Annotated in this window: 51 protein-coding genes; 32 read left to right on the top strand and 19 right to left on the bottom strand. The window is 67.0% G+C overall.

What is annotated here, in order from left to right; all coding sequences use genetic code 11:
• Positions 1-223 precede the first annotated feature (223 nt).
• From paoA to LZD57_RS16495, 4 genes are all read left to right on the top strand, one after another.
• Entirely contained in the window at positions 224-892 is a 669-nt protein-coding gene (gene paoA / locus LZD57_RS16510) for an aldehyde dehydrogenase iron-sulfur subunit PaoA (RefSeq protein ID WP_233720582.1), read from the top strand.
• Positions 889-1839 carry an FAD binding domain-containing protein gene (locus LZD57_RS16505; RefSeq protein ID WP_233720581.1) on the top strand — a complete coding sequence of 317 codons (951 nt, stop codon included), beginning with the start codon at positions 889-891 and terminating at the stop codon, positions 1837-1839. The genes paoA and LZD57_RS16505 overlap by 4 nt, the downstream gene beginning before the upstream one ends.
• Before the next feature lie 5 nt (positions 1840-1844).
• Complete coding sequence (paoC, locus tag LZD57_RS16500) at positions 1845-4046, top strand: aldehyde oxidoreductase molybdenum-binding subunit PaoC (protein WP_233720580.1); 2202 nt, start codon at positions 1845-1847, stop codon at positions 4044-4046.
• Positions 4047-4221: 175 nt separating this feature from the next.
• On the top strand, positions 4222-4692 hold the full coding sequence (locus LZD57_RS16495; protein WP_233720579.1) for a cyclophilin-like fold protein: 471 nt from the start codon (positions 4222-4224) through the stop codon (positions 4690-4692).
• A gap of 275 nt (positions 4693-4967) precedes the next feature.
• Here the strand turns inward: LZD57_RS16495 and LZD57_RS16490 are convergent, their stop codons facing one another.
• Both LZD57_RS16490 and LZD57_RS16485 read right to left on the bottom strand, forming a co-directional pair.
• Entirely contained in the window at positions 4968-5318 is a 351-nt protein-coding gene (locus tag LZD57_RS16490; protein WP_233720578.1) for a cyclophilin-like fold protein, read from the bottom strand.
• Between the two features lie 235 nt (positions 5319-5553).
• Positions 5554-5949, bottom strand: a complete 396-nt coding sequence (locus tag LZD57_RS16485) for a (R)-mandelonitrile lyase (protein ID WP_233720577.1) — start codon at positions 5947-5949, stop codon at positions 5554-5556.
• Positions 5950-6265: 316 nt separating this feature from the next.
• Here LZD57_RS16485 and LZD57_RS16480 point away from each other — a divergent pair, with 316 nt between their 5' ends.
• Positions 6266-7063, top strand: coding sequence for a carboxymuconolactone decarboxylase family protein (locus tag LZD57_RS16480; protein ID WP_233720576.1), 798 nt, complete (start codon positions 6266-6268; stop codon positions 7061-7063).
• Positions 7064-7084: 21 nt separating this feature from the next.
• Here LZD57_RS16480 and LZD57_RS16475 read toward each other — a convergent pair whose 3' ends face one another.
• Positions 7085-7978 carry a LysR family transcriptional regulator gene (locus LZD57_RS16475; protein WP_233720575.1) on the bottom strand — a complete coding sequence of 298 codons (894 nt, stop codon included), beginning with the start codon at positions 7976-7978 and terminating at the stop codon, positions 7085-7087.
• 101 nt (positions 7979-8079) lie between these two features.
• On the opposite strand from LZD57_RS16475, the gene LZD57_RS16470 reads away from it, so the two are divergent.
• From LZD57_RS16470 to LZD57_RS16455, 4 genes are all read left to right on the top strand, one after another.
• Entirely contained in the window at positions 8080-8715 is a 636-nt protein-coding gene (locus LZD57_RS16470) for an NADPH-dependent F420 reductase (RefSeq protein ID WP_233720574.1), read from the top strand.
• Between the two features lie 116 nt (positions 8716-8831).
• A complete protein-coding gene (locus LZD57_RS16465) occupies positions 8832-9542 on the top strand; it encodes a RibD family protein (RefSeq protein WP_233720573.1) in 711 nt (236 codons plus the stop codon).
• 263 nt (positions 9543-9805) lie between these two features.
• Complete coding sequence (locus tag LZD57_RS16460; protein WP_233720572.1) at positions 9806-10279, top strand: (R)-mandelonitrile lyase; 474 nt, start codon at positions 9806-9808, stop codon at positions 10277-10279.
• Positions 10276-11649: an MFS transporter gene (locus LZD57_RS16455; RefSeq protein ID WP_233720571.1), complete on the top strand. Its 1374-nt coding sequence runs from the start codon at positions 10276-10278 to the stop codon at positions 11647-11649. The genes LZD57_RS16460 and LZD57_RS16455 overlap by 4 nt, the downstream gene beginning before the upstream one ends.
• Before the next feature lie 179 nt (positions 11650-11828).
• Here LZD57_RS16455 and LZD57_RS16450 read toward each other — a convergent pair whose 3' ends face one another.
• From LZD57_RS16450 to LZD57_RS16425, 6 genes are all read right to left on the bottom strand, one after another.
• The gene (locus LZD57_RS16450; RefSeq protein WP_420844828.1) at positions 11829-13052 is read right to left on the bottom strand and encodes an MFS transporter; all 1224 of its coding nucleotides are present in this window, start codon (positions 13050-13052) and stop codon (positions 11829-11831) included.
• Positions 13053-13325: 273 nt separating this feature from the next.
• Positions 13326-14204: a patatin-like phospholipase family protein gene (locus tag LZD57_RS16445; protein WP_233720570.1), complete on the bottom strand. Its 879-nt coding sequence runs from the start codon at positions 14202-14204 to the stop codon at positions 13326-13328.
• Between the two features lie 10 nt (positions 14205-14214).
• Positions 14215-15546, bottom strand: a complete 1332-nt coding sequence (locus tag LZD57_RS16440; RefSeq protein ID WP_233720569.1) for a M16 family metallopeptidase — start codon at positions 15544-15546, stop codon at positions 14215-14217.
• A 21-nt stretch (positions 15547-15567) separates the two neighbouring features.
• Complete coding sequence (locus LZD57_RS16435) at positions 15568-17106, bottom strand: M16 family metallopeptidase (RefSeq protein WP_233720568.1); 1539 nt, start codon at positions 17104-17106, stop codon at positions 15568-15570.
• 150 nt (positions 17107-17256) lie between these two features.
• Positions 17257-17817, bottom strand: coding sequence for a 16S rRNA (guanine(966)-N(2))-methyltransferase RsmD (gene rsmD, locus LZD57_RS16430; RefSeq protein WP_233720567.1), 561 nt, complete (start codon positions 17815-17817; stop codon positions 17257-17259).
• 6 nt (positions 17818-17823) lie between these two features.
• Entirely contained in the window at positions 17824-19884 is a 2061-nt protein-coding gene (locus tag LZD57_RS16425) for a pseudouridine synthase (protein ID WP_233720566.1), read from the bottom strand.
• 241 nt (positions 19885-20125) lie between these two features.
• On the opposite strand from LZD57_RS16425, the gene LZD57_RS16420 reads away from it, so the two are divergent.
• Positions 20126-20572: a nucleoside deaminase gene (locus LZD57_RS16420; protein ID WP_233720565.1), complete on the top strand. Its 447-nt coding sequence runs from the start codon at positions 20126-20128 to the stop codon at positions 20570-20572.
• Between the two features lie 41 nt (positions 20573-20613).
• Here LZD57_RS16420 and LZD57_RS16415 read toward each other — a convergent pair whose 3' ends face one another.
• Entirely contained in the window at positions 20614-21297 is a 684-nt protein-coding gene (locus tag LZD57_RS16415) for a hypothetical protein (RefSeq protein ID WP_233720564.1), read from the bottom strand.
• Positions 21298-21682: 385 nt separating this feature from the next.
• Complete coding sequence (ileS, locus tag LZD57_RS16410; RefSeq protein WP_233720563.1) at positions 21683-24847, bottom strand: isoleucine--tRNA ligase; 3165 nt, start codon at positions 24845-24847, stop codon at positions 21683-21685.
• 332 nt (positions 24848-25179) lie between these two features.
• Here ileS and LZD57_RS16405 point away from each other — a divergent pair, with 332 nt between their 5' ends.
• Positions 25180-25461, top strand: a complete 282-nt coding sequence (locus LZD57_RS16405; protein ID WP_233720562.1) for a hypothetical protein — start codon at positions 25180-25182, stop codon at positions 25459-25461.
• Here the strand turns inward: LZD57_RS16405 and LZD57_RS16400 are convergent.
• Both LZD57_RS16400 and LZD57_RS16395 read right to left on the bottom strand, forming a co-directional pair.
• The gene (locus LZD57_RS16400; protein WP_233720561.1) at positions 25421-26404 is read right to left on the bottom strand and encodes a bifunctional riboflavin kinase/FAD synthetase; all 984 of its coding nucleotides are present in this window, start codon (positions 26402-26404) and stop codon (positions 25421-25423) included. The genes LZD57_RS16405 and LZD57_RS16400 overlap by 41 nt on opposite strands.
• Entirely contained in the window at positions 26401-27258 is an 858-nt protein-coding gene (locus tag LZD57_RS16395) for a TIGR01459 family HAD-type hydrolase (protein WP_233720560.1), read from the bottom strand. The genes LZD57_RS16400 and LZD57_RS16395 overlap by 4 nt, the downstream gene beginning before the upstream one ends.
• Positions 27259-27595: 337 nt before the next feature.
• Between LZD57_RS16395 and groES the strand changes: the two genes are divergently transcribed.
• The 11 genes from groES to LZD57_RS16340 all read left to right on the top strand — a co-directional run bounded on the left by groES (position 27596) and on the right by LZD57_RS16340 (position 37541).
• On the top strand, positions 27596-27895 hold the full coding sequence (gene groES, locus LZD57_RS16390; RefSeq protein WP_083592059.1) for a co-chaperone GroES: 300 nt from the start codon (positions 27596-27598) through the stop codon (positions 27893-27895).
• 90 nt (positions 27896-27985) lie between these two features.
• The gene (gene groL / locus LZD57_RS16385; RefSeq protein ID WP_233720559.1) at positions 27986-29638 is read left to right on the top strand and encodes a chaperonin GroEL; all 1653 of its coding nucleotides are present in this window, start codon (positions 27986-27988) and stop codon (positions 29636-29638) included.
• A 136-nt stretch (positions 29639-29774) separates the two neighbouring features.
• On the top strand, positions 29775-30122 hold the full coding sequence (locus LZD57_RS16380) for a helix-turn-helix domain-containing protein (protein WP_233720558.1): 348 nt from the start codon (positions 29775-29777) through the stop codon (positions 30120-30122).
• Between the two features lie 51 nt (positions 30123-30173).
• A complete protein-coding gene (locus tag LZD57_RS16375) occupies positions 30174-30368 on the top strand; it encodes a type II toxin-antitoxin system HicA family toxin (RefSeq protein WP_233720557.1) in 195 nt (64 codons plus the stop codon).
• A 16-nt stretch (positions 30369-30384) separates the two neighbouring features.
• Positions 30385-30786, top strand: a complete 402-nt coding sequence (locus tag LZD57_RS16370) for a type II toxin-antitoxin system HicB family antitoxin (RefSeq protein ID WP_233720556.1) — start codon at positions 30385-30387, stop codon at positions 30784-30786.
• Between the two features lie 196 nt (positions 30787-30982).
• The gene (locus tag LZD57_RS16365; protein ID WP_233720555.1) at positions 30983-31543 is read left to right on the top strand and encodes a DUF805 domain-containing protein; all 561 of its coding nucleotides are present in this window, start codon (positions 30983-30985) and stop codon (positions 31541-31543) included.
• 176 nt (positions 31544-31719) lie between these two features.
• Complete coding sequence (locus LZD57_RS16360) at positions 31720-31908, top strand: CsbD family protein (RefSeq protein ID WP_233720554.1); 189 nt, start codon at positions 31720-31722, stop codon at positions 31906-31908.
• A gap of 493 nt (positions 31909-32401) precedes the next feature.
• On the top strand, positions 32402-32860 hold the full coding sequence (locus LZD57_RS16355) for a (2Fe-2S)-binding protein (RefSeq protein ID WP_233720553.1): 459 nt from the start codon (positions 32402-32404) through the stop codon (positions 32858-32860).
• Positions 32861-32863: 3 nt separating this feature from the next.
• Positions 32864-35020: a xanthine dehydrogenase family protein molybdopterin-binding subunit gene (locus tag LZD57_RS16350; RefSeq protein WP_233720552.1), complete on the top strand. Its 2157-nt coding sequence runs from the start codon at positions 32864-32866 to the stop codon at positions 35018-35020.
• Positions 35021-35123: 103 nt separating this feature from the next.
• Complete coding sequence (locus tag LZD57_RS16345) at positions 35124-35813, top strand: Isoquinoline 1-oxidoreductase subunit (RefSeq protein ID WP_233720551.1); 690 nt, start codon at positions 35124-35126, stop codon at positions 35811-35813.
• A gap of 231 nt (positions 35814-36044) precedes the next feature.
• Positions 36045-37541: a pilus assembly protein TadG-related protein gene (locus LZD57_RS16340; protein WP_233720550.1), complete on the top strand. Its 1497-nt coding sequence runs from the start codon at positions 36045-36047 to the stop codon at positions 37539-37541.
• 470 nt (positions 37542-38011) lie between these two features.
• Here LZD57_RS16340 and LZD57_RS16335 read toward each other — a convergent pair whose 3' ends face one another.
• A complete protein-coding gene (locus tag LZD57_RS16335) occupies positions 38012-39085 on the bottom strand; it encodes a hypothetical protein (protein WP_233720549.1) in 1074 nt (357 codons plus the stop codon).
• 462 nt (positions 39086-39547) lie between these two features.
• Entirely contained in the window at positions 39548-40450 is a 903-nt protein-coding gene (locus tag LZD57_RS16330; protein WP_233720548.1) for a histone deacetylase family protein, read from the bottom strand.
• 177 nt (positions 40451-40627) lie between these two features.
• On the opposite strand from LZD57_RS16330, the gene LZD57_RS16325 reads away from it, so the two are divergent.
• From LZD57_RS16325 to LZD57_RS16315, 3 genes are all read left to right on the top strand, one after another.
• Positions 40628-41989 carry an MATE family efflux transporter gene (locus LZD57_RS16325; RefSeq protein ID WP_420844827.1) on the top strand — a complete coding sequence of 454 codons (1362 nt, stop codon included), beginning with the start codon at positions 40628-40630 and terminating at the stop codon, positions 41987-41989.
• Between the two features lie 104 nt (positions 41990-42093).
• Positions 42094-43137: a cysteine synthase A gene (locus LZD57_RS16320; RefSeq protein ID WP_233720547.1), complete on the top strand. Its 1044-nt coding sequence runs from the start codon at positions 42094-42096 to the stop codon at positions 43135-43137.
• Complete coding sequence (locus LZD57_RS16315) at positions 43134-43877, top strand: alanyl-tRNA editing protein (RefSeq protein WP_233720546.1); 744 nt, start codon at positions 43134-43136, stop codon at positions 43875-43877. Before LZD57_RS16320 ends, LZD57_RS16315 begins: the two co-directional genes overlap by 4 nt.
• Before the next feature lie 318 nt (positions 43878-44195).
• Here LZD57_RS16315 and LZD57_RS16310 read toward each other — a convergent pair whose 3' ends face one another.
• Positions 44196-44432, bottom strand: a complete 237-nt coding sequence (locus LZD57_RS16310) for a hypothetical protein (protein ID WP_233720545.1) — start codon at positions 44430-44432, stop codon at positions 44196-44198.
• A 225-nt stretch (positions 44433-44657) separates the two neighbouring features.
• Here LZD57_RS16310 and sseA point away from each other — a divergent pair, with 225 nt between their 5' ends.
• From sseA to LZD57_RS16290, 4 genes are all read left to right on the top strand, one after another.
• Positions 44658-45515 (top strand): 3-mercaptopyruvate sulfurtransferase, encoded by an 858-nt coding sequence (sseA, locus tag LZD57_RS16305; protein ID WP_233720544.1) that lies wholly within the window; start codon positions 44658-44660, stop codon positions 45513-45515.
• Positions 45516-45520: 5 nt separating this feature from the next.
• Positions 45521-46069 carry a GNAT family N-acetyltransferase gene (locus tag LZD57_RS16300; RefSeq protein WP_233720543.1) on the top strand — a complete coding sequence of 183 codons (549 nt, stop codon included), beginning with the start codon at positions 45521-45523 and terminating at the stop codon, positions 46067-46069.
• A complete protein-coding gene (locus LZD57_RS16295) occupies positions 46066-47004 on the top strand; it encodes an ornithine cyclodeaminase family protein (protein WP_233720542.1) in 939 nt (312 codons plus the stop codon). Before LZD57_RS16300 ends, LZD57_RS16295 begins: the two co-directional genes overlap by 4 nt.
• Positions 47005-47124: 120 nt before the next feature.
• Positions 47125-48141, top strand: a complete 1017-nt coding sequence (locus LZD57_RS16290) for an alpha/beta hydrolase (RefSeq protein ID WP_233720541.1) — start codon at positions 47125-47127, stop codon at positions 48139-48141.
• 68 nt (positions 48142-48209) lie between these two features.
• On the opposite strand, the gene LZD57_RS16285 is transcribed toward LZD57_RS16290, so the two are convergent.
• Positions 48210-49262, bottom strand: coding sequence for an MBL fold metallo-hydrolase (locus LZD57_RS16285; RefSeq protein ID WP_233720540.1), 1053 nt, complete (start codon positions 49260-49262; stop codon positions 48210-48212).
• A 451-nt stretch (positions 49263-49713) separates the two neighbouring features.
• On the opposite strand from LZD57_RS16285, the gene LZD57_RS16280 reads away from it, so the two are divergent.
• Positions 49714-51102, top strand: coding sequence for an MFS transporter (locus LZD57_RS16280; RefSeq protein ID WP_233720539.1), 1389 nt, complete (start codon positions 49714-49716; stop codon positions 51100-51102).
• Positions 51103-51175: 73 nt separating this feature from the next.
• Here the strand turns inward: LZD57_RS16280 and LZD57_RS16275 are convergent, their stop codons facing one another.
• Complete coding sequence (locus LZD57_RS16275) at positions 51176-51922, bottom strand: RlmE family RNA methyltransferase (RefSeq protein ID WP_233720538.1); 747 nt, start codon at positions 51920-51922, stop codon at positions 51176-51178.
• A complete protein-coding gene (locus tag LZD57_RS16270) occupies positions 51922-53412 on the bottom strand; it encodes a Ppx/GppA phosphatase family protein (protein ID WP_233720537.1) in 1491 nt (496 codons plus the stop codon). Before LZD57_RS16270 ends, LZD57_RS16275 begins: the two co-directional genes overlap by 1 nt.
• Before the next feature lie 480 nt (positions 53413-53892).
• Here LZD57_RS16270 and LZD57_RS16265 point away from each other — a divergent pair, with 480 nt between their 5' ends.
• Complete coding sequence (locus LZD57_RS16265) at positions 53893-54177, top strand: DUF5818 domain-containing protein (protein WP_233720536.1); 285 nt, start codon at positions 53893-53895, stop codon at positions 54175-54177.
• Positions 54178-54294: 117 nt separating this feature from the next.
• On the top strand, positions 54295-57068 hold a 2774-nt coding region (locus tag LZD57_RS16260; protein WP_338034710.1), incomplete at its 3' end, for a S8 family serine peptidase.

Raw genomic sequence — 57068 nt, 5'->3', positions numbered from 1 at the left:
AGTTTGCTCACTCTGGAACCTTTCCATTGTCGGTGCCGCATGGCCCCGAAAACGATGGAGAGCGGCACGCACCGTGATGGTCGAACCAACCGACGATGGGGAGACCGGAAATTCGGGACTGATCATCGGCGCGGTTCGGCTCGCAGGCACGACGATCCGAAGCGCAACGCCTCGGCCAAGTCGGATTGGCCTCGACTGACGACGGAGAAGAGGATGGGCACTCATGAAACGTGAACACAATGGCGGGATCACCCGGCGCGATCTGATGATCGTGGGTGCCGCGACCGCCGCGACCTACGCCTTTCCGAAGGTGGCCTACGGCCAGGCGAACGTCGAAGCTCCGGCGAGCGGCGAGGCGCTGAAGGCGCTCGACGCTTCGTTGAAATCCGAGGTGAGCTTCACGGTGAACGGCACGGCGCGGGACATCGCCGTCGACAATCGCACGACCCTGCTCGACGCGCTCCGCGAGACGCTGCAACTGACCGGCACGAAGAAGGGCTGCGATCACGGGCAATGCGGCGCCTGCACGGTCTCGGTCAACGGCCGGCGGATCAATTCGTGCCTGACGCTCGCGGTCATGCACCAGGACGACGAGATCACCTCGATCGAAGGGCTCGGCACCCCGGACGACCTGCACCCGATGCAGGCGGCCTTCATCGAACACGATGGCTATCAGTGCGGCTACTGCACGCCCGGTCAGATCTGTTCGGCCAAGGCGACGCTGGAAGAGATCCGCGCCGGCATACCCAGCCACGTCACGGCCGATATCACCGGCCCGATCGAGGCGAGCGACGACGAGATCCGCGAGCGCATGAGCGGCAACATCTGCCGCTGCGGCGCCTATTCGAACATTCTCGCCGCCATCAAGGACGTGAAGGGGCAGAACGCATGAGAGCCTTCAGCTACGAACGGGCTTCGAGCCCGCAGGCCGCCGCGCAGGCCGCGATGGCCCGCGACAACGCCAAGTTCATCGCCGGCGGCACCAATCTTCTCGACCTGATGAAGCTCGAGATCGAGACCCCCACCCATCTGGTCGACGTCAACGGCCTCGGCCTCGACACGATCGAGGAGACCGACGCGGGGGGCCTGCGAATCGGTGCCCTGGTGTCGAACACCGCGCTCGCCGCCGACGAGCGCGTTCGCCGCGACTACGGCGTCCTGACGCGGGCGATCGTCGCCGGCGCGTCGGGCCAGCTCCGCAACAAGGCGACGACCGGCGGCAATCTCCTGCAGCGCACCCGGTGCCCGTATTTCTACGACACCAACATGCCCTGCAACAAACGCGCGCCCGGCACCGGCTGCTCCGCGATCGAAGGCTTCTCGCGCTCGCTCGCGGCCATCGGCGGATCGGATTTCTGCATCGCCACCTATCCCGGCGACATGGCGGTCGCCATGCGGGTGCTCGATGCCGAGATCGAGACGGTCGATCCGGACGGCGAGACGCGCACCATCCCGATCGCCGACTTCCACAAACTGCCCGGCGAAACGCCGGAGGTGGAGAACGAGCTGCGGCCGGGCGAACTCATCACCGCCGTGACGCTTCCCGCCTCGGTCGGCGGCCGGCACTTCTATCACAAGGTCCGGGATCGTTCGTCCTATGCCTTCGCGCTCGTTTCGGTCGCCGCGATCGTCAACGAGGACGGCACGGGCCGGGTCGCGCTCGGCGGCATCGCGCCCAAGCCCTGGCGCGACGAGACGGCCGAAGCGGAGATGCCGAACGGCGCCTCGGCCGTCATGCGGCGTCTCCTCGCCGATGCCAAACCGACCGAGGAAAACCAGTTCAAGGTTCCGCTGGCCGAGCGCACGCTCGCGGCGGTTCTCAGCGAAGCGAAGGGATGAGTCCCATGGAATTCAACAATCCAGCCGAAAACAACGTCTTCGATCGCGCGAAGGTCATCGGCCAGCCGCTTCGCCGCATCGACGGGCCCTTGAAGGTTTCGGGCACGGCGCCCTACGCCTATGAGCGACACGACGCCGTTCCGGGGCAGGCCTACGGCTACCCCGTGGGCTCGGCCATCGCCAAGGGGCGCATCACCAATATCGACACTTCCGCGGCCGAAGCCGCGCCGGGCGTGCTCGGCATCGTGACCACGCTCGAGCACGATCCGATCGAGAATTTGTGGGACTACGATCCCGTCCGCCATTTCGGCGGTGACGAGATTCTCCACTATCACCAGGCCGTCGCGGTGGTGGTTGCCGAGACTTTCGAGCAGGCGCGTGCGGCCGCAAACCTCCTCGACATCACCTACGAGCGTGACGAGAGCGCGAATTTCGACCTCTCCAAAACCCCTCAGGCGTCCGGCGATAGCGATGCCGATCCGGTGCAGAATGTCGGCGACTTCGAAAGCGCTTTCGCCTCCGCCGCCGTCAAGCTCGACCAGACCTATACGACGCCGGCCGAAAGCCATTCGATGATGGAGCCCCACGCGACCATCGCCGCCTGGGACGGCGATAAGGTCACGCTCTGGACGTCCAACCAGATGATCGAATGGGGTCGTCAGTCGATTGCCAAGGCGTTCGACATCGCGCCGGACAATGTGCGGCTCGACAGCCCGTATCTCGGCGGCGGCTTCGGCGCCAAGCTCTTCGTACGCTCCGACGCCGTCATGGCGGGGCTTGCGGCGCGCAAGGTCGGTCGTCCGGTGAAGGTCACGCTGCCGCGCCCGATGGTCTTCAACAACACCACCCATCGCGGCGAGACGATCCAGCATATCCGCATCGGCGCCGACGAAAACGGCAAGATCACCGCGATCGGCCACCACAATGCGACCAACGCGCTGACCGCGGTCGGCGGCGAAAACGCAACCTTGCCGATCGTCGCCTTCTATGCCGGCGCCAACCGCCACATCGTCAACGCGCCGGCGAAGATGCATCTGCCGAATTCCAATGCGATGCGCGCGCCGGGCGAGACCGCCGGTCTGATGGCGTTCGAGATCGCCATGGACGAGATGGCGGAGAAGCTCGGCATGGATCCGGTGGAATTCCGCATTGCCAACGACACGCAGGTCGATCCCGGCAATCCGGACGTCCCGTTCTCCGACCGCCATTTCGTCGAGTGCCTCGAACGCGGCGCGGAAACCTTCGGCTGGTCGAACCGGAACACCGCGCCGGGCGCCACGCGCGACGGAGCCTGGATGATCGGTCACGGCGTCGCCGGCGCCTATCGGCCCGCTCCCGTGCAGAAATCGGGGGCACGCGTCGTGCTCGAGCCGGACGGCACGCTCCGGGTCGAGAGCGACATGACCGACATCGGCACGGGCTCCTACACGGTGATGGCGCAGACGGCGGCCGAGGTAATGGGGCTGACCATCGACGACGTGTCGATCGACCTCGGCGACTCGAATTATCCCGTCTCGGCCGGTTCCGGCGGCCAGTGGGGCGCGGCGAGCGCCACGGCCGGCGTCTATGCGGCCTGCGTCGCGTTGCGCGAGCAGATCGCCGAGCGTCTGGCGGTGGCCGAGGGCGATCTGACCTTCGAGGACGGCGCGGTGCGCCATGGCGACACCTCGACCCCGCTCTCGCAGATCGGCAAGGGCGAGGAGATCGCGGCCGAGGATTCCATCGAGTTCGGCGACTTCCGCTCGAAGGAAGCGCTGGTCTCGACTTTCGGCGCGCATTTCGTCGAGGTCGCCGTCCACGCCCACACCGGCGAGATCCGCATCCGCCGCATGCTGGCCGTCTGCGATTCCGGCCGCATCCTCAACCCGCTGACGGCCCGCAGCCAGGTCATCGGCGCGATGACCATGGGCGTCGGCGGCGCGATCATGGAGGAGATGGCGGTCGATCACCGTCACGGCTTCTTCGTCAACCACGATCTCGCCGGTTACGAGGTGCCGGTCCATCTCGACATTCCGAGCCAGGAAGTGATCTTCCTCGAGACCACCGACCCCTATTCGACGCCGCTGAAGGCCAAGGGCGTCGGCGAACTCGGCCTGTGCGGGGTCGCCGCCGCCATCGCCAACGGCGTCTACAACGCCACGGGCGTGCGCGTACGCGACTATCCGGTGACGCTCGACAAGATCATCGGTCAGCTGCCGGCCGTGTGACGAGTGAATACCGTTCCGAGGGCTTCGGCGAGCCTTCGGAACGGTGCATCGATACGATCGCTCGAAGTTCGAACCTGCCGAGGCGCACCGCTTGCGCTTGCTCTCGACCGATTGCTCCCTGCCCCATGCCCGCGTTGCATGTCTATCAATCCATTCGCGAGTTCAAAGACGTCCCATGACCTCCAACCATGTCTCGATCAGCCGCAGAACGCTCATCGGAGCCGCGATCGGCAGCGCCGTGTGGCCCGGACTGGCATGGGCGCAATCCGACGGCGCGCAGGCGGAAGAGGTCTTCATGACGATCCGCTGCCGGTTCGGCGATCACGATTTCACGGTGGATCTCTACGACGGACGCGCAGCGCGGGACTTCGCCGCGATGCTGCCGCTGGAACTGCCCATCAAGGACTTCTCGAACAACGAGAAGATCGCCTATCTGCCGGAAAAGTTGACGCTGGAAGGCCGGCGGGACATCGAGAACGAAGCGCCCGGCGATCTCTGCTACTTCATCCCCTGGGGCAATCTCGCCTTCTTCTATGGCGACTACACCTATCGCGACGACCTGATCCGGCTCGGCCGGATGAAGAACTGGCAGGAGCCCCTGGCCGATCGCGGCGAATATACGCTACGGATCGAAGCCGTCTCCTGACCTATGGGCGGCGGTGACGCCGTCATCGCCGCGAGCGTGCGGGCGAGGGGGATCGACTGCATGGTCGCGCCGGTCTTCGCATCCAAGAGATAGGCGAGGTCGGCGACCGTCCGGCCCGCCCAGTTGCCGATGCGGAGATCGTCGGCCTTGGCGATGACTGCCAGGGTTCGGGGTCCCAGGATGACATGCCTGCCTCCTCTTTCGTGTTTGATGGCCTGCCAGTGGCGCCGGGCGTCGGCATCACCGGGAATGGACGTTTACGGGCCGGCGGCGGCTCAGTCGGCCGGTTCGAGGCGAACGGCGAAGGGCTCGTCGTTCCTCAGCGCGTCGATCGCGCCGTCGAAGCTGCCGAGCCGGACCAGGCCGGCGGAATCGGAAAAGTCGCGATAGAAGATCGCGAGGTTTCCCCACGGCGCGTAATAGGTGATGTCGCCTTTCGCCGGCTCGTAGCTGCGCGGCGCGTCCCCGACGTCGAGCTTCCTCGGAAGATCGGCGATCTTCTCCGTCGAGGCGTAGTCCTTCAGGATCAGTTGCATGGGAAGCAGCGAGGCGAAATCCCGCGCCGCCGCGCTGTCGTCCAGCGTCGCGGACAGGATGGTCTCGCCGGCGACGATACGGATCTTCATGGGCTTCTCCCCTATTTTCCATGGGACCGCGGCAGTCGCGTCGCGTCTCGGACACCGACGCATGCCGAAGCCGGTGGATACGGCACGGGGCCGGCCTCTTGGTCGACTGCTGGTCCAAAGAAGCAGCAAGGCTCGCGACGCATCGGCGTGGCCCCGAGTTCGGCCGTCATCAAGTGCCTCGCGCGGCCGACCGGCCCACCGGAACGGGCCGGTCGCGGGCAAGACGTCGTGGCGCTCAGCCCTGGTACTGCTCGTCGGTGACCTTCTCCATCCAGGTGACGGGGCTGCCGTCGATCGCTTCCTGGATGGCGATATGGGTCATCGCCGTCTTCGGCGAGGCGCCGTGCCAGTGTTTTTCCCCGGCCGGAAACCAGACGATGTCGCCGGGCCGAATCTCCTCGATCGGTCCGCCTTCGCGCTGAACGCGTCCGAAGCCGGCGGTGACGATCAGCGTCTGGCCGGCCGGATGGGTGTGCCAGGCGGTTCGCGCACCCGGCTCGAACGTCACGGACGCGCCGGCGACGCGGCCCGGATCTTCGGCCTTGAACAGCGGATCGAGGCGCACCGTGCCGGTGAAATACTCTTCGGGGCCCTTGCCGGACGGGGTGTCTCCTGGGCGTGTGATCTTCATGGATCCTCTCCTTTCATCGGAAGCTTTCTGATCCACGACGACACATAGGGCCCATGGGCCGATGACGTCAGGGTGATCGCCGCGCGAACAGATATGAAGCGCGCTCATGGAACCACCATGCACCGCTGGCTTTGCCTTTGGAACACCGCAGCCGGCATTCGATGAGCGCGTCTCATCAGACTTATCGGGATCGAGCAACTAAAGCCCCGAACCTGCCGCGCTTACCTCGGACGCGTCGGCGCCCTCGCCGCCGGACCATTGAAGCCACTGGCGCGACGAGCCGAAAGGCCGCGCCCGCGACGAAAGGAATGATCCCATGCGCCATATCGCAGCCATCGCCTGCACGCTGTCCCTGGCAACCGCGCCGGCCCTCGCGCAGCAGACTATGCCCTTCGACAGCCAGGAGATCGGGACCGTCTCGCCAGCGCTCGAAGCCTATACGAAAGACGATCTGTTCGGGAAGGTCTGGGAGAACGCAGCGCTGTCCAAACGCGATCGCAGCCTCGCGACGGTCGCCGCGCTGATCGCCCGCAGCCAGTCCGAAGGCCTCGAGGACTATATCGGCCATGCGCTCGACAACGGCGTCACGCCCGCCGAGATCTCGGAAGTGATCACTCATCTGGCCTTTTATGCCGGCTGGCAGAACGCGATGATCGGCGTCGATGCGGCGTCCGACGTCTTCGAAGAGCGTGGCATCTCCGCCGATCGGCTGCCGGCGGCGAACCCGGACGACATGCTGCCGCTCGACCAGGAAGCCGAGGCCGCGCGACAGTCGTCCGTGCAGGAACGCTACGGCGACGTCAGCCAGGGCGTGGTCGACGACACCGAACGGCTTCTCTTCCGCGATCTCTGGCTGCGCCCCGGGCTCGAGCCCCGCGACCGCAGCCTGGTGACCGTCGCCGCGCTGATCGCCGCCGGACACGTCGATCAGATCACCTTCCACCTCGACCGGGCGATGGACAACGGACTGACCAAGGACGAGGCCTCCGCCATGCTGTCGCATCTGGCCTTCTACGCCGGCTGGCCGAACGTCTTCTCCGCCATGCCGGTCGCTCAGAAGGTGTTTCAGGGGCGCGATGGCCAGGCGGAGACCCGGTCCGAAGGACAGAACTGATCGTCTCCGAGACGCCTTGCGTCAGTCTTTGTGACGAAGGGCGTCGAGAATGACGCCGAAGGCGGGGGAGTGCTGACGCCGGTGCGGATAGTAGAGATAATAGCCGGCAAAAGGCGGGCTCCAATCCTCCAGAACGGGAACGAGCCGTCCCGCGTCGATGTGAGGGCGGGCCAGATCTTCGGGCACGTAACCGAGCCCGTAGCCCGCGACGGCAGCCTCGACCACGGGACCGATGGCGTTGAAGGTCATCTGCCCGTCCACCCGCACGCGCAATTCCCGTCCGTCCTTGGCGAACTCCCACGGATAGAGGCCGCCATGGGTCGGCAGGCGCAGATTGATGCAGACGTGGCCGGTCAGATCCTGCGGCGTCCGCGGCATGCTCCGCGTTTCGAGATAGGCCGGCGAGCCGATGACGAGCATGCGGAAATCCGGCCCGATGCGCACCGCGATCATGCCTTCCGAGACCTGCTCGCCGAGCCGCACCCCGGCGTCGTAGCGTTCGCCGACGATGTCGGCGAGCGCGTAGTCGCTGACGATCTCGACCTTGAGTTCGGGATACTGCTTGAGCACCGGGGCGAGCTTCGGCCAGACGAGCGTTTCGGCCGCATGGTCGACCATCGTCATCCGGATCGCCCCAGCAGGCCTGTCCTTCGTTTCGACCAGCGCCTGCAGCTCTTTCTCGATCTCGGCGAAGAAGGGTGCGATCCGCTCGAGGATGCGTTGTCCTTCGGCCGTCGACGTCACCTTGCGGGTCGTGCGCGTCAGAAGGCGAAGGCCGAGGCGCTCTTCGAGGGCGCGAACCGAATGGCTCAGGGCGGACTGCGACACGCCGATCTGCGCGGCCGCGCGGGTGAAGCTGCCTTCGCGCGCGACGGCGATGAAAGAGAGGAGATCGGCCATGTTTTCGCGCAGCATTGATGAACGTCCGTCATGAGGGCACGGCGAATTATGGCCCGATCGCATAGCAGGAAAAGTGGCCGTGTCGCGATCGTGAAGCTCTGGGAAGGAACGGCAACATGAAGATCGGCATTCTCGGCTCCGGCCGCATGGGGGCCGCCCTCGGGACGATCTGGGCCCGTTCCGGCCATGACGTCGCCTTCAGCTACTCGCGCAGCCCGCAAAAGCTCGAGAGGCTGGCGAGCGAGACACGCGGTCGAACCGCAGATCCGGCGGATGTCGCTGCGGATGCAGACGCCGTCCTGCTCGCCGTGCACTGGTCGCGGATCGACGACGTTCTCGATCGGGCCGGCCCCCTCACCGGCAAGGTGGTGGTGAATTGCTGCGTGCCGCTCGATCAGGCCGACCGCGACCTCGTCATCGGGACGACGACGTCGGGAGCCGAGGAACTTGCCCGCAGGCTGCCGCAGGCGCGGCTGGTCTCCGCTTTCAATACGAGCCCCAGCGAGGCGCTGCCGAAGGTCTACGAGCGGCGGCAGACCATGCCCCGCCCCCAGCTGCTCTTTTATGGCGACGACGACGGCGCCAAGACCGTCGCGCGGCAGCTCATCGAGGATGCCGGCTACGAACCGCTCGATGCGGGAGCGTTGCGCACGGCGCGTTTCGTCGAGCCCTTCGCCATGGTGACGGCCGAACTCGCCTATGGCCGGCCGGGCGGTCCGAAACTGGTCTACCGCTTCGAGCATCTTCCCTGACCGCGCATGAGCAGCGCTCATGAGTGTCAGCGAAAGAGTTCCGGTAATTCCGTCGCCCGAAGCGACTTACGTTCTGGGCACCGAATTCGCATTTGCCTGAGAAAAGACGAGAGACGATGCGCCCGAAAATCACCTGCCACATGATCACTTCGCTCGACGGGCGCCTTCACCCGAGCCGTTGGAGCGACCCCGTCGACTGTCGGATCGGCGACCTGACGGACAGGCACTACGACGCGACCGCCGAACGTCTCGGGGCACAGGGCTGGATCGTCGGCCGCAGGACGATGGCGGAAATGAGCGCCGAAACGGACGCGGTCGCTCTCCTCGACGAACCGAGACAGCGTCCGCCGCACATGGTCGAACGCAACGGCCGCGACCTTGCCGTCGCCGTCGATCCGTCGGGGCGGCTGCGCTTCGACACCGGAGAGATCGGCGGGGATCAGGTGGTGCTGTTCCTTTCCGAACGAGTGCCGGACGAGGTTCTCGCCACGTTCCGCGAGACCGGCGTCTCCTACGTTTTCGCCGGCCCGGACGGGCATGACATGACAGCGGCGCTGAAGATGCTCGCGGAAGCGACGGGGGTCGAGCATTTGCTTCTGGAAGGTGGCGGCGCGACGAATGGCGCGTTCCTCGCGGCCGGTCTGATCGACGAGGTCAGCACGCTGATCTGCCCCGCCATCGACGGGCTGGCGGGCGTTCCCTCGATCTTCGACCACAATGGCGAGCCCGACAGCCGTCCGACCGACGGACAGCATCTGCGCCTCCTCGCCTGCGAGACCCTCGAGGGCGGTGTCGTCTGGCTGCGCCACGAGATCGTCCACGACTAGGGCATGATCCCGAAAAGTGGAAACCGGTTTTCGGAAAAGATCATGCGCAAACAGGAAGATGGAGTGCGAGGATGAGGGAAGCTCATCTCATCCCGCTCCAGAGCGGAGGCGAAGATCGACACGCGCGGGGCGTTCCGTCCCGCCCGCGAAAGGAATGGTTCGTCCCGCAAAGTTTCGTCCGAGCGGCGAAAGAGCGCTTCCAGCCGGAGCGCGTCACCAGGCCCATCGGCCGCCCGAGCAACACCGACCGAAGGAGACCAGACATGATGTTCAAGCAAGCAGGTATCGCCGTCGCCCTGGCACTCGCCAGCACCGGCGCCCTGGCGCAGAGCCAGGAAGTCATCAAGAACGGCAGCCGGGACGGCACGATCGGCTCGTCCGACAACTTCACCGGAACGGCCTATGTCGAACCGGTCTTCGACAACCGCGATCCCTTCGCCGTCAATGCCGGCAAGGTGACGTTCCTGCCCGGCGCCCGTTCCAACTGGCATACCCACCCGGCGGGCCAGATGCTCGTCGTCACCGAGGGCACGGGCTGGGTCCAGGAAGAAGGCCAGCCGAAAGAGATCATCCAGCCCGGCGACGTGGTCTGGTGCCCGCCGGACGTCAGGCACTGGCACGGCGCCACCGACACGACCGCGGTCACGCACTACGCCATCCAGCAATTTAAGGACGGCGAGAACGTCGTCTGGGGCGACCCGGTGACCGACGAACAATATGCGGGACCGGCCGAGTGACCACCGCCGACATCCGGGTGGGCGCGAACCGCGCGCCCACCCTTTTCATCGTCTCTGCGGCAACGATGCTCGTTCTCGTCGTCTTCACCGTTCCGTTGACGACGATCGAGCCGACCGCCGCCGCTCTCGCCGCCGGGCCCGGCGCACAAGCCTGGCTTCTCAGCGCCATGCCCCTGGGCGCAGCCACCGGCCTTCTCAGCGCCGGGGCACTCGGTGACGACCGCGGCCGCCGCGCGGTCTTCCTCTACGGTCTGGCAGTGATGGCGGCGGCATCCGTTGCCGGTGCGCTCGCGCCGACCTCCCTCGTCCTCATCCTCGCCCGCCTCGTCCAGGGGCTCGGCGGAGCGGCCGTGATGGCATGCGGCCTCGGGCTTATCGGCCGCGCCTTTCCGGGAGGACGCGCGCGCACCCGCGCCACGGCCGTCTGGGCCGCTTCGCTCGGCGGAGGCGTCGCCGCGGGGCCGATCCTCGCGGCCCTCCTGACCGGCCTCGCCGGCTGGACCGCATCCTACTGGGCCGACGCGCTGGCCTCGGGCCTGTTGCTGATGCTCGGACGATCGATGCTGCCGGCCGACGAGGCGCGGCGGGACCGGCGGGTCGATTGGCTGGGCACGGCGCTGCTGATGGCGGGGCTCGCCATGGTGATGTCGGGGCTCACCGAGATGCGGCTGGGGCTCGCCCGGCCCTCCGTCGTGATGCTTCTGGTCGGCGGACTTGCGCTGCTCATCGGCTTCGTCCTTCACGAGGCGCGCGGCAGCGACCCGCTTCTCGATCTCCGTCTCTTCCGCAGCGGCGGCTTCGTCGGTGCGACCGTCGCCGCTTTCGCCTCCGGCGCCGGCATTCTGGCGTTGATGTCGCTCGTCCCGGTGCTTCTGTCCCGCGCCCTCGGCGTCGATGCCGTGACGGCGGGGATCGTGCTCTGCGCGTGGTCGGCGACCAGCGTCGTCACGGCGTTGGCGGGGCGTTGGATCCCCGACACGTGGTCGCCGCGCATGCTGCTCGTCGCCGGCCTCGCCGGATGCGCGATCGCCCAGCTTCTCGTCTACGGCCCGTCCGCAGGTGGCTCGATCCTCGCGCTGCTGCCCGGCCTGTTCCTTGCCGGCGCCGCCAACGGCGTTCTCAACGCCGCCCTCGGCCAACAGGCGGTGGCGACCGTTCCGGCCGACCGTACCGCGATGGGAAGTGGTGCGAACAACACCGCCCGGTATCTGGGTTCGGCGATCGGCATCACCATCGGTGCCGTCCTCATCGCACACGGCGCCGAAGTCGGCGGGCCATCCGGTCTGATCGATGGTTGGGACGAGGCCGTGATGGTCACGACGGGCTTTTCGGTGCTCGGCGCGATCGTCGTCGCCCTGGCGGGAGACTGACCCATCACCCCGCCGGATCATATTCCCGGTCATTGCGATGACGGGATAAGCGCCATCGGAACACCGCCGAACGGTCCGGCTGGAGCGGGATGAAACGAGCTTCGCTCATCCTTCCGCTCCATCCTCCTTTTGCGCATGATCTTTTCCGAAAACCGGTCGGCGCGTTGAGAACGGTCTTCTCACCCCTTGTTGCGGGAGGCCTGCTCGGTGGCGCAGGACAAGAGGAAGACGGCAAGGCCGGCGACGCCGAGCGCCGCCCCGACCCAGCCCGTCGACGCGTAGCCGTAGCCCGCGCTGATGGCCAAGCCGCCGAGCCACGCGCCCGCGGCATTGGCGATGTTGAAGGCGGAGTGCATCGAAGCGGCGGCCATCGTCTGCGCGTCGCCTGCGACGTCCATCAACCGCGTTTGCACGGCAGGCGCCAACGCGACGCCGCTGCCGATGAAGAACACGCACACGCACAGGCTGACCGGATACTGCGCGGTCAGCGCAAACACCACCAGCACCATGATGTTGAAGGCGAGCATGCCGCCGATGGTGGTGAGAAGCGCGCGATCGGCCAGCCAGGAGCCCAACAGGTTGCCGACGATCATGCCGGCGCCGAAGATCGCCAGGATCACCGGCACGAAGTCGGCAGGCAATCCGGCGACGACGGTCGCCGTCGCGGCGATGTAGCTGAACACGGCGAACATGCCACCGAAGCCCACGGCCGCGAAGGCGAAGGTGAGCCACACCTGCAGCCGCATCAGGGCGCCGAGTTCGCGCCGGGCGCTCATGTCCGCATGGACCTTGTCCTGCGGCAGCGTCAGCCAGAACATCGCGACCGCCAGCGTGCCGATCACGCCGACCAGCACGAACAGCGCACGCCAGCCCAATTGCTGGCCGAACCAGGCGGTGAGCGGCGTGCCGACGAAGGTCGCGACGGTGAGCCCGAGCATCACCCGGCCGACTGCCCGGGCGCGTTTGCCGGGCGCCGCGATCGACGCCGCGACGAGGGCAGCCACACCGAAATAGGCTCCATGCGGCAAGCCCGACACGAAGCGCACGACCGTCAGCGTCGTCATGTCGGGCGCGACGGCGCTGGCGAGGTTGCCGATCGCAAAAGCCAGCATGAGGAACAGAAGCAGCGTTCGACGGCTGAGCCTGGCGGCCAGCATCGCGATGGCCGGCGCGCCCACGACCACCCCCAGCGCATAGGCGCTGATCAGATGACCGGCGACCGGCACGTCGACTCCGAGGCCGGCGGCAATGTCCGGCAACAGCCCCATGATGGCGAACTCGCCGGTGCCGATGCCGAAGCTGCCCACCGCGAGTGCCAGAAGAATCAGCGTCGCCAACCGCGGGGTGACCGTCAGGTGCTCGGCATCGCCGGTGGTCGCGTGTTCCAGGGCAGCATCGGTCAACGCGTTGGTCCTTCACTGATCGGCTCGATGAGCCGGCTCGTCAGCAGAAGGCCGGCTTACCGCGGTGCAGCGAAGATATCCAGTCCGTCGCGCCCTTGGCCGTGGGTGCGGCGCTCGTCCTCCATCCCGAAATGTCCTCGGCGAAGTGAGGAGGCGACCCGTCGGGGACCCGCGAACCCCTCGCCGAGGACGCCTGCGTGCTGTCACCGTTGTGTGGAATCCTCGGCGATCACGACTTCCCCGCCGGCAAGAGACTGCGACCTCGGCGGCTCGTCAGGTCGTTGCGGACGCGGCGGCGCCGATGCGGGCCGGCCCACCCCGGCCCTTCAGCCGGGCTTCGAGATGGTGCCCGATCGCCCGCTTGGCATCCTCACGCAGGCCTTCCGTCGCCGCGAGGATTTCGTGGGAACGCAGGAAGTCGAGGACGCCATAGGCGGAGACGGCGGGACGAAAGAGCAGATCGGGCGGCGAGATCCTGACCTTGATGTCGATGATCGACTGCATCGTCAGCTGCGAGGCGCCGATCATCGCCTTGATCGGGGTCGGCATGTGCTCGACGTCGCCTTCCGGCCCGCCATTGACGTCCACCGCGACGGTGAAATCGGCGACACCCTTCAGCCGGTCGAAGGGCAGCGGATTGTAGATCCCGCCGTCGACGAGGATCCGCCCGTCCCGCCGGACCGGGCGGAAGATCGCCGGGATCGCCGCCGATGCGGCGATGGCACTGCGCAGTTCGCCGCTGTGGAGTTCCAGTTCCGTCCGCGCGTAGAAATCGGTCGCCATGACCCCGAGCGGGATCTGCAGTTCCTCGAAGGTGAGCGGCACGTCCGGCGGCATGAAGGCCATGATCACCCGCCGGGCGTTGAGCTGGCCGATGCGGAAGCCGCCGTCGCTCAGGAATTCCTGCAGCGACACCGGCCGCGTCTGCCAGAGCCGGCCGATGACGATCCGCGGCGAGGTGAAGCAGTCGAGCATGTAGGCGCGGATGTCGCGGGCCGGCATGCCGCTCGCATAGCCGGCGCCGATGATCGCGCCGATCGACGAACCGGTGATCCGCACCGGCCGGATGCCGAGATCGTCGAGCGCCTCGAGGACGTGGATGTGGGCGAGGCCGCGGGCCCCGCCCCCACCGAGAGCAAGTCCGAGCCGCATGGCGGCCCGCTCAGCTCGCCGCCGGTCCGACCGTGACGACGGTCGGCGTCGCGTCGAGCAGCTTCTTCGCGGTCGCCTTGACATCGTCCAGGGTGACGGCGTCGATCAGCGCCTGGCGCTCGTCGATGTAGTCCTTGCCGAGGTCGTCGAGCTGGATGCCGACGAGGGTCTGGGCGACGGCCAGGGAGGAATCGAGATTGCGCACCGCATAGGAGCCCTTCACATAGGCCTTGGCCTTGTCGAGTTCCTCTTGGGTCGGGCCGGTGTCGGCCATACGCTCGATTTCCTTGCGGATGATGTCGACGGTCTGGGGAGCGGCATCGGCCCGCGTCGCCGTGCCGATCCCGAGCAGCGCGCCGTGATCGTAGCTCGACAGATAGGAATAGGCGCCGTAGGCGAGGCCGCGCTTTTCCCGGATCTCCTCATAGAGCCAGGAGGTGAAGGAACCGCCGCCGAGGATGTGGTTCATCAGATAGGCCGCGAAGAAATCATCGTCCGACCGCAGGACGCCCGGCATGGCGGCGCGAATGTTCGTCTGCGGGACGGCGAGATCTACATGGACGTCCCTGCCCATGACCGGAACGGCCATCGGCACCGGCGTCAGCTCCGCCTTCGCGGGCAGGTCGCCGAACACCTGGTCGAGCCGCTTGCCCAGCTCCTCCGGAGTGATGTCGCCGACGACGCCGACGACGAGGTCGTCCCTGGCGAAGACGCGGGAGCGGAAATCCTTCAGATTCTGGGCGGTGACGGTGGCGAGGCTCTCGGGTGTGCCCTCGTCCGGCCGGGAATAGGGATGACCCGCAAAGACGGTCTCGCGGAAGACTTTCCCGGCGATCTTTTCCGGATCGTTCTGGTCGGCGAGAATGCCGGTGACGATCTGGCCGCGGATGCGGTTCACCGGCTCCTCATCGAAGCGCGGCTCGGTGAGCGCCAGATGCAGGAGATCGAAGGCCTCGTCCTCGAAGTCCGTGATCGTGCGGAACGAACCGGTAAAGTTGTCGTAGCCCGTGTCGAAGCTCATCGACACGCCGAGATCGTCGAGCTTGGCCTGGAAGTCGGCGCTCTTGATGTCGCCGGCGCCCTCGTCCAGGAGCCCGGTGAGAAGGTTCGAAAGCCCCTCCTTGCCGTCGGGATCCTGGGTCGCGCCGCCGCCCTTGAAGGCGAAGTTGAGAGCGATCAGCGGGTTGGAATGGTCCTCGACGAGCAGCGCCTCGATGCCGCCGGGGCTGGTCACTTCCTGGATGTCGACGGCTTCGGCCGGCCCGGCGGCAAAGCCGAGAAGACCGAAGGAGACCGCCGCAGCGAGGCTCTTCAAGCCGAAAGAAAGGGCTTTCATGGTCATGGCTGTCTCTCGTGAAATCGCTTACGAGCGGGACTCGGCGGCCGCAGGCCCGGTGGCATCGGCGTCGCTCGGCGCAGGCTTCGCCCCGCCGGTCGCGGCATCCGCGGCGACGTGCGCCTCCGGCTTCAGATAGCCGGTGACCGAGCGCTGGGGCGTCAGATACTTCCTGGCGGCCGCATCGACGTCGGCGACGGTGACCGCTTCGATCCGCTCCGGCCAGGTTTCGACGTCCTTCAGCGTGCGGCCGGTCGACAGCGCCGCGCCGACCCGGCGCGCCATGGCGGTCTGGCTGTCGCGCAGATAGATCATGTTCTTGCGCACCCGGTTCTTCGCCCGTTCGAGCTCCGCCTCGGTGACGCCGTCCTTGCGGATGTCGGAGATCTCGGCGTCGATCGCCGCCTCGATGTCGGCGAGGCTCGCCTCGCCGCGCGGCATGCCGTAGACGCCGAACTGGCCCTCCTTCAGCGCCGTCCCGGCATAATAGGCGCCGGTGCCGGCGGCGATGCCCTTCTCGACCACCAGCGAGCGATAGAGCCGCGAGGTCGTGCCGCCGCCGAGAATGTCGGACAGGACGTCGAGGGCTTCGGCCTCGCCCGGCTCTGCGATCGTCTCGCCCGGCACGAGGTAGAGCCGCTGCATCGAGGGCTGCGTCACCTTCTCGTCGGTGAGGGTGACGGTGCGGGCGGCCAGCGGCTCCGGCTCGAGGGCGCGCTCGCGCTCGCCGGGATCGGCCCGCCGCTTCACCTTGCCGTAGGTCTTTTCGGCGAGGTCCTTCACCTCGGCCGCCGTCACGTCGCCGGCGACGAGCAGCGTCGCGTTGTTGGGCGTATAGTATTTGTCGTAGAAGGCGATGGCGTCGTCCCGCGACAGCTCTTCCATCTCCGAGCGCCAGCCGATGACGGGGATGCCGTAGGGACTGTTCTGGAACAGCGCCGCGCCCACCGCCTCCTGGAGCTGCGAGCCGGGATCGTTGTCGACCCGCATCCGCCGCTCTTCGAGGATGACGTCGCGCTCGGGCTTCACGACCTCATCCGTCAGGACGAGGTTGGCCATGCGGTCGGCCTCGTAGCCCATCATCGCTTCCAGCGCCGAGGCCGGAACCTGCTGGTAGTAGCCGGTGTAGTCGTCGGTGGTGAAGGCGTTCTCCTGGCCGCCGATGTCGGCGACCGCCCTCGAAAACTCGCCTTCCGGGCGGGTCTTCGTGCCCTTGAACATCAGATGTTCGAGGAAGTGGGCGATGCCGCTCTCGCCCGGCGCCTCGTCGGCGGCACCGACGTGATAATAGACCATCTGGGTGACGACCGGCGCCCGGTGATCGGGCAGCACCACGACCTGCAGGCCGTTGTCGAGGGTGAATTCGGTGATCCGCTCTTCCACCGGCGCGTGATCGTCGGGCGTCCCGGCGATCGCATCGGATTTTTGCGTCGAAGCGGCGTCGGCCTTCGCCGCGCTGCCCTGCCCCGGCTTCGTCGCGGTTTCGGCGCCGGCTCCGAAGACCGGGCCGAAGGCGAGAATACCGGCGAGGGCGGTGGCCGAAACGGCTCGCATGACCTCTATCATCTGGTCGTCATTCCTCGTCTTCGTGATGGCGATTTGCCGGCGACTATGCCGGAGGCGGTGCGCGGTGACCACTTACGCTTTCGTTAGATCGCGGGCCCGCCCCGGCGAGCCGAGCACCCGCCCGTGATATGGCCGGGGAGAATGGCGAGTTTATGGGCTCGCCAGCCGCAGAAATCGCAGGATCGTCGCGCCCATCGCGCGTTCCTCGACGGGCTCGAAGCCCTCCGGCGGATCGAAGGCCGCGCCCGCGGCCTCTTCGACCACCGCCAGGGCACCCGGCTTCAGCCAGCCGCCGTCTCGGGCGGAGACGAGGGCCTGCTCGCCGAGCCCCCTGCCGTAGGGCGGATCGGCGAAGAGCATGTCGAAGGGCTCCATCGTTCCCGGCACGCCGAGCTTCGTCGCGTCGCGGCGGAAGATCTTCGCCCGGCCGTTCAGGCCGAAGGCCTCCATGTTGGCCCTGACGATCCCGCGCGCCTCGGCGTCCTCCTCGACGAAGAGGCAGAAGCGCGCGCCGCGCGACAGGGCCTCCAGGCCCACGGCCCCGGTGCCGGAGAAGAGATCGAGGACGCGGGCGTCGGCGAGTTCGAACGCCTTGCCGTGGGCGAGGATGTTGAACAGCGTCTCGCGGTTGCGGTCGGTGGTCGGGCGAATCCGGTCGCTCTTCGGTTCCGTGAGCTTTCGGCCCTTGAACTCGCCGCCGACGATGCGCATCCGGCCCTAGCCCTTCTTCGGCCGTTTCGGGCCGCCGGGGCCCGCCGCGCCGCCGGTCGGCTTCGGCCCGCTGCGCCGCTTGCCCATCCGCTGCGTCGGATCGACGGCGCGCGGCTTGTCGGTCCGCGCGGCCCTCGCCTCTTCGCCGGCCGCCTTCTTCGGCCCCATCGGCCGGCCACCGGGGGCGATCCAGACGTTCGAGAGCCGCCGTCCGGCGGAAGCCGGCCGCGACGGTCGCTCCTCGGCCTCGCCGCCGGGCTTGCCTGCGCCGAACCCCTTGCCGCCGGATTTCCTGTCGGCGAATTTGCGATCGCCGAACGTCCCGGCGCCGGAGCCGCCTCGGGCCGGCTTGTCGCCATCGAAGCGCTTCGGCCCGCGGCTGTCGTCGCGGGCATCGCCGCGGCCGCGCCGTGGCCCGTCGCCGAAAGGCTTGCCGGCCCCTGCCGACCCGGGGCGGCGGTTCGCGCCTTCCGAACGGGCCGGAGGCGACGCACCTTGAGCGCGGGCGGGGCGATCATCGCCCTTGGCGCGGCTCGGCCGGCCGGACCGGGTATCGAGCCGGCCGAGGGCATCCTCGCGGCGTTCCTCGCGCTGCCGCTTCTTGTTGGGGGCGCTCTCGCCGCGGGGCTTCCTGTCCTCGCCCGGCCTGGCGCGCGGCGCTTTCGCCGTCTCGACCGGCCGGTTGGAGAAGGCGTTGACGATCGGCGCGTCGAAATCGGCGCCGGCCTCCTCGATCAGCCGCGGCCCGAGCTGGTCGCGCAGCGTCTTGCCATGGATCTCCCGCACCGCGCCCTCCGCCAGATCGGCGAGCTGGAACGGTCCGTAGGACAAACGGATCAGCCGGTTCACGTCGAGGCCGAGATGGCCGAGCACGCGCTTGACCTCGCGGTTCTTGCCTTCGCGCAGGCCGAGCGTCATCCAGACGTTCGAGCCCTGCTCGCGATCGAGCGTCGCCTCGATGGCGCCGTAGAAGACGCCGTCGATGGCGATGCCCTGGCGCAGTTCGTCGAGCCTCGCCTGATCGATCTCGCCATGGGCACGGACCCTGTAGCGCCGCAGCCAGCCGGTGGCAGGCAGTTCCAGCACCCGGGCGAGGCCGCCGTCGTTGGTCAGCAGCAGGAGGCCCTCGGTGTTGATGTCGAGGCGGCCGATGGTGAGGACGCGCGGCATCTCGGCCGGCAGCCCGTCGAAAACGGTCGGCCGGCCTTCCGGGTCCTTGTTGGTGGTGACGAGGCCGGCCGGCTTGTGGAACAGCCACAGGCGCGTGCGCTCGATCGCCGGCAGCGTCTCGCCGTCGATGGTGATCCTGTCCTTCGGGCCGACGTCGAGGGCGGGCGTCTCCAGCACCTTGCCGTTCACCGAGACGCGGCCCTCGGCGATCATCGCCTCCGCATCGCGCCGCGAGGCGACGCCGGCGCGGGCGAGGCGCCGGGCGATCCGCATGGTCAGCGCCGCATCGCCCCCGGCATCCGAAGACGCGACCGCTTCTCCGCCATCGCGGCGCGGGCGCTTGTCGCCGCGTCCGCCCGTCGCCGCACCGGCGGGCGTCGCGGCACCGTCCGGTCGGCCGGGGCGCTCCTTGCGAAAGCCGCCTTTGGCCGCGTCCTTGCCGCCCGGCGCCCGATCGTTGCGGCGCTCGGCGCCGAGCGGCCGCGCCTTGCGCTCGCCATCTTCGCCCGCTGCCGCGTCGTGGCTGCGGCGACCGTAGCTCTTTGGCTTGCCGGCCTTTCCGTCCTCGGTCCTGGCGCCGCCATGGGAGAACATTCCGCGACTTTTGGGGGTGAAGGGCTTGCCGCCTTCACCGCGCGCACGGAAGGGCTTGCCCTCGTTCGGCTTCGCGTCGCCGCCGGCGCCCTCGCGCTTGCCGGCGAAGGGCTTGCGCGGCCGGTCGCCAAAGGCACGGGGCTCGGTCGATCCGGCGGGGCGAGCCGCACGCCGGGGCTTGTCGCCCCTGTCGCCGCCCGCCGGACCCCTTCCCCTGCCGCCGCCACTCGGCGCTCCGGCGCCCCGTTTCGGACCGCCCCTGCCCGGCTTGCGGCCCTCGCCCGTCTTGTCGTCGTCGCTCATCGTCATGCTTTCAAATGTCGCGCGCCGTCGACGGGTCTCGGCCCGGACGCTCGCTCAAATTGCCGATCCGATTGGCCGGTCCCTCGCCCGCGGGCGAAATGCGCCTGCACGCCACGGCATTCACCCGCCCTTCGGGCTTCGCCCTGCCCCTTGCCGGGAAGGTGCTGCCGTGATGCGGCTTCCGTCATCGATTGCGAGTGCTATAGCAAGGCTTGCACCGCCGAGTAAGACCGATCTGCCGATGACCCGCCGCAATTTCATGGATCTCGCCCTCGAACAGGCCGAACGTGCGGCAAGGCGCGGCGAAGTGCCGATCGGCGCGGTGATCGTGCGGGACGGCGCGGTGATCGCGGCGGCGGGCAACGAAACGATCGTGCGGGCGGACCCGACTGCTCATGCCGAAATCGTCGCGATCCGGCTCGCCTGTGCGGACCTCGGCGACCAGCGGCTGACGGGCTGCGATCTCTACGTGACGCTGGAGCCCTGCGCCATGTGCGCAGCGGCGATCTCCTTCGCGCGCATCCGCCGGCTTTATTTCGGGGCCTCGGACGAAAAAGGCGGCGCCGTCGAAAACGGGCCGCGCTTTTATTCGCAACCGACCTGTCATCACGCGCCGGAGGTCTATTCTGGCATTGCCGAGACGGCGAGCACCGCACTTCTGCGCCGCTTCTTCGCCGAAAGGCGCTGATCCACCGGTCCGATCCCGGTCACCCGGTCGACGAGCGCGCGTCAGAAGGGCAGGAGATCGCCGACCTTGTCGAGGAGGCCCGGACCGTTGCCGCGCAGGCGCCGCTGCTTGACTTCTTCGTCCTCGCCTGGATCGCCGACCGGCGCCGTCGCAGCCGGCTCGCGATACTTGATCGGCGGCTCGGACAGGTAGCGGCGCTGGGTCGGACTGCCCTGCTTCTGTTCGGCGAGCCGCTTCTTGATCAGCTCGCTGCGGCTTTCCATCTGCGCCGGAGAGAGAACGCCGGCGTCGTCGCTGTTCTTGTTGAAGTCGAAGCTGCCGCCGCCGGTCCGGTCGAGATATTCCTGCGTCACGCCTTCCTTGCGCTTCGTGGCGAACTCGGCCGGCAGCGGACCGTCGCCCTGATAGGCCGCGGCCCGAATGCGCGCCGAGCGCTCTTCGGGCGACTCCGGCCAGTCTGGATCGCCCGTCGTGTTGCGGGCGACCTGCGGTTGCGGCAGGACGGTGGTGCTCTCCGGCTTCACCAGTTCGGGACGCGGGGTGTAGGCGACCTTCTTGCCTTCATCGTCGCCACCGAGAGACACGAAATTGTTCATGTCGTCGAAGAGCGTTTCGCCCTGCGACTTGCCGGTTCCGTAGGTCGGGCCGAGGCAGCCGACGAGCGACAGGCACCCGATCACCAATATGGCTGCAGCAACCCCCTTGCGGGCGGTGTTCGGCATCATGACGATACGTCCCCCTCATGCGGTCGGCAGGGCCGTCATTGGCCATGCCCCCTCGAGCCCCTCGAAATCGACGCTGCGGCGAGGAAGCCATCGGTCGACCGACGTTCCTCTCCCCGTTCGGCACGGACGCTCTTCAGGCGTCCGGCACGGGGGCTCGCGCGTCCCATTCGTCTTGCAGCCGGTCCGTTCCCCCTAAGAACGTGCCGGCCCCGGTTGCATAGGCGGAACCAGGCCAAAGGCCAAGCCCGTTTCTGCGACACTCGCCCCAATGGCACCCAAATCCGGCGAATTCCGGGCATGACCCAGGGGAATTGCCGAAAATCGTCGCCGGGAGAAGCCTTCGGGCCGGCCGCCGCAATTTGCCGATGCGGCGGCCGAAACGACGTCAGGCCGCCAGACGCCCCGCCGCCTCGAGTTCCCGTAGCGCTTCGGCGTCGCGGGCGGAGACGTCGGGGTAATCCGGGTCCGAGCCGACGTCCCCGGTGATCTTCCAGGAGCGGGCGCATTTCGTCCCTTCCGCCTTGGCGAAGGCGACGGCGACGCCGGGCGTGTCGGCAAGGGTGAAGGCGTCCGCCGGCGCCGGCTCGCCCGAGATCTCGATGCCGGAAGTGATGCAGATCTCGGCGAAATCGGAGGCGGCGACGAGCGCCCGGGTGTCGGCATCGGCGACATGGACCGTCGGCCAGGCTTCCAGCGACGAGCCGATGACCTTGTCGCGGCGCTTTTCCTCAAGCGCGCCCATGACGACGCGCCGGACCCGGCGGATCGCCTGCCAGCGGGCCGCCAGCGCCTCGTCCTTCCAGGCCGGATCGACGGTGCGGAACTGTTCGAGATGCACCGACTCCGCGTTCGGATAGCGCTGCAGCCAGGCCTCCTCCATGGTGAAGGGCAGCATCGGCGCGAGCCAGGTGACGAGATGGTCGAAGAGCGTCCGCACCACCTGCAGGGCCGCCTTGCGCTTCGCCGACGACAGCGGATCGCAGTAAAGTGCATCCTTGCGGACGTCGAAATAGAAGGCGGAGAGTTCGACGACCACGAAGTCGGTGAGCGCCCGCGCGATGCGCTTGAAGTCGAAGGCGTCGTAGCCCTTGGCGACGACCTCGTCGAGTTCGGCGATGCGGTGGAGCATCAGCCGCTCGAGTTCGGGCATTTCAGCAAGAGGCACCGTCTCCCCCTCGTCATGGGCGAGCGTGCCGAGCATCCAGCGGATGGTGTTTCTGAGCTTGCGATAGCTGTCGACGTTGGTCTGGAGGATCGTCTTGCCGAGGCGCAGATCCTCCGAATAGTCGGAACTGACCACCCAGAGGCGGAGAATGTCGGCGCCGGACTGCTTGATCACCTCCTGCGGGGTGACGACGTTGCCGAGCGACTTCGACATCTTGCGCCCCTCCTCGTCCATGACGAAGCCATGGGTGAGGACGGCGTCGTAGGGCGCGCGGCCCCTGGTGCCGCAGCTTTCCAGCAGCGAGGAATGGAACCAGCCGCGATGCTGGTCGGAGCCTTCGAGATAAAGGTCCGCCGGCCATTTCAGATCGGGCCGCTTTTCCAGGCAGAAGGCGTGGGTCGAACCGGAATCGAACCACACGTCGAGAATGTCGCGGACCATGGTCCACTTCGCCCCGTCGTGCTCGTTGCCGAGGAAACGCTCCTTGGCGCCGTCGGCGAACCAGGCGTCGGCGCCCTCCTCCGCGAAGGCCCGAAGGATGCGCTCGTTCACCGCCTCGTCATTCAAAAGGTTGCCGGCCTCGTCGACGAAGACGCAGATCGGCACGCCCCAGGCGCGCTGGCGCGACAGCACCCAGTCCGGCCGGTCGGCGATCATGCCGCGCAGCCGGTTCTGGCCGGAGGCCGGGACGAAGCGGGTGTCGTCGATGGCCCGAAGGGCGCGGGAGCGGAGGGTGTCTTCGGCGTTTGCGGACGTGCCAATCTCCCCCCTCGAGGGGGAGATCAGCGCCGCGCCCTCCAGCCCGTACCCGCCCAGATTCTTGTCCATATGGACGAACCACTGCGGCGTGTTGCGGAAGATCACCGGCTTCTTCGAGCGCCAGGAATGCGGATAGGAATGCTTCAGCCGACCGCGGGCGAGGAGGTTGCCGGCGGCGATCAAAGCGTCGATGACGCGCTTGTTGGCGTCGCCCTTCTTGCCCTTGTCGTCGATGACGCGCGCCGGCCCCTCGGGCGCATCCGGCCCGAAACCCGGCGCGTCGTTGGTGTAGAAGCCGTCGTCGTCGACGGTGAAGGGGATCTGCGTGTCGATGCCGCGCGCTTCGAGATCGCGGCGCATGTCCATCCAGGCGTCGAAATCCTCGCGGCCGTGACCGGGCGCGGTGTGGACGAAGCCGGTGCCGGCCTCGTCGGTGACGTGGTCGCCGGCGATGAGCGGGACGGGGAAGGAATAGGGCGCCGAAACCTCCCTCCCCCTTGTGGGGAGGGATTGAGGGTGGGGGTCCTGCACTGACAGACGTGTAGGATCGCCCGAAACAGGCGCAGCAGCATCACCCCCACCCCGATCGCCTTCGGCTCTCGGACCTCCCCACAAGGGGGAGGTGGCCGCCCAGCCTTTCAGCGGGTGGTCGGCGACAAGGCCCCGGAGATCGGCGGCGGAGACTTCGGCCAGCTTCCGCCAGCCGCCTTCCGGCACCCGAGCCTTGGCGAAGACGTCGGCGGCCAGCGCTTCGGCGAGGACGTAACGCTCGCCCTCCTTCGCCCATCGCGGATTGTCCACATCCTCCGGCGCGGTCACTTCATAGACGCCATAGGCGATGCGCGGCGAGAAGGCGATCGCGCGGTTGCCGGGGATGGTCCAGGGCGTGGTCGTCCAGATGACCACGGACGCGCCGGCCAGAGCGCCATCGCCGCGGACCGGGAAGGCAGCCCAGATCGTATCCGACTCGTGGTCGTGATACTCGACCTCGGCCTCCGCCAGCGCCGTCCTTTCCACCACCGACCACATCACCGGCTTCGACCCGCGATAGAGCTGGCCGGACATGGCGAATTTCAACAGCTCGCCGGCGATGACCGACTCGGCCTGAAAATTCATGGTCAGATAGGGGTTCTTGAAGTCGCCCTCGACGCCGAGACGGCGGAACTCCTCGGTCTGGACGCCCACCCAATGGGTGGCGAAGTCGCGGCATTCCCGGCGGAATTCGTTGACCTCGATCTCGTCCTTGTTCTTGCCCTTCGCCCGGTACTGTTCCTCGATCTTCCATTCGATCGGCAGGCCGTGACAGTCCCAGCCGGGGACGTAGTTCGCGTCATAGCCGCGCATCTGGAAGGAGCGGTTGATGACGTCCTTGAGGATCTTGTTCAGCGCGTGCCCGATGTGGAGGTTGCCGTTGGCATAGGGCGGGCCGTCGTGAAGGACGTATTTCGGCCGCCCCTCGGAGGCCTGCCTGAGCTTGCCGTAGAGATCCATCCCGTCCCACTTCGCCAGCCACTCCGGCTCGGCCTTGGGCAGGCCGGCGCGCATCGGGAACTGGGTCTCGGGCAGAAACAGGGTCTTGGCGTAGTCGATGGCGTCGGCGGCTGCGGTCTTCGTCTCGTCGGTCATGATGCAGTCCTGTTGCGGCCGCGAAAATCTCGAGCGGCGGCGGGAGAGAATGAGCGTTGAAAAGCGAAAGGGCCCGGTCCCTCCGCAAACCCGTCAGGCTTGCCGGAAGGCCGGGCGACTAATTCGCCAACCGTTCGAGACGATCTGTCGTGCCAACATGGTGGCCGGCTTTAGCAAGTCCGCGCCGGGATGAAAAGAACGCTCGGCCGGGGCCGTTGCGGGCAAAGCCCCTCGCCCTGCCTCGCAAGCTCGACTAAATTTGTGCTTCGACGAACCTGCGGCTCAGGGCGCCGGGATCCTCGCGTCGACGTCTCGGCAAAGGGTGGAAGACCATGCCAGCACTGTTGCGATTTCTGGTCCGCCACGTCGTCGTCGGCTTTTCGGCCGCCGCGCTTCTCGTCGCAGCGCTCGTCTTCACCGACACCGCGGGTTTTGGAACGGTGCTCCGCGCCTCCGACGCCGGGCTCCTCGCCGCCTGCCTCGTCGTCTATTTTCTGGGTCTGACCTTTTCCAGCGTGCAGATCGGCATTGCCCTGATGACCGGCCAGGCGACACCCGACGACGATGCCTTGGTCAGAACGCGATCGCCCGGTCGAGATCGCCGAGCGGGGTAGCCGCGGCGAGCGCCGCCCGGGCGTTTTGCGAATCCCGGTCCATCTGGGCGATCAGTGCGGCGATGCCGTCGAACTTCTCCTCGCCACGCAGGAACGCGAAGATCGAGACGGTGATCGTCTCGCCGTAGAGATCGCCGGAAAAGTCGAAGAGGAACGTCTCGAAGAGCGCCGCACCATTGTCGAAGGTCGGGCGGCGGCCGAAGCTCGCGACGCCGTCATGCAGCGAACCGTCGGCCCGGCGCAGGCGGACGGCATAGATACCGAATTTCAGCATCGTGTCGGGAACGAGGGTGATGTTGGCGGTCGGATAGCCCAGCGTTCGGCCGATCTGCTGGCCTCGCCGCACCTCGCCGCCGATCGTCCAGCGGTAATTCAGCAGCTCCGCCGCTCGGGTCACGTCGCCGACTTCAAGCAGGCCGCGGATGCGGCTGGAGGAAATCGTCTCGCCGCCCGCATCGCGCCTCGCCGGCACGAGGGTGGCGCCGAAGCCATGGCGCTCGCCGGCCGCAATCAACGTCTGCGGCGTCCCGCCCCGCTTGCGGCCGTAGTGGAAATCGAAGCCGGCGACGACATGGGCGGCCGCCAGCCCCTCCACCAGTACGCGGCGGACGAAGTCGTCCGGCTCCATGCCGGCGAAGCTCCTGGTAAAGTCCTGCTCGACCACCGCGCCGAAGCCGAGCGCCCCGAGCAGCCTCGCGCGGATCGGCGCCGGCGTCAGCCGTGGCACCGGCTTGGCGGGATCGAAGACGGTGCGCGGATGCGGCTCGAAGGTCAGGCAGACCAGCGGTCTCGCTTCTGCCCGGGCGATGTCGCGGGCGGTGCCGAGCACCGCCTGATGGCCGCGATGGACGCCGTCGAAATTGCCGATCGCAACCACCCCGCCGCGCAGTTCCTCCGGGAGACGGTCTCCGCCGAGTCTCGCGATGGTCGGCCCGCCGCTCATCCGAGCGCCGCCATGAAGTAATCGGCGGAAAGGCCTTTTTCGGCGAGAACCCTGCCGACCTCGGCCGGATCTTCGGGTCGCCCGCCGAAATCCTTGCCGTGGATGCCGCCGGTGATCAGCAGAACGTCGAGCCCGGCGTCGTTGGCGCCCCTGATGTCGGTGGCAAGCCCGTCGCCGATCGCCAGAATGCGGCTTCGATCGCCCGTCCCGGCGAGCCGGTGGGCCTCGGCATAGATCGGCGGATAGGGCTTGCCGGCCATCGAGACGGTGCCGCCCGCCTCTTCATAGGCCCAGGCGATGGCGCCGCCGCAATAGATCAGCCTCTCGCCGCGATGGACGACGATGTCCGGATTGGCGCAGATCATCGGCAGATCGTTCTGCCGGAAGGCGGCGATGAGATCGCGGTAGTCGTCCGGCGTTTCGCTCTCGTCGTCGAAGAGGCCGGTGGTGATGACGGACTTCGCGGCTGCCGGATCATTCAACCGCTCGACGTCGAGTCCCTCGAAGAGGTCGACGTCGCGGGCCGGGCCGATATGGAAGAGCGGGCCGTCGGCCCGGCCGATCAGCGCGCGGGTGACGTCGCCCGACGTGACGACAGCGTCATAGGCCTCGCGCGAAAAGCCGAACGTGTCGAGTTGGGCGATCACGCCGGGCGCCTGTCGCGGCGCATTGGTGATCAGCACGACCTTCGCCCCGCCGGCCCGGGCGGCGACAAGGGCGCGTTCGGCCGCCGCATGCCGGGCGAGGCCGTCATGGACCACGCCCCAGATGTCGCAGAAGATGGCGTCGTAGCCGCCGGCGATCTCGGACAGCCCGTTGATCCGGCGCGGCGCGGCGAGGGATGCTTCCTGCATTAACTGTTCCCGGTGAATTGACGTTTCGGGCTTGAAACTCGTCCCGAGCCGATAGAGATGGGGGCGCAGCGGGTCAAGCGGAGCCGGGCCGCACGGAAAGCCGGATCGACCGGCGTGAGTTCCCTTCGCGGCTGCGGCCGGGACCATCGTGCTTAGCTACGGCCCCGTCTTCGCCTCCGGCCCGGCGAAGAAAAATTCCACCGCCGGTTCTTGACTTGCCTTCACCGCGATCGCTATCTGACCGCTGTTAGCACTCACCACCGGCGAGTGCTAGAATTTCTCGAGCCGGGCGCCTCAAGGGGCCCGGCGTTTCGTCCAACGAAGGGTTCAAACGAACATGGCAGCTGTGAACTTCCGTCCCCTGCACGACCGCGTCGTGGTTCGCCGGGTGGAGTCCGAGGCCAAGACCGCTGGCGGCATCATCATCCCCGACACCGCCAAGGAGAAGCCGCAGGAAGGCGAGATCGTCGCCGTCGGCTCCGGCGCTCGCGACGAGTCCGGCAAGGTCGTTCCGCTCGACGTCAAGGCCGGCGACCGCGTCCTCTTCGGCAAGTGGTCCGGCACCGAGGTCAAGCTCAACGGCGAAGACCTCCTGATCATGAAAGAGTCCGACATCATGGGCGTCGTCGCCGCCTGAGGCGAGACGACCCTGCCGGATTCGCGATCCACGCAACGATGAAACTTCAAACGGCGCCGGCCTTCGAGGCGCGCCCGGGAGAATATCAACATGGCAGCAAAAGACGTAAAGTTCGGCCGCGACGCGCGTGAGCGCATGCTGCGCGGCGTCGACATCCTCGCCGACGCGGTGAAGGTGACGCTCGGTCCCAAGGGCCGCAACGTCGTCATCGACAAGTCCTTCGGCGCGCCGCGCATCACCAAGGACGGCGTCTCGGTCGCCAAGGAGATCGAGCTCGAGGACAAGTTCGAGAACATGGGCGCCCAGATGGTGCGCGAAGTGGCCTCGAAGACCAACGACAAGGCCGGTGACGGCACCACCACCGCGACGGTCCTCGCCCAGGCGATCGTCAAGGAAGGCGCCAAGTCGGTCGCCGCCGGCATGAACCCGATGGACGTCAAGCGCGGCATCGACAAGGCCGTCGAGAAGGTCGTCGACGCGCTCGGCTCCTCCGCCCGCTCGATCGACACCTCGGACGAAGTGGCGCAGGTCGGCACGATCTCCGCCAATGGCGAGAAGGAGATCGGTCAGATGATCGCCTCGGCCATGCAGAAGGTCGGCAACGAGGGCGTCATCACCGTCGAGGAAGCCAAGACCGCCGAGACCGAGCTCGAGGTCGTCGAGGGCATGCAGTTCGATCGCGGCTACCTGTCGCCGTACTTTGTGACCAACGCCGAGAAGATGGTCGCCGAGCTCGACGACGCCTACATCCTTCTCCACGAGAAGAAGCTGTCCAACCTTCAGGCGATGCTGCCGGTCCTCGAGGCCGTCGTCCAGTCGTCGAAGCCGCTGGTCATCATCGCCGAGGACGTCGAGGGCGAGGCTCTCGCCACGCTCGTCGTCAACAAGCTGCGTGGCGGCCTGAAGATCGCCGCCGTCAAGGCTCCGGGCTTCGGCGACCGCCGCAAGGCCATGCTCGAGGACATCGCGATCCTCACGGGCGGCACGGTCATCTCCGAGGACGTCGGCATCAAGCTCGAGAACGTCACGCTCGACATGCTCGGCCGCGCCAAGAAGGTCTCGATCACCAAGGAAAACACCACCATCGTCGATGGCGCCGGTGAGTCCGAGCAGATCAAGGCCCGCGTCGGTCAGATCAAGGCGCAGATCGAGGAGACCACCTCGGACTACGACCGCGAGAAGCTCCAGGAGCGCCTGGCCAAGCTCGCCGGCGGCGTCGCGGTCATCCGCGTCGGCGGTGCGACCGAGGTCGAGGTGAAGGAGAAGAAGGACCGCGTCGACGACGCCCTCAACGCGACCCGCGCGGCCGTGGAAGAAGGCATCGTGGCCGGCGGCGGCGTCGCCCTGCTGCGCGCTTCCAACGCCCTCGACATGAAGGGCGAGAACGCCGACCAGGACGCCGGCATCGCCATCGTCCGCAAGGCGCTCCAGGCTCCGATCCGTCAGATCGTCCAGAACGCCGGTGGCGAAGGCTCGATCGTGGTCGGCAAGATCCTCGAGAACTCCTCGCTCTCCTTCGGCTACAACGCCCAGACCGGCGAATATGGCGACATGATCCAGATGGGCATCGTCGATCCGGTCAAGGTCGTTCGTTCGGCTCTCCAGGACGCGGCTTCGGTCGCCGGCCTCCTGGTCACCACCGAGGCGATGATCTCGGAGGCTCCGAAGAAGGAGTCGGCCGGCGGCGGCATGCCGGGCGGCATGGGCGGCGGCATGGGCGGCATGGGCGGCATGGACTTCTAAGTCCGGTCGACCAGCGCTTCCCAGAGAAGCCATCAATCAGGGGCGGTCCTTCGGGGCCGCCCTTTTTTTTGGCCTTTTCGCGTTTCACTTGAAAAATTCTAACGTCTTTGTCTTGCCCCGAATATGGAGTTCGTCGGTGGCAAGTTCATCCGGAAAACGGCTCGCGAAGGCGCGCGCGGAAGCTGGGATGAACGCAAGCGATCTCGCAAGAGCAGCCGGAGTATCGTCCACTGCAGTATGGAATTGGGAAAAGAACGGCACGATGCCGCGGGAGGACAAGATTGCTCTCATCGCCAAAGCGATCGGCGTGTCGACGGAATTCTTGCGGACGGGTCTCTTCAGCGACGGTCAGGCTGCCCACACCAGCCCCGGGAGGGGGAAAACCGTCGCCGATGTCATCGCGGGGGCACAGCGGGAAATTTCTCAGATCACCGGCGTTCCGATCGATCGCGTGAAAATTCGAGTCGAATTCGAGAGCGATTGAGCCGTTTGACACTTGTCTGGGTGTGTATTATTTTACACGGAGAAGGTGGCGATGACGAGCAGTCGCGATCTGGTGAGGCTTTTGCGTGACGACGGGTGGTTCGAGATCGGCGTGACCGGGTCGCATCATCATTTCAGGCATCCGTCCAAGCCTGGCAAGGTCACTGTCCCGCATCCGAAGAAGGACATTCCGGCAGGAACCGTCCGCTCCGTATTAAAACAAGCCGGGCTGCTCGCACGAAAGTAAAGAGATCCGAACGGCTGTGCGCTACATCGCCTTCATTCATAAAGAGCCTGACAGCGCCTATGGTGTGAGCTTCCCGGACGTGCCCGGCTGCATTTCCGCAGGCGATACGCTCGAAGAAGCGGCTAAAAATGCCGTGGAAGCATTGAGCGGACACGCCCGGCTGCTTGAAGCAGATGGCGAAACCCTGCCGCAGCCGCGCGGTTACGACGCGATCCTGGCCGATCCTTCGCTGGAGGAGGAAAGGCTTGGCGCAATGCTGACCGTGGTTCCCCTCGTCCGAGATCGGGGGGCGACGACTCGTATCAATGTCTCCCTCGATCAAGGCCTCCTCGAAGCCATCGACGCGGCCGCGCGCCTTCGTGGCCAGACACGTTCCGCCTTCATTGCCAGCGCGGTTAAGCACGAACTCGTGGAATGATTTGCGCCGTCTGAGTAGACCGGCAAGAAATCGTTGCTCGGGCCGCGGCAAACCGACGGCCATGCGGAAAGACGTCGTTCATCAAGACGACCATGTCGCCAGCAAAAGCATGCTCGGCTCGACTTTTCGCCTGCCCGTCAACGCTTCCCTCATGAGTTTCCTGTCGAATGTTCCCCATCGTCTTCGGGGATCGGTCATGCAGTCCTTCTTGAGCTTTCATGGCCGCATCGGCCGGACCACCTACTGGATGGCCGTCCTCACCTGCAGTCTGCTTTATCTGGGCGGCGCCGCGATGATCGTGTTCGCCGGCACCGACATGTCCGGCAGCTTCTCGGCGGTCGCCGGTTTCGCTCTCGTCGGGGCGGGTGCCTGGGTCTCCTGGGCGACCACCGTCACCCGGTTGCACGACTTGGACCGCTCGGGCTTCTACGCTCTCGTCACTTTCGTTCCGGGCGGGGGCGTTGTGCTGATGGCGTTTTGCGGTTTTGCCGCAGGATCGCACGGGATGAACCACTACGGCTCGCCGCCGGGCCTCGGTGGCCTCGGCTATCTCGACGAGGCCATGGCAGCCTTCGAGGAGCCGGAGTTCGAGCGCCGCAGCGGGTCCGCGGTCCGCGAGGCGGCGGCACGGGAGACGGCAGCCGGTCCGACGGCGCACCGCACTCCGCCGCGCACCGACATGGCGCCGACGAACTCCGGCCACCGGGACCGTGGCGCCCGGCCGGGCTTCGGACGCCGCCGCCTGTCACCTGCCTGAGCCCAAGCGGTTTGCAGGTCCGGACCGGACCGAAGGCCGGCCCCGTCCCTTGCGACCTTCCATGCGACACCACCGTCCGCACAAATGTCTGATTTCGCAGGGAACGAGGCGAACGTCCTCGGCGTTTCCAGTTCATAGCTGCCCAACAGTGTGGCAGCATGATCGGAGCAACGACGATGGTCGACAAGAACGAAATCAAGGGCGGCGCCAAGGAAATGGGCGGCAAGATCAAGGAAACCGCCGGCCGCGCCACCGGCAATCGCGACATGGAAGCCGAAGGCAAGGTGGATCAGGTCGAGGGCAAGACCCAGAAGAACTACGGCAAGGTCAAGGATGCCGTGAAGGACCAGACGGGCACGCACTGACCCTTTGCCCATGTGCTGACGGTTCGGCAATCGAACCGCGCAGGAGAACCCCTGGCTTCGGCCGGGGGTTTTTTTGTCGGCTCGTTTCTCTCTGCGGGCAACATGGGGTTGGCCGGCGAGCACGGTTTCGCTCGCCTGACGATTTGGCCGCGGGAACGAGCCTTCCGGTCTCTTCGACGATTTTGGGAACGACGCCGGCAACCGGCAACGACCCTCCTCCAGCGCCGGAAGCGCTTGCGCCGATATGGTCGGCGGCGTAAGCCGACTTCATGCTTTCACAACGTGCGCGCTACGCCGTCAGGGCCATGTCGGCGGCTGCGCTCCTGCAGGCCCGCGGCGTCGCCGCATGCCGTCGCAATCCCGTCACTTGCGATTGCCGTTCAAACGGTTAGTTTGGAGCCAATCGAAACTTCGCCCGACGCGCCAGCGCCGCCGATGAATCCCGGGCGGCCGGCGCGGCGAAGTGTGAAAAATCGGCGACCAGGAGGCGGACGTGGTCAACTTCACCCTGAATGGCCGGGAAACGACGTTCGACGGCGATCCGGATACCCCGCTTCTGTGGGTGATCCGCGATGCCGAACGACTGACCGGCACGAAATACGGCTGCGGCATTGCCCAATGCGGCGCCTGCACGGTGCATGTCGACGGCATGACGGCGCGCTCCTGCATCACGCCGATCTCCGCTCTCGAAGGATCGAGCGTCACCACCATCGAGGCGATCGACGGCCCCGAAGCCAAGGCCGTCCAGGCCGCCTGGCAGGCGATCGACGTGCCGCAATGCGGCTATTGCCAGTCGGGCCAGATCATGTCGGCGGTGTCGCTGCTGCAGTTCAATCCGGCGCCGAGCGACGCGGACATCGACGGCGCGATGACCGGCAACATCTGCCGTTGCGCCACCTACAAGCGCATCCGCCAGGCGATCCACGACGCCGCCAAGACGCTGGAGGGCTGAGCCATGGACCTCGACACCATCCGCCCGTCCCGCCGTGCCTTCCTCGCCGGGACAGGCCTCGTCATCGGGCTGACGCTGGTCGGCCGGCAGGCCGGCGCCGCCCTTCTGCAAGGCGTGCCGCAGGGTGCTCCCGGCCAGCAGACCGACCTCAACGCCTTCGTGCGCGTCGCACCCGACGGCACGGTGACGGTTCTTTCCAAGCATCTCGAAATGGGTCAGGGCCCCTATACCGGCCTGACGACGATCGTCGCCGAAGAGCTCGACGCCGACTGGGCGCAGATGCGCGTCGCCGCCGCTCCGGCCGACGACGACGTCTACAAGAATCTCGCCTTCGGCATGCAGGGCACCGGCGGCTCGACTTCGATCGCCAACTCCTACGAGCAGCTGCGCAAGGCCGGCGCCACGGCGAAGGCGATGCTGGTCGCCGCCGCGGCGGAGGAATGGGGCGTTCCGGCGGGCGAGATCACCGTGGAGAAGGGCCGGATCCGTCATCAAGGCTCCGGCAAGAACGCCGGCTTCGGCGACTTCGCCGAAAAGGCCGCGCGGATGGAGGCGCCCGCCGAGGTCCAGCTGAAGGATCCCAAGGATTTCGTGCTGATCGGCAAGGACCGGCACAAGCTCGACACCGACGAGAAGACCACCGGCAAGGCGATCTTCACCCTCGACGTCCTCGCCGACGACATGCTGATCGCGATGGTCGCCCATTCGGCCCATTTCGGCGCCACGGTGAAGAGCTTCGACGACGGCGAGGCGCGGCGCGTGCCCGGCGTCGTCGACGTCAAGCAGGTGCCGCAGGGCATCGCGGTCTATGCCGAAAACACCTTCGCCGCGCTGAAGGGCCGGGCGGCGCTCAGGATCGAGTGGGACCTTTCCAAGGCCGAGACCCGCTCGAGCGGGCAGATCTACGAGGATTACCGGGCGGCGATGAAGGGCGATTCCTTCGAGGCGGCCAATCGCGGCGACGTCAGCCAAGCGCTGACCGCCGAGGGCATCACCTCGATGGATACGGAGATCGTCTTCCCCTTCCTCGCCCACGCGCCGATGGAGCCGCTCGATGCCGTCCTGATGCAACGGGAAGACGGCTCGATCGACTGCTACAACGGCTCGCAGTTTCCCGGCCAGGACAAGGCGGCGATCGCCGAGATTTGCGGCGTCGACCCTTCGAAGGTGAGGATCAACGTCCAGCTCGCCGGCGGCTCCTTCGGCCGCCGGGCGCAGTTCGGCTCCCCCTACATGCGCGAGGCGGCGGCGGTGTTCAAAGCCTCCGGCATGAAGCGCCCGGTCAAGCACATGTGGACCCGCGAGGACGACATTCGCGGCGGCTTCTACCGGCCGATCTACGTCCACTCGATCCGCGGTGCCGTAGACAAGGACGGCAACATCGCCGGCTGGGACCACACCATCGTCGGCCAGTCGATCATGAACAAGGACGAGCTCGACGAGACCACCGTCGAGGGCACGGCCGACATGCCCTACGCCATCGACAATCTGCGGGTCGTCGCCCATCAGCCGAAGCTCGGCGTGCCCGTCTTGTGGTGGCGCTCGGTCGGCCACACGCACACGGCCTTCGCGGTCGAGACCTTCCTCGACCGGCTGCTCGAACAGGCCGGCAAGGATCCCGTCGAGGGACGGCTGGCGCTGCTGAAGGATTCGCCGCGCCATATCGGCGTCCTGAAGAAGGTCGCCGAGATCGCCGACTGGGGAGCGCCGCTCGCCGAAGGCCGGCAGCGCGGCGTCGCCGTCCACAAGAGCTTCGACACCCATGTCGCGGAGATCGCCGAGGTCTCGCTCGGCGACGGCGGCCTGCCGAAAGTCCACAAGGTCTGGTGCGCGGTCGATTGCGGCGTCGCGGTCAATCCGAACATCATCCACGCCCAGATGGAAGGCGGCATCGGCTACGGCCTCGGGGCGATCCTGTTCGACTCGATCGATCTCGGAGACGGCGGGGCGGTCCGGCAGTCGAACTTCAACGACTATCGCTCGCTGCGGATCAACGAGATGCCCGAGGTCGAGGTGGCGATCATCCAGTCGAACGAAGCGCCGACCGGCGTCGGCGAACCGGGCGTTCCGCCGATCGGCCCGGCCGTCGCCAATGCCTGGCGACGGCTGACCGGCCGGCCGGTGCAGAGGCTGCCGCTGACCAGCGGGCTGGTCGCCTGAGAAAGATGCTTCGGCGTGCGGCGGGGCACCCGCGCGCCGCCGTCACGGTCCGGCCGCTCGGCCGGACGGAAGAGCGATGCGAGGGGACGAGATCAGGATCACAATGACTAACGCAACAAGGCTCGTCCGAGCGCTCGTCATCGCCGCGGGGTTCGCTCTGCCGACGGCAGCCCTCGCCCAGGATCGCGCGCCCGAGGCGCCGGCGCCCTCGACACCCGCCCTGCCGGCGTCGGACCAGAACGACCAGAAGACGTTGAAGCCCGTCTCGGCATTCGACGGCATCGCGGACGAGACGGAGCGTTCGATCGCCATCTTCCAGGAGACCGGCAAGGTTCTCCTGCATCCGCGTTGCGTCAACTGCCATCCTGCCGGCGACCGGCCGCTGCAGGGCATGGACATGCATCTGCACCAGCCGCCGGTCCAGCGCGGCGAGGCCGATTTCGGCGTCCCGGGCATGATGTGCAACACCTGCCACGGTCCGAAGAACGTCCCCGTCGTCGCCCAGAGCGAGGACATCAAGTCGATCCCCGGCAATCCCGACTGGCATCTCGCCCCGATCGAGATGGCCTGGCAGGGCCGCACGCTCGGGGACATCTGCCGGCAGATCAAGGACCAGGATCGCAACGGCGGCAAGACGCTCGCCGAACTCGTCGAGCACATGGCGAGCGACGATCTGGTCGGCTGGGGCTGGCATCCGGGCAAGGGCCGCGAACCCGTGCCGGGCACCCAGAAGCAGTTCGGCGAACTCTACGAGGCCTGGGCCGCCACCGGCGCCCATTGTCCCCACAGATGACCCGCTTCTCGAGCAGGGCGAGGTTGCAGCCTCGCCCCGATGAAGATGGTTTCCGCGCCGAACGTGGTGTGGTGCCCGGCGCACGCGACCGATGAGTGCGTCGTCCTCTCGCTCCCGTCGCCCTGCGAGCGGGATCGACCATAAAATTTAGTCTCTTCGACGATCGAATCTTAAACTTTCTCTGCGAAAGCTTCCGCAGTGACGGCGAAGGTTTGCATTGGAGCGACGGCGATGCCGCTGATCAGATGGGGTGCCGCGAAAGGCAGGTTTTGCATCCGGCCGGTCTTCGATCGGTTTTTCGCCGGCCAGCGCGGCAACTTCGGCATCATAACCGGGCTTGCCGCGCTTCCGCTCATCGTCTGCATGGGCGGGGCGGTCGACTACTCGAACGCGTTGCGCGAAAAGTCCATGGTGCAGAGCGCCGCCGACGCCGCCGTCCTGGCCGCGGCGAAATATACCGGTGACGACGAGACCGAACGCAAGCGCCGCGCCGACATGCTGTTCAACGCCAACGTCAAAGACGACATCGACGTCACGTCGCGCGATCTGTCCCACCAGGACAGACAGTTCGTCTACACGGCCAAGCTGACCTACCCGACGGCATTCCTCGGCCTGATGCACCTCGACGAATTGAACATGGTGGTCACGTCGGTCTCGCAGTATTCCGACATCCCGCTCGACATCGCCCTCGTTCTCGACACGACCGGTTCGATGGGCGACTCGAACAAGATGGTCGAGCTGAAGAAGTCGGTGAACCTCTTCCTCGACCAGTTCAAGGACATGGACGAGGTCCAGGTGGGCATGGTGCCGTTCAACAACCAGGTCAAGCTCGCAAATGTCGACATGACGATGGTCGCGACGGCCGTCGACTGCAGCTATGTGCCGTCGGCCGACCGCAGCTACTGCGGCCCCTCCACGGCCGGCTTCGTCCCGGGCACGCAAGGCGTTTTCAAACTCGGCTATTCGAACAGCGCCCGCAGCTACGTCGCTTATGTCTATCGGGCCTGGAGCGGATGGGGCGACCAGATCACCGTCCAGCGAGACACCAATTACTGCAGCGACTGGACCTATAAGTGGTGTACGAAAACGACCAGCACCATCTACAACCGATCGTCCGGCAACACCAAGGTGTCGGGCGTATGGTCGGGCTGCGTGATCGACCGCGCCCAGCCATACGACACCCTGCCGGACGCGCAGAATCCAAGCAACATCGACACGCTCTACCCGCGGGACGCCAGCTGCACGAGCAATGACCTGCAGCCGGTGCAGCCGCTGACCTCGGATCTCGACCGGATCCGCACGGCGGTGTCGAACATGCAGCCGATCGGCGGCACCAACGTGACCATCGGCGTCCAGTGGGGAATGGAAGTGCTGACGGCCACCGCCCCGATGACCGGCGCCAATGCCGACGAAAACGCCCACAAGATCATGATCGTTCTGACCGACGGCACCAACACGATCAATCGCTGGAACGGCAACGGCCACGACGAGTCGCCGGAGGTCAACGCCCGCACCAAGCTGGCCTGCGCGAGCGCCAAGGCGATGAAGAACACCGACGCGACGGCGCTCGAGCTCTATACGATCCGCCTGATCGACGGGAACGAGACGTTGTTGAGCGAATGTGCGACGGACGGCGCACATTACTATTCGGTGAACTCTGCAAGCCAGTTGCAGGCCGTCTTTGCCGACATCGCCGAACGCGTGAAGCGCATCCGCATCGTCAGCTGAGACCGGAGGCCGCCACAATGGCGGGCGGCTTTCCACTCCAGAGCAATCGCTCGAAGCCGGGCCCAGGCTGGCGGTTGGCCTGATCTCCCCCCTTGCGGGGGAGATCGAAGCGTCACCGATGGCACTTGCCTTCAAGCGATCGCCCTGGCTTTCCATCGTTCCCATTGCACAGCGCCACGGCGCGAGCCATCGAAGACGCCGCCTTGCGACCGCCCAGAGCCCTCGAAAGCGGCTTTTGGCAACGCATGGCGCTGTCTTAGGGGGCCCCGACTCGACGTCGCAAGTCGAGACGCACCCTGCCCGGCAGGCGCTTCGGCGCCCTCGCCCGGCGACGTCGCGGGGCTCGTCCGAACCCGTCGAGGAGACGGGGCGCTTCCAAAGCAGGCGACGCCTCGCCACAACCGCCGATATCTCGGACCGCTAAGACCGGACCGGGCCCGGGTCGGTCGATACCATCGGGCCGGTCTGCCTCAACCCTCGATCAGCCGGCGCGCCTGTTCGATCCAGCGCTCTTCGCCGATCCGCCCGGGAAAGCCGAGTTCCTGTTCGAGCCAGACGACTTCCGGCGGCGTCAGGCCGGCGATCTGATCGAAATGATAAAGGCCGCGCTCGAAGAGCAGCCTTTCGATCGCGGTGCCGATACCCTGGATCGAGGTGAGGTCGTCGGGATTGCCGCGCCGCGGTGCCGGCAGGCCGTGCGGTGCGCTCGCTCCGATCGGCGGAGCGTCGGCGGACGAGGTTCCCACGCCGCCGTCCTGCGCGATGGTCGCAAGCGGCGCCTGCGCGCCTGGAGTGGAAAAGGCGCCCGAGCCCGGATCGGGATCGACCGGCTCGGCGGCGGGCGCGGGGTCGGCGACGAGGCTTTCCTTGTCGAGGATGCCGTCGGGTTCGATCCTGGGTCCGCCCCGGGGCTTCTCCGTCTTCTTGCCGAGGTGGCGATAGTCGAGGGTGCGGAAATCGCGGTCGAACTTTTCGGCCTTGTGCTTTTCGGCCAAGGGATCCGGCGGCAGCCGCCTCTGGTCCTTCGCCGGCGTCGGCCCGTCCGGATGGGAAAAGGCGAGCTTCGCCCGGCGTTCGGCATGGATCGTCCGCGGCCTTTCGGGCGCGGGCGGGGCCGGTTCGGTGCCCGGCGCGAGCGTCGGCATCATGTCGGGAACGCGTTCGTCGCTGCGCCCGCGCACCACCTGTGCCGAAACCATGCTGCCGCCGAAGGTCGCGAACTGCGCCTGCTGCACCGGTGCCGCCTCCGGCCGCCGTTCCGGTGCGGTCGCGGGGTGCCAGGACGAATGCTCGCGCTGCCGGCGCTGCCGCTCGCGTTCGCGGGCGGCCTCGTCATCCGACAGCTTGGAATAGTCGAGGGTGCGAAAGTCGCGGTCGAAGGCCCCCGCCCTGTGCTTTTCCTCGAGCGGGTCGGCGATCCGGTGGGTCGGCAGGGCGTCCTGCCTGCCCTTCAGCCGTTCGCTGCACTCGCGGGACGCCACGAGCGGGTGGTCCGTATCGAGCTCGGCCGGGCTCTCGGTGGTCTTGGCATCGTCTGCGCTCATGGTCGCTGTCCCGTCGTCGCTGCTCGTTGTCCCCGAAGGATGCCGTTCATGAGAAGAAGGTTCCTCGGCCGGGACGGCTCTTGCGGGCCGCCCGGCAAGGCGTTCTGCTCCCGCCGCCAGCGCATCGGAACCGGCCTGGTCGTTCGCCCGGCTCCTTGCCGTCGCGTCCAAATGCGGGTGCCTTTCCGCCCGGTCGTCGTCGACGGGCCGCCTGCGCCGCAACGCCATGGCCATCGCGGTGCCCGCGACGAGTAGAAACAGCCGTCCAGCCTTCGACCACACACGTGACCTCCCGAGGATCGAAACCTCTGACGGTGAAGCTAGTTTGCTGCAGCCATGCAGACAACCGGTCGGGCGCGGAAAAGCGTCACCGCCGGGCAGGCCCCCGCTCGCCACATGCGTCATCGCGTCGCGCATTCGCGGCGACGCCGTGCCGACGATCCGACGTGGCATCGTGCCGGATCAGGCAAATTCCTTTGCCACCCGGTGCAGGATGCTGTGGCGGCGGGCGAGCGCCTCGATGTCGCGCGAATAGCCACCGCCGATCACCGCCGCGACGGCGACGCCGCGTTCCCGGAAGAAGCCGATCACCCGGCGGTCGCGCTCGGCAAGGCCCGTGTCGGTGAGAGAAAGCCGCCCGAGCCGGTCGTCGCGATGGGGATCGACGCCGGCGTTGTAGAAGACGAGGTCCGGCCGCGAACTCACGAAACTGGCGTCGAGGGCTTCGCCCAGCGCTGCAAGATAGGCCTCGTCGCCGAGCCCGTCGGGAAGGCCGACGTCGAGATCGGAGCGGGCCTTTTCGGCCGGGTAGTTTCGCTCTGCATGGATCGACAGGGTGAAGACCCGGGGCTCTGCGGCAAAGATCCTCGCGGTGCCGTCCCCTTGATGGACGTCGCAGTCGACGACGAGAATCCGCGCGGCATCGCCGTCGGCGAGAAGGACGCAGGCGGCGACGGCGACGTCGTTGAAGACCGAGAAGCCCGCGCCCGCCTCGCGGCCGGCGTGGTGGCTGCCGCCGGCCGTGTTGCAGGCGAGCCCCTCGGCGAGGGCGAGACGCGCGGCGAGCACCGTGCCGCCCGTGGCGCAGCGCGAGCGCATCGCCACCTTCTCGTCGACCCTGAAACCGATCGCCTTTTCGGTCGCCGACGGCACCGCGGCAAACAGCACCTGATCGACATAGCGCGGATCGTGGGCGAGCCGCAGCCATCCCGGCAGCGCCGGCGCCGGAACGTGATAGCCGGCCGGGCCGACCACGCCGTCCTCGACGAGGATTTCGGCCAGACGGCTGAATTTCGACATCGGAAAGCGGTGGCGGGGATCGAAATTCGCATCGAAGGCGGGGTGGTGGATGAACGAAACGGCCATTGCGCTGCATAGATAGGAAGGCGGAACGCCAGCCAAGGAGTCGGCAATTCGCCCCATCACCAACTTGTGCCGAATCGGCCGGGCTGCCACTCCGCTACCGAGCGGGCATCGGGAGCAGCGGACGAGAACCGTCGCCAGCCCGACCGGCGACCGGCGCGAGGAGAGGTGGGAACGAGGGTGACGACTTTGCAGCCCGATCCGGACGGTGACGTGGGGCAGGAGAGCTTCGAGGTGACCCACCGCCGGGTCCTCGCCATCACCCTGCCGATGACCCTCGCCTTCCTCACGACGCCGCTTCTCGGCATGACAGACATCGCGGTGATCGGCCGGGTCGGCGACGCCGAGATGCTCGGCGGTCTCGTCGTCGGAGCGCTGATCTTCGACTTCGTGTTCGCCGTCTGCAATTTCCTCAGGGCGGGAACCACCGGCCTCACCGCCCAGGCCGTCGGGGCCGGGCGCCCGCGCGAGACCGAGGCCGTCTTCCTGCGGGCGGCGGTCCTGTCCGTCGGCATCGGCGTCGCGCTCATCCTTTGCGAGCCGCTCGTCATGGCCGCCGGGCTCGTCGCCATCGCCCCCGGGCCGGCCGTCGCCGAAGCCGCGTCGACCTACGTCTTCGTGCGGATGTTCTCGGCGCCCTTCGCATTCCTGAACTACGCCATTCTCGGCTCGGTCCTCGGCCGCGGCCGCAGCGGCCTCGCCTTGATGCTGCAGATCGTCCTCAACGGCACCAACATCGCGCTCTCCATCCTCTTCGGCATGGTCTTCGGCTGGGGCATTCCCGGCGTCGCCTTCGGCACGGTCTGCGGCGAGGCGGCAGGGTGCGCCGCCGGGCTCGTCGCGGTCGCGAGCCTTCGCTCCGGCCGCCTGCCGCGTCCGGGGGAGATCTTCGAGCGGGCCGGCTTTCGCCAGATGCTCGGCGTCAACCGCGACATCATGATCCGTTCCTTCTGCCTGCTCGCCGGCTTCCTCCTCTTCACCCGGCTGAGCGCGACCTTCGGCCCGGTGACGCTGGCGGCGAACGGACTGCTGATGCACCTGTTTTCGACGGGATCGTATTTCCTCGACGGTGTCGCGACGGCGAGCGAGCAGCTCGCCGGAATAGCCGTCGGGGCGCGCCGGCGACCGGCCTTCGACCGCACCGTCAGCCTGACCTGCCTCTGGGGCGTCGGCGTCGGCCTCGGCCTCGCGGTGGTCGTCTTCCTTCTCGGCGACATGCTGATCGATTTCCTGACGACGGATCCGGCGGTGCGGGCCTCGGCGCGGGCGTTCCTCGCCTTCGCGGCGGCGACGCCGCTCGTCGGCGCCCTCGCCTTCGTCATGGACGGCATATTCATCGGCGCGACGTGGTCGCGCGCGATGCGGGACATGATGGTGGTATCCCTCGCCGTCTTCGTCGCGCTCGGCTACGGCCTGACCTCGCGCTTCGGCAATCAGGGGCTGTGGCTCGCCTTCGAGATCTTCCTCGGCCTCAGGGGCTTCACGCTCCTGGCGATCCTTCCCTCCCAGCGGCGGCGGACCTTCGCCGGCGCCGCAGCCTGAACGGCCCGGCGCGGCGGCGACCGCATGCTCGCCGTCCTTGCCATCCCCCCTCACCCCTCATAATTTGCGCTCGACCCATTCACACCCAAGGCACTCCCAAAACGATGACCCTGCGCCTCAACTCCGTTCTCGACGCCATCGGCAACACGCCGCTGATCCGGCTTGCCCGGGCCTCGGAGGAGACCGGCTGCGAGATCTACGGCAAGGCCGAATTCCTCAATCCCGGGCAGTCGGTGAAGGATCGCGCCGGCCTGTTCATCATCCGCGACGCGGAGGAGAAGGAACTGCTCGCCCCGGGCGGGCTGATCGTCGAGGGCACGGCGGGCAATACCGGCATCGGCCTGTCCCTCGTCGCCAAGGCGCTCGGCTACCAGACGGTCATCGTCATCCCCGAGACCCAGAGCCAGGAGAAGAAGGACGCGCTCCGGCTGATGGGCGCCGAGCTGATCGAGGTGCCGGCGGTTCCCTACAAGAACCCGAACAACTACGTGAAGCTCTCCGGCCGCCTCGCCGCGCAGCTGGCGAAGAGCCACCCGCAAGGGGCGATCTGGGCCAACCAGTTCGACAATACCGCCAACCGCGAGGGCCACGTCGTCACCACCGCGGAGGAGATCTGGCACCAGACCGGCGGCGAGATCGACGGCTTCATCTGCGCCGTCGGCACCGGCGGCACGCTGGCCGGCACGGCGATGGGGCTGAAGCGCCATTCCGGCCGCGTCAAGATCGGCCTCGCCGATCCGATGGGCGCGGCGCTCTACGAGTATTACACCAACGGCGAACTGAAGTCGGAAGGCTCCTCGATCACCGAGGGCATCGGCCAGGGCCGCATCACCGCCAATCTCGATGGGCTGACGCCGGATTTCGCCTACCAGATCCCCGACGCGGAGGCACTGAAGATCGTCTTCGCCCTCGTCGAGGAAGAAGGCCTCTGCCTCGGCGGCTCCTCGGGCATTAACATCGCGGGCGCCATCCGCATGGCGAGGGATCTCGGCCCCGGCCACACCATCGTGACGGTCCTCTGCGATTACGGCAACCGCTACCAGTCGAAGATGTTCAATCCGGCCTTCCTGCGCGAGAAGAACCTGCCGGTGCCGGGCTGGATCGAGAAAAAGCCCGAGTTCGACATCCCGTTCGAGCCGGCCGGATGACCGACCTCCTGTTCCGCGACGACGCCTATCTCTCGACGGTCGAGGCGAAGGTCGTCGGCTTGCGCGAGGATGGCGGCATCCTCCTCGACCGGACGGTCTTCTACGCAACCTCCGGCGGCCAGCCCGGCGACACCGGGCATTTCGAGCGGGAAGACGGCTCCCTCGTCGCGATCGCCGGCACCATCACCGGCGAGACCAAGGATGCCGTCGTCCATCTGCCGGCCGAGGGCGCGCCGGCGCTGCAGGTCGGCGAGGCGGTGGTCCTCCACATCGACTGGAAGCGTCGCTACCGCCTGATGCGCATGCACACGGCCTGCCACATCCTCTCGGTGGTGCTGCCCCACCCGATCACCGGCGCGTCGGTCGGCGAAGAGGAGAGCCGGGTCGATTTCGACCTCACCGACGCGTCCCCCGACAAGGCCGAGGTGACCGCGAAGATGATGGCGATCGTCTCGGCCAATCATCCGGTGTTCACCCGCTGGATCACCGACGAAGAACTGGATGCCAATCCGGGCCTGGTCAAATCCGCCAACGTCCGGCCGCCGCGCGGCTCGGGCCGAATCCGGCTCGTCTCGATCGGCGAGGACGGCGCCGTCGACACCCAGCCCTGCGGCGGCACCCACGTTTCGGAGACCCAGGAGGTCGGCGAGATCCACATCGGCAAGATCGAGAAGAAGGGCCGCGAGAACCGCCGGTTCCGGATCCGGTTCGGGGAGATGCCGGGGCGAGCCTCCTCGTAAGAGTCGTCGATTCGCCTACAAACGTGAGATCAACGCTCAAAACAGCTCGGAAATCTGCTTGAACACGTTCGTCGCCGAGAGCAGAAAATTGATGAGGAGTGCGATCAGGAGCGTCGACATGTTGGCTCGGATTTCGTCACCAAACGTCTTCGAATCCGATTTCTCGTGCCGAGCCAACAAGATGAACAAGCCGATGATCGCGCAGGCGTTAAAGAGGTCCAGAACGTCGGCGAGATATGCGGTTCCCGAATCGCGACCCGAATGGTCGAAAAATAAAAGAACAAAAAATACAGGACCGATAAAGCTAATGGGATCGAGCTATATTTGTTCATCCTCTCCGACGCTACCCGTTCGTCCCGTCTTCGGAATTCGATTGAGAAGAAGATATCCGATCAAACCGCCTGCGAGCGTCGCCACCACTCCCGCGCTGAGAATGCCCGTCGCGGCAGTGGCGGCCGCCCCTGCCGCCAGAGCAACAGCGCTGGAATTGGCGACCAGTCTGCCGCCGGTATATTCGAGCTTGGCTTCGTCGGGAGCTTTCGATTCGTCGAACATCACAACCACCTCAAGGTCTACGGTACCAATGCTGGCTGAGAATGCAACGCAATCAAAGCGTCCATTGGCGAGACAATCTGATTGCCTAGTTACGCCTCATATGAGCCGGCCAAGTCGACCTCGCAAACTTGGATTCTCAGCACTGGCGAGATTCTTTTTTTTGATCAGCGCAGGTAAACGCAGCTTCCTGACGGATCGCGAACTGTCCATACTATTCCAGAGGCCATGACACAGAACCCCTTCCTCATCTCGCCTGAAGATCTCGCGGCCGTCGTCGGCCGCGACGGCGTTTCGATCGTCGATGCCTCCTGGTATCTGCCGGCGCAAAAGCGCTTCGCCAGGGCCGAATACGAGGCCGGTCACGTGCCGGGTGCGGTGTTCTTCGATCAGGACGCGATCGTCGATCCGGCGTCGAGCCTGCCGCACACGCTCCCCTCGCCCGAGGTCTTCGCCGCAAAGGTCGGCGCGCTCGGCATCGCCGACGCCGATACGATCGTCGTCTATGACGGCATGGGCCTGTTCTCGGCTCCCCGCGCCTGGTGGATGTTCCGGATCTTCGGGGCGAAGGACGTGCGCGTTCTCGACGGCGGCTTCCCGGCCTGGCAGGCGGCGGGGCTTCCGATCGAGGCGGAGGTGCCGAGGCCCGCCCCGGCATCCTTCGCGCCAAGCTTCGACGCCTCGGCGGCGGTGTTGCTGCCGCAGATGCGGGAGATCGTCTCGGCCGGCTCGGTCCAGATCGCCGACGCGCGGCCGGCCGAGCGCTTTGCCGGCGAGGCGCCGGAGCCGCGCGAGGGGGTGCGGGCCGGGCACATGCCGGGGGCCTGCAGCCTGCCGTTCCTGCAACTCGTGGAAAACGGCCGGCTGAAGTCGCCCGAAGGCCTGCGCCAGGCCTTTGCCGAGGCGGGGATCGATCCGGAGCGTCCGGTGGTGACGAGTTGCGGCTCGGGCGTCACCGCGGCGGTGATCAACCTCGCGCTCGAGAGCGTCGGCAACCACGCATCCCGCCTTTACGACGGATCGTGGACCGAATGGGGTTCGGCCGGCGACACCCCGGTCGAGACCGGCCGTCCGGCGAAGTCCTGATTCCCATGCGCCTCATTCGAACCCGCGTGACCAGCCTCGAGATGAAGTCGCGCCCAAACGCCCTCGTTCCCGTCCCCACGAATGTCGGAGCCGTCGCGGTCTTCGAGGCGAAGAAGATGGCGCTCGCCGAATATCGCACGCTCTATCGCCGCGTCGGTTCGGCCCATCACTGGACGTCGCGGCTGATGTCGGACGAAAGACTGCGGCGCGAGATCCACGACCGCGACACCCGGATTTTCGTGATGAGCGTCGAGGGCCGGAGAGCCGGCTGGTTCGAGCTCGACATCCGCCGGCAGGTCGACGAGGTGCGCATCGTCCATTTCGGCATCCTGCCGGAGTTCCGCGGCCTCGGCCTTGCCCACGTCATGCTGTCGCGGGCGATCTTTGCTGCCTTCTCCACCGGGCCGAAACGGGTGACGATCGAAACCAACACCCTCGACCATCCGGCGGCGCTGGCGCTCTACCAGAAACACGGCTTCCGCCCCTATGCCATCCGCGACGTCGAGACGCCGGCGATCGAATCCGTTCTCGAACCCTTGCGGGCGCTGCCATGAAAATCATCGGCTTCGACGAGGCCGACCGGCTCTTGACCTGGCAGGCGGTGGTCGAGGCGATCGAGGCGGGGCATCGCCGGCCGGCGCCGCAGATCGGCGATCTCCTCATCGACAGCGGCAAGAACAAGCTGTTGAACCGTGCGGCCTTCATCGACGGACTCGGCTTCGCGCTGAAATCCGTCACCGTCTTTCCGGACAATCCGCGCGCCGATCCGCCGCGCCCCTCGGTGCAGGGCAGCGTCCTCCTCTTCGATCCCGAAACCGGCGCGCCGAGCGCCGTCGTCGACGGCGGCCTCGTCACCAAATGGAAGACGGTCGGCGACTCGCTCCTCGGCGCGAAGTTGCTCGCCAATCGCGAACCGAAGACGCTGCTCGTCTGCGGCGCCGGAACGGTGGCGGCCAATCTCGTCGAGGGCTATGCGGCGACGTTCCCCTCGCTCGAAGTCATCTTCGTCTGGAACCGGACGACCGCGAGAGCGGAAAAGCTCGTCGCCTCGCTTGACGATCTCGATGTGACGGTCTGCGTCGCCGTCGACCTCGAAGCGGCCGCCCGGGAGGCGCACGTCGTTGCGACCGCGACAATGGCGAGCGAACCGTTCCTCGAGGGCGCGTGGCTGAAGCCCGGCACCCACGTCGACCTCATCGGCGCCTATACGCTGCAGATGCGAGAGGCCGACGACGCGGTTCTGACCCGCGGCGAGGTCTTCGTCGATTCGCGCAAGACGACGATCGGCCATATCGGTGAAATCCAGGATCCGCTCGATCGCGGCATCGTCACCGAGGCCGACATTCGCGGCGATTTCCACGATCTTGTCGCGGGCCGTGCGGGACGCAGCGGCCGGGAGGCGATCACCGTCTTCAAGAACGGCGGCGGCGCCCATCTCGATCTGATGGTGGCCGATCTGATCGCGCGGACGATTGCCCCCTCGCCATGATCCTGCGGCCGATACGCGTCGCGCCGAAAGGAGTGGCGTCGCCACGGGAGCGCGGGTGGTTTCGCCTCCCCTTCAGACGCGCTATGGCTTGCCCCTCGGCATGCCAAGCGGACTGAACTCTTGATCCTTCGTATCGTCCTCGCCCTCGTTCTCCTGATTGCGATCGTGCTTGCGGGGCTCTGGCTGTTCGGCCCGCGCGAACCGGTGGATCTCGGCCTCCGTTTCGATCCGGCCGCGATCGGCAGCGATCCCGACGCCTATCTCGCGCGGCAGGAGGCCGACATCCCCAATCTCCGGCCGCAGTCGGCGAAGGAGATCGTCTGGGCCTATCCCGCCTCGCGGGCGAAGACCCCGCTTTCGATCGTCTACGTCCATGGCTTTTCCGCCGACAAGGCGGAGACGCGGCCGCTCGCAGACGAGGTCGCCAGGGCGCTTCATGCCAATCTCTTCTACACACGGCTCACCGGACACGGCCGCGACGCCGCGGCGATGGAGCAGACGAGCGTCAACGACTGGGTGAACGATCTCGCCGAAGCCATGGCGATCGGCCGCGACATCGGCTCGAAGGTCGTGGTGGTCGCCTCCTCGACCGGCGGCACGCTGGCGGCGCTCGGCACGACGATCCCCGGCGTGATGGACGACGCCGAGGGCATCGTGCTGATCTCGCCGAACTTCGCCGTCCACGGCCGCTGGGCGTTTCTCCTCGACCTGCCCTTCGCCCGGGACATCCTGCCGGTTCTCGGCGGAGAGACCTACGGGTTCGAGCCCGTCAACGAAGAGCAGGCGCAGCACTGGACGACGCGCTACCCGATCGGCGCGCTGGCGCCGATGGCAGCGCTCGTCCGGGCGGTGCGGAAGGCCGACTTCTCCGCCGTCCGGGCACTGCCGCTGCTGGTGTTCTACTCGCAGCAAGACGAGGTCGTCTCCCCCGCCGCGACGGAGCGCTTCGTCGCAAACTGGCCGGGCCCCCATCAGGTCGTCGACGTGCCGGTGACCGGCGACGCATCCAGCCACACGCTCGCCGGCGACATCATCTCGCCGAAGACGACGGACGACCTCGCCGCCCGCATCGTCGCCTGGATCAGGGCGCTGCCGGCCAAGGCGGAGGCGGACACGGCCGGCAAGCCTGCAGGTTGACCGGCCCCCACGCATGAGCCACCGGCGCTCTTCGACGGAAGAGCGGCGCTCGACCGGCACGTCTGCGCTCAGCCGTCTTCGTTGGCGATCGCCAGTTGGTAGGTCTCCGGCACGAAGCGGTAGCCGCCCTCCGGCAGCTTTTCCGCGTAGCCGACCGCCGGAAACGGCATGTGATAGCCGATGAACGGAATGCGCTCGGCGGCAATGCGGTCGAAGACGCGCTTGCGCGTTGCGATCGCCATGTCCGGGTCCATGTCGAAGCCGACCTTCCAGTCGGGCTTCTGCAGCGAGGCGACGAAATGGTTGGCGGTGTCGGCCGTCAGCATCATCCGTTGGCCTGCCGAATTCAGTTCGAACACCATGTGGCCCGGCGTATGGCCGGGGGCGTCGAGGGCGGTGATGCCGGAAACGACGCCGTCGCCGTCCTTCAGGAAGGTCATCCGGTCCTCGAGCGGCACGACGAAATTCTCGACCGTCTTCGCCATGCCGGCCTTTTCGCCGTTCTTCGCCTCCTCGGAGGTCCACCATTCGAACTCGCGTGCGCCGGTGGCGTAGCGGGCGTTGGGAAAGGTCGGCCTGCCGCCGGTCATCAGTCCGAGAACGTGATCGGGGTGAAGATGGGTGAGGACGACGATGGTGACCGCTTCCGGGCCGTATCCGGCCGCCGCCATGCGCTCGACCAGCTTGCCGTAGCCGTTCTCCTTGCCGCTCTCGCCGAAGCCGGTGTCGAACAGGATCAGATTGTCGTCGAGCTCGACGAGGACCGGCGTGTAGCCGTTGACGTAGCGCGTTTCGGGCAGGAAATTCGCCCGCAGCAGCGCCGCCATCTCCTCCTGGCTGCGGTCGGCGCCGAAGGTGGGGTGGGGTCCGTCGCCGTGGCGGGCGCCGTCGAGGATCGTGGTGATGCGCGCCTCGCCGAGGGCGAAGCGCTGCCAGCCTGATGTCATGACGTTGGCCTTTTCGATGGAATTTTCGACGGCGGCGTCGCGGAGGGTCTCGCCGGCCCGGGCCGGACCGGACCGTCCGCCGCGCAGTGCCGCGAGGATGCCGCCTGCGGTCAGGAAAAGTTTTAGGGCGCGGCGCCGGCTCGGGCCAGGCGTGGCATCGGGGATGGGGCTCATCTCTGCTCTCCTTGCGACTCTCTGCATCTCGACCGGCTGTAACGCGCAGGGACGCAACCAAGCCGAAAGAACGCGCCGCGTCGACCGCATCCGTCAGAAGCGCGGCGACGCCGTTCGAGGCGCGGCGCGGCTCGGCCCTCGGGCCGGGCCGGAGGCTGCTTCGGGGGCCCCTCCACGACACGGGCGCTCCCTATGACGACGAGATCGATCCGCAGAATCCCGCGCGCCGCCTGCATCGGGAGCGCGCTTCTCGGCGGTTGACGATCACGGGCTCCCGGGTCCATGAGAACAGCACGTCTTCGACCTCGACGAGGTGGCGGACCCCGCCCCGCAGCCAACCCGCTCGCAGCTCCTTCGGCGGCCGATCCCGACCGCACGCGCGAGCGACCGCTCCCTCCGGCCCGGCCATGGCGGGAACCGGCGTCGAGCGATCCGCACAGGCCTTGAGCGCGTGAAACGCATCGTCCCGATTGTTCTTGCCGTCGCGCTGTTCATGGAGAACATGGACTCGACCGTCATCGCGACCTCGCTGCCGGTCATCGCCGCGGACATCGGGACCAGCCCGATCGCCCTGAAGCTCGCTCTGACCAGCTACTATGTCGCGCTGGCGATCTTCATTCCGATCTCCGGGCGCATGGCCGACCGCTTCGGCGCCCGGCTGATCTTCCGTGTCGCGATCGGCGTGTTCATGGCTGGATCGCTCGCCTGCGCCACCGTCAATTCGCTGGAAGGCTTCGTCGCCGCGCGATTCCTGCAGGGGATGGGGGGAGCGATGATGACGCCGGTCGGCCGGCTCCTGCTCGTGCGTGCGGTTCCGAAGTCCGATCTCGTCGACGCCATGGCCTGGTTCACCATTCCGGCGCTGATCGGCCCGCTGCTCGGCCCTCCGATCGGCGGTGCCATCGCCACCTATGCGGACTGGCGCTGGATATTCCTCATCAATCTGCCGATCGGCATCGCCGGCATCTATCTCGCCGGCCGCTATCTGCCCTGGATCGAAACGCTGCCGTCGATGCGCTTCGACATTCCCGGCTTCCTGCTCTCGGGCTTCGCCTGCGCCGGTCTTGTCTTCGGGCTCTCCGTCGTCTCGCTGCCGGCACTGCCGCCGATCGTCGGCGTCGCCATGGCCGCGGCGGGGCTCGTCGCAGGCGTCTTCTTCGTTCTGCACGCGCGGCACGCGGCCGATCCGCTGCTTCGGCTCAACCTCTTGAAGGTTCCGACGCTGCGGGCGGCGATCGTCGGCGGTTCGATCTTCCGGATCGGTTCGGGCGCCGTCCCCTTCCTCCTGCCTTTGATGCTGCAGCTCGGCTTCGGCTACACGCCGTTGCAGTCCGGTCTGACGACCTGCCTGTCGATCGGCGGCGCGATGATGATGAAGTTCCTCGCCAAGCCGATCCTCAATCGCTTCGGCTTCCGGGCGACCCTCGTCGCGACGGCGCTGATCGGCGGCGGCATGACGGCCCTGATCGGGATCTTCCGGCCAGACACCGCCATCGTCCTCGTGCTTCTCGCACTGCTCGTCGGCGGCTTCTTCCGCTCGTTGTTCTTCACCTCGATCAACACCCTCGCCTTCGCCGACGTCTCGAACCGGGAATCGGGCGATGCGACCGCGATGATCGCGGCGATCCAGCAGGTTTCGGTGGCGATGGGCGTCGCGCTGGCGGGCGGCGTGCTGGAAGCGGGCATGGTGTTCGCCGGCAGCGAAACCGTCGGCCTTTCCGACTTCACCCTCGCCTTTGCCGTGGTGGGCGTGGTGACGGCGGCCTCGGTCTTCGCCTTCCTCGCCCTTCCGGCCAATGCCGGCGACGAGGTCGCCGGCCGGCGCGTCGCCGCCGAATAGCGCTCCGGCACGGCCCTCCGGCGACCGACGCGGGCCACGGGACGGCAAGCGCCCTCCTCGACAGCGGTGGACGTCAGCCGAGCGGACCGGCCTCGTCGTCTTCCTCGGCGGCGATCTCGGCCGGCGCCTCACGCGCCCCGTCTCGGCCCTTGAAGCCCTTGGCGAGGATGTAGAGTTCCACCGAGCCGTCGCGCGAGGCCGGCGGTTTGACGTGATGGACTGAGGCGAAATTCTGCTTCAGCAGCGTCAGGAGGTCGTTCTCGGTGCCGCCCTGGAAGGTCTTGGCGAGGAAATGTCCACCGGGCCGAAGGGTGCGGATCGCGAAGTCGGCGGCCACCTCGCACAGATGCATGGTCCTGATGTGATCGGTGCGCCGGTGCCCGGTGGTCGGTGCCGCCATGTCGGACAGGACGATGTCGGGGGCCCGGCCGAGCGTCTCGATCAGCCGCTCCGGCGCGGCGTCGTCGAGAAAGTCCATTTCCAGGATGGTCGCGCCGGCCACCGGCTCGACGGCGAGATAGTCGATGCCGACCACGGCGACCGCCTCGCTCGTCGACTTCACCCGGTCGACGGCGACCTGCGTCCAGCCGCCGGGGGCGGCGCCGAGATCGACCACCGCCTGGCCGGGCTTCAAGAGCCTGTAGCGGTCGTCGATCTCGATCATCTTGTAGGCGGCGCGCGAGCGGTAGCCGTCGGCCTTGGCCCGGCGGACATACGGGTCGTTGAGCTGCCTCTCGAGCCAGCGGCGCGACGAGGCCTTCACTCCCCGCTTCTTCTTCACGCGCACGGTCATGCCGCGATCGTCGCCACGTCCGGCCATCAGCTCGCCCGCCTTCCGTCGCGCCGGCGCCAGACCCCGTCGGCGACCATCATTTCGGTCAGGATGCCCTCCCGCAGGCCGCGATCGGCGACGCGCAGCGACGGCGCCGGCCAGACCCGGCGGATCGCCTCGAAGATCGCGCAGCCGGCCAGCACGAGGTCCGCCCGGTCCGAGCCGATGCAGGGATTGGCGACCCGCGCCTCGAAGCTCCAGCCGGCGATCTTTTGGACGAGGGCGTCGGACTCCTCCGACGTGAGCCAGAGCCCGTCGACCTGGCGCCGGTCGTAGCGCTCGAGACCGAGATGGACGCCGGCGAGCGTCGTCACCGTGCCGGAGGTCCCGAGGAGGTGAAAATTCTCCGTGCCGACGAGATCGGCCAGCTTGTCGCGCCCCGGGAACGCTTCGATCATCGCCACGGTCTCGGCGACCATGGTCTCGAAGATTTCCGGCGTGACGTTGCGCCCGCCATGGCGTTCGGCAAGCGTCACGACGCCGACCGGCAGCGAGGTCCAGGCGACGATGCGGCTGGCCAGCCGCCGCGTATACGGCCCCCTGAGATCGAGGAGCGCGATCTCCGTCGAGCCGCCGCCGATGTCGAACAGGACGGCGCCGCGGGCCTTGCGGTCGATCAGCGATCCGCAGCCGGACACGGCGAGCCGCGCCTCGGTTTCGCGCGGGACGATGTCGAGGGACAGGCCGGTGCGCTCGGCGACTTCCTCGATGAACTCCGCGCCGTTCGCCGCCGCCCGGCAGGCCTCGGTGGCGATCAGCCACGAACGGTCCACCTCGCGGGCCGAGATCTTCTGGGCACAGACGGCGAGCGCGGCGGCGGCCCGGTCCATCGCGCCGCGCGACAGGCTTCCCGTCCGCCCCAGCCCTTCGCCGAGCCGGACGATGCGCGAGAAGGCGTCGATCACCCGGAATTGCCCCGGCCGCGTCGGCACCGCGATCAGCAGCCGGCAATTGTTCGTGCCGAGGTCGAGCGCCGCATAGACCGGCGCCGGATTGGCATCACGTCTCGCCTCGGCTTTCGGATCGGCAGGGCTCGTTCGCGCCGATTTCTGCCCTGCGTAGGATACAGCCTTCCCGGCCACCCCCGGCGCTTCCGGGCGGTTCTGGGGCGGTGCATCGCCGGCCGGCGAATCGCTGCGCCGCCCGCGCCGATATTTCCGGGCGCCGCGGGGCGTCGCGGCAGGGCCGGACGTTTCCGTCTGGGCTGGGGCTGCGGCAACTGCGCCGGACTTCTTCCGCCCCTTGCGGCGACGCCGACGCTGCCGCTTGGTCAGCCGCGCCTCGTCCTCCTCCTCGGGCTTCGTCGTCTCCGGCTCGTGGCCGCGCGTCGCGCTGCCGCCCGGCTCGCCGGACGGCTTCTGGCGATGCTCCGCGCGACCGGCCCCGCCGCCACGCCGATTCTCGGCGTCGACGGCGAAACTTTGACGAGCTATGCGCGGCTGGTGCCGATATCTCCCCGCTTCGTCATGGTCACTCACACGATCTCTCCGGCGCGGAACTGCAGCTTTCAGCGTTCCGGGCGCCTCTCGTTCATTGCTTCGACCTCAGTGTAACAGCCGCTAGGGGAAGCACAAGGGCGATGGCCATGGCGCCCATGCTTCAGCCGGCCCTGCGCGGGCCGCTCCACCGGGCGCGTGCCGCTCGTCTCGACACGGTGGCGTTACGCAAGTAATCGCAGATGAACTGCTGCCTGCTTCGTCGCGGCAGCGCCCGCCGAGCGAAGGAGTCGGGCCGAGGCAGATGCTTGACGACGCGAGAGAATCGATGCGGACGCCCGATTGACGGGCTCGGCCGAATATGGTTGAACTTACGAAAAGTTCATGGTGCTGAAATGCGGATTTTCTCGGGCGATTAAAGTGTAAAACTAACGATATAGTGACGATTTCATAATGATCTTGTCGTATTATAGACATATTGTGCCCAGCAGTATGAACTGCTTCGAAGTTTGAAGGTTTGATATGAGTATCGCCGGATATATCATTGCCTCGACAGCCGCTCTATTGGTTGCCGCAGGCGCCGTCTCGGGCGAGGGGGTCGTGCTCGAAGGCGTCGAATGCCCTCGCATCCGCATGGACGACGGACGCGAGTTTTCCCTGGTCGGGGCCGACACCGGGAAACTGAGGGCTGCCGTCGGTCACCACATCCGCGTCACCGGCAAGATCGTTCCGTTTTCGACTTGCATGCAGGGGCTGACGCTGCGCGTCGAGACGGTGCAGATACTGAAACCGGACGCAAGACCATGACATGACCGAGAGGCGGCGGCGCAATGACGTCTTCGCCCGAGCAGGGGCGCGAGTTCGGACCCGCCCCGCCAATGCCGACCCGATTGAACGCAACCATCTCGAGATGGAGACAGGACGATGGTAGACATTGCAGGCGACAGCTCGACAACGGCCTCGATGGCAGTCGGTGGGACGTTTACGGACCAGTTGGAGGTCGAGGGCGATCACGATTGGATCGCCATCACGCTGACGGCCGGACTAACCTACTCGTTCGAGATGGACGGTACCGGGGCGACGCCTCTCTACGATCCGCGTGTCTCGCTCTACGATGCGGCGGGAAATCTCGTCGCCACGGAGAATGACGATGGCGCCAATTATCATTCCGAGATGACGTTCACTGCCACGACGGCCGGGACTTATTACATCGACGCCGGTGCGTGGTTCGAGGGTCAGAGCGGCCAATACACCATTTCCGTCGAGCAGGACGAGGGCATCACCCAAGACGACCAATGGCATCTGAGCAAGCTCGGAAACCTCGAGGCGATCTGGGCCGAATACACCGGGGCGGGGGTCCATGTCGGCATCTACGACGACGGCGTCCAATACACCCATCACGATCTCGACGGCAATTACGATCCCAGCCGGCACGTCGTCGTCGACGGCCAGGTCCTCGATCCGCTTCCGCCCAGCTCTTCCGATTCGCACGGAACGGCCGTCGCCGGCCTGATCGCGGCGGAGAACGACGGTGTCGGCACGGTGGGCGTCGCTTACGGCTCGACGATCACCGGCGTGAACATCTTCTCCGGTCCCGCCGACATCAACAACAATTACGCCGGCTTCCTGCAGGCGATCGACCAGTCGGAGAATTTCGACGTCATCAACCACAGCTGGGGACACTACCCCGTCTTCTACAGCCTGTCGGGGGATGCAGAGCTGGTCGCCGAATGGTTCGAGGCGCTGGCGGACGGACGCGGCGGGCTCGGCACGATCGAAATGAAGGCGGCCGGCAACGACAACGCCAACTGCAACGGCGAGGAAAGCGCGGCGTCCCGATGCACCGTCACGGTCGGCGCCTATGACGACACCGGCGACGCATCCTATTATTCGAGCTACGGTGCCAATCTGCTCATTTCCTCCCCGTCGAACGGCGGCACCGAGGGATTGGCCACGACCGATCTCATCGGCGCGGACGGCTACGATCCCTCCGATTACACCGACACCTTCGGCGGCACCTCCGGCGCGACGCCGATCGCAACGGGCGTCGTAGCCTTGATGCTCGAGGCCAACGAGGGTCTCGGCTGGCGCGACGTCCAGAACATCCTCGCCTATTCGGCCAAGAGCGTCGGTTCGGGCGTCGGCGGCATCCAGACCTTGGACGAGGAACACGGCTGGTTCTACAACGGCGCCACGAACTGGAATGGCGGCGGGCTTCATTTCTCCGAAGACTACGGTTTCGGTGCCATCGACGCCTACAATGCGGTGCGCATGGCCGAGGTCTGGACTTTGTTCGATCCGGCGCAGACCAGCGCCAACGAACACACCTACAGTCTCGTCGGCGGATCGGGCGCGATCGGCGACGCTGGTACCACCGAGTTCTCCGTAAGCGCGCTGTCGCCGACCTTCGAGATCGAATATGTCGACATCACGATCGATGTCACCCACAGCAATCTTTCCGATCTGTTGATCGAACTGGTTTCGGCCCAAGGCACCACGGTCGAACTGTTCAACGGCGCATTGGGCGACGCGAGCTATCTGGGAACGCAGCTCTCATGGACGTTCGGCGCCAATGCGTTCCGCGGTGAAGATGCCACGGGGAACTGGACCATTCGGGTCACCGATCAGGTCGCGGGAAACACCGGAACCGTCAACGGCTCTTCGGTGAAATTTTACGGCATCGACGAGGCCCTCACCGCTTCGCAGGTCAACAGCACCTACCATTACACCGACGAATACGCTTCCGTCGCGGGCCAGGGCGGCCACGCGAGCGCGGTGACCGACGGCGACGGCGGCATCGACTGGGTCGACGCGGCGGCCGTGTCGACCAAAAGCATCATCGACCTGCGCAACGGCTTCAACTCCACGATCGCCGGTGTGGCGACGGTGTTCACGGGGATGGAGAATGCCGTCTCCGGCGACGGCAACGACCATTTGATCGGCAACAATCTCGCGAACAAGCTCCACGGCATGCGCGGCAACGACGCCTTCAACGGCGGTGCAGGCAGCGATACGATGGAAGGTGGCGCGGGTAACGACAGCTTTCTCGGCAATGCCGACGGCGTGGCAGACACGTATGACGGCGGCGCCGACATCGATACCATCGACTACAGCGCCACGTCCGCCGCGCTGTCGATCAATCTCATAACGAAGACCGCGACCAGTGCCCAAATCGGCACCGACACGCTGATCAGCGTCGAACGGGTGATGGGCGGAACCGGCAACGACGTGATTCACGCCAATTTCGCGACTTGGCTCATCTTCGGATATGACGGCGAAGACACCTTGTACGGTGGGTCCGGAAACACCAGGCTTTCCGGCGGCGTCGGCAACGACAAGCTTTTCGGACTAGGTGGGAACGACACTCTTCTGGGTGACGGCGACAACGATTTTCTCGATGGGGGTACAGGCACCGATCAGGTTCAAGGCGGCACTGGCAACGACACCTTGATCGGCAATGCCGACGGCGTGGCAGACACGTATGACGGCGGCGCCGACATCGATACCATCGACTACAGCGCCACGTCCGCCGCGCTGTCGATCAATCTCATAACGAAGACCGCGACCAGTGCCCAAATCGGCACCGACACGCTGATCAGCGTCGAACGGGTGATGGGCGGAACCGGCAACGACGTGATTCACGCCAATTTCGCGACTTGGCTCATCTTCGGATATGACGGCGAAGACACCTTGTACGG

This window comes from Jiella avicenniae, assembly GCF_021390325.1.
GTDB lineage: Bacteria > Pseudomonadota > Alphaproteobacteria > Rhizobiales > Rhizobiaceae > Jiella > Jiella avicenniae.
Note: the sequence above shows the minus strand (reverse complement) of the source record. Positions and strands in the feature narration are given on the sequence as shown.

What these genes read in the sequence shown, in the direction of transcription:
- paoA (WP_233720582.1), top strand. Translation starts at nt 224, where the DNA reads ATGAAACGTGAACACAATGGCGGGATCACCCGGCGCGATCTGATGATC.
- LZD57_RS16505 (WP_233720581.1), top strand. Translation starts at nt 889, where the DNA reads ATGAGAGCCTTCAGCTACGAACGGGCTTCGAGCCCGCAGGCCGCCGCG.
- paoC (WP_233720580.1), top strand. Translation starts at nt 1,845, where the DNA reads ATGGAATTCAACAATCCAGCCGAAAACAACGTCTTCGATCGCGCGAAG.
- LZD57_RS16495 (WP_233720579.1), top strand. Translation starts at nt 4,222, where the DNA reads ATGACCTCCAACCATGTCTCGATCAGCCGCAGAACGCTCATCGGAGCC.
- LZD57_RS16490 (WP_233720578.1), bottom strand. Translation starts at nt 5,318, where the DNA reads ATGAAGATCCGTATCGTCGCCGGCGAGACCATCCTGTCCGCGACGCTG.
- LZD57_RS16485 (WP_233720577.1), bottom strand. Translation starts at nt 5,949, where the DNA reads ATGAAGATCACACGCCCAGGAGACACCCCGTCCGGCAAGGGCCCCGAA.
- LZD57_RS16480 (WP_233720576.1), top strand. Translation starts at nt 6,266, where the DNA reads ATGCGCCATATCGCAGCCATCGCCTGCACGCTGTCCCTGGCAACCGCG.
- LZD57_RS16475 (WP_233720575.1), bottom strand. Translation starts at nt 7,978, where the DNA reads ATGCTGCGCGAAAACATGGCCGATCTCCTCTCTTTCATCGCCGTCGCG.
- LZD57_RS16470 (WP_233720574.1), top strand. Translation starts at nt 8,080, where the DNA reads ATGAAGATCGGCATTCTCGGCTCCGGCCGCATGGGGGCCGCCCTCGGG.
- LZD57_RS16465 (WP_233720573.1), top strand. Translation starts at nt 8,832, where the DNA reads ATGCGCCCGAAAATCACCTGCCACATGATCACTTCGCTCGACGGGCGC.
- LZD57_RS16460 (WP_233720572.1), top strand. Translation starts at nt 9,806, where the DNA reads ATGATGTTCAAGCAAGCAGGTATCGCCGTCGCCCTGGCACTCGCCAGC.
- LZD57_RS16445 (WP_233720570.1), bottom strand. Translation starts at nt 14,204, where the DNA reads ATGCGGCTCGGACTTGCTCTCGGTGGGGGCGGGGCCCGCGGCCTCGCC.
- LZD57_RS16440 (WP_233720569.1), bottom strand. Translation starts at nt 15,546, where the DNA reads ATGACCATGAAAGCCCTTTCTTTCGGCTTGAAGAGCCTCGCTGCGGCG.
- LZD57_RS16435 (WP_233720568.1), bottom strand. Translation starts at nt 17,106, where the DNA reads ATGATAGAGGTCATGCGAGCCGTTTCGGCCACCGCCCTCGCCGGTATT.
- rsmD (WP_233720567.1), bottom strand. Translation starts at nt 17,817, where the DNA reads ATGCGCATCGTCGGCGGCGAGTTCAAGGGCCGAAAGCTCACGGAACCG.
- LZD57_RS16425 (WP_233720566.1), bottom strand. Translation starts at nt 19,884, where the DNA reads ATGAGCGACGACGACAAGACGGGCGAGGGCCGCAAGCCGGGCAGGGGC.
- LZD57_RS16420 (WP_233720565.1), top strand. Translation starts at nt 20,126, where the DNA reads ATGACCCGCCGCAATTTCATGGATCTCGCCCTCGAACAGGCCGAACGT.
- LZD57_RS16415 (WP_233720564.1), bottom strand. Translation starts at nt 21,297, where the DNA reads ATGATGCCGAACACCGCCCGCAAGGGGGTTGCTGCAGCCATATTGGTG.
- ileS (WP_233720563.1), bottom strand. Translation starts at nt 24,847, where the DNA reads ATGACCGACGAGACGAAGACCGCAGCCGCCGACGCCATCGACTACGCC.
- LZD57_RS16405 (WP_233720562.1), top strand. Translation starts at nt 25,180, where the DNA reads ATGCCAGCACTGTTGCGATTTCTGGTCCGCCACGTCGTCGTCGGCTTT.
- LZD57_RS16400 (WP_233720561.1), bottom strand. Translation starts at nt 26,404, where the DNA reads ATGAGCGGCGGGCCGACCATCGCGAGACTCGGCGGAGACCGTCTCCCG.
- LZD57_RS16395 (WP_233720560.1), bottom strand. Translation starts at nt 27,258, where the DNA reads ATGCAGGAAGCATCCCTCGCCGCGCCGCGCCGGATCAACGGGCTGTCC.
- groES (WP_083592059.1), top strand. Translation starts at nt 27,596, where the DNA reads ATGGCAGCTGTGAACTTCCGTCCCCTGCACGACCGCGTCGTGGTTCGC.
- groL (WP_233720559.1), top strand. Translation starts at nt 27,986, where the DNA reads ATGGCAGCAAAAGACGTAAAGTTCGGCCGCGACGCGCGTGAGCGCATG.
- LZD57_RS16375 (WP_233720557.1), top strand. Translation starts at nt 30,174, where the DNA reads ATGACGAGCAGTCGCGATCTGGTGAGGCTTTTGCGTGACGACGGGTGG.
- LZD57_RS16365 (WP_233720555.1), top strand. Translation starts at nt 30,983, where the DNA reads ATGCAGTCCTTCTTGAGCTTTCATGGCCGCATCGGCCGGACCACCTAC.
- LZD57_RS16360 (WP_233720554.1), top strand. Translation starts at nt 31,720, where the DNA reads ATGGTCGACAAGAACGAAATCAAGGGCGGCGCCAAGGAAATGGGCGGC.
- LZD57_RS16350 (WP_233720552.1), top strand. Translation starts at nt 32,864, where the DNA reads ATGGACCTCGACACCATCCGCCCGTCCCGCCGTGCCTTCCTCGCCGGG.
- LZD57_RS16345 (WP_233720551.1), top strand. Translation starts at nt 35,124, where the DNA reads ATGACTAACGCAACAAGGCTCGTCCGAGCGCTCGTCATCGCCGCGGGG.
- LZD57_RS16340 (WP_233720550.1), top strand. Translation starts at nt 36,045, where the DNA reads ATGCCGCTGATCAGATGGGGTGCCGCGAAAGGCAGGTTTTGCATCCGG.
- LZD57_RS16335 (WP_233720549.1), bottom strand. Translation starts at nt 39,085, where the DNA reads ATGAGCGCAGACGATGCCAAGACCACCGAGAGCCCGGCCGAGCTCGAT.
- LZD57_RS16330 (WP_233720548.1), bottom strand. Translation starts at nt 40,450, where the DNA reads ATGGCCGTTTCGTTCATCCACCACCCCGCCTTCGATGCGAATTTCGAT.
- LZD57_RS16320 (WP_233720547.1), top strand. Translation starts at nt 42,094, where the DNA reads ATGACCCTGCGCCTCAACTCCGTTCTCGACGCCATCGGCAACACGCCG.
- LZD57_RS16315 (WP_233720546.1), top strand. Translation starts at nt 43,134, where the DNA reads ATGACCGACCTCCTGTTCCGCGACGACGCCTATCTCTCGACGGTCGAG.
- LZD57_RS16310 (WP_233720545.1), bottom strand. Translation starts at nt 44,432, where the DNA reads ATGTTCGACGAATCGAAAGCTCCCGACGAAGCCAAGCTCGAATATACC.
- sseA (WP_233720544.1), top strand. Translation starts at nt 44,658, where the DNA reads ATGACACAGAACCCCTTCCTCATCTCGCCTGAAGATCTCGCGGCCGTC.
- LZD57_RS16300 (WP_233720543.1), top strand. Translation starts at nt 45,521, where the DNA reads ATGCGCCTCATTCGAACCCGCGTGACCAGCCTCGAGATGAAGTCGCGC.
- LZD57_RS16295 (WP_233720542.1), top strand. Translation starts at nt 46,066, where the DNA reads ATGAAAATCATCGGCTTCGACGAGGCCGACCGGCTCTTGACCTGGCAG.
- LZD57_RS16285 (WP_233720540.1), bottom strand. Translation starts at nt 49,262, where the DNA reads ATGAGCCCCATCCCCGATGCCACGCCTGGCCCGAGCCGGCGCCGCGCC.
- LZD57_RS16275 (WP_233720538.1), bottom strand. Translation starts at nt 51,922, where the DNA reads ATGGCCGGACGTGGCGACGATCGCGGCATGACCGTGCGCGTGAAGAAG.
- LZD57_RS16265 (WP_233720536.1), top strand. Translation starts at nt 53,893, where the DNA reads ATGAGTATCGCCGGATATATCATTGCCTCGACAGCCGCTCTATTGGTT.